Here is a 53,946-nt window from a genome sequence, read left to right on the forward strand (position 1 = left end):
GTAAAACAAAGAGTATAAATTTAAGGTTCTTATCAAAATATTTTTTACTTACAAAAACTAATTTTTTAACGCATGATGTCAGTTCGAGTGTTTTTATGAAGGAAAGCGGAATAAAAAAGTATCGAGAACTATTTTAGTAAGAATAAATATAACTATAGATTTTTATTGATAAACAAACCTTAGCAAATATGCTGCGTTAGTGATTGAATGGTCTGTTTGAGCTCTTTTTTATTTTTAATTGGAGTTAATTTGTGAAGGATGAACAAATTGGTATCGAGAACAAAACTAAAAAAAGCGAGTAATGAAAAGCACGACACTTGTGGAACGCCCAAAAAGAAATTACCTTTGCAACTGTAAAATTAAGAAATGAAATACGCAAAAAACATATTAGAAACTATAGGTAACACACCATTAGTTCAGTTAAACTCTGTAACAAAAGAAATAGATGCTTTAGTTTTAGCTAAAGTAGAAACCTTTAACCCAGGAAACTCTATAAAAGATAGAATGGCGTTAAAGATGATTGAGGATGCAGAAGCAGACGGACGCTTAAAGCCAGGAGGAACTATTATTGAAGGAACTTCGGGAAATACTGGTATGGGGTTAGCTTTAGCAGCAATTATAAAAGGCTACAAATGTATTTTTGTTCTTTCTGATAAGCAATCTAAAGAAAAGATGGATATTTTACGAGCAGTAGGAGCAGAGGTTATTGTTTGTCCTACCGATGTAGAACCTACAGATCCTCGTTCGTATTATTCGGTTTCTAAACGTTTAGGGTCAGAAACTCCTAATTCTTGGTATGTAAATCAATATGACAATCCAAGTAACGCATTAGCACATTACGAGCAAACAGGACCAGAAATTTGGGAACAAACTGAAGGTAAAATAACGCATTTAGTGGTTGGAGTAGGAACAGGAGGAACAATTTCTGGGACAGCTAAGTATTTAAAAGAAAAAAATCCGAATGTGAAAGTTTGGGGTATTGATACTTATGGTTCTGTATTTAAAAAATACCATGAAACAGGTATTTTTGATGAGAATGAAATTTACCCGTATATCACTGAAGGAATCGGAGAAGATATTTTACCAAAAAATGTAGATTTTTCAGTAATTGATGGCTTTACAAAGGTTACAGATAAAGATGCTGCGGTTTATACTCGTAAAATAGCAAAAGAAGAAGGAATCTTTGTTGGTAACTCAGCAGGTTCGGCAATAAAAGGAATGTTACAATTAAAAGATCATTTTAAGAAAGATGATGTAGTGGTTGTTATATTTCATGATCACGGAACGAGGTATGTAGGAAAGATGTTTAATGATGATTGGATGCGTGAGCGTGGTTTCTTAGAAGAAAAAGAAGTGGCTACCGCAAAAGATTTAATACAATCACATATTGATAAGCCTTTAATAACGGTACAAACAGAAGAATTGGTTTCTCATGCTATTGAAAGAATGCGTGATTTTAAAATATCACAAATTCCGGTAAGTGATTCAAAAGGTATTGTAGGTTCTTTAGATGAATCAGTTTTATTACATGCTTATATAGAGGATAAAAATATTGCAGATACGCCTATAAAAGAAGTAATGGAAGCAATGTATCCTATTGTAAAATTAACAGCTTCTGTAGATGAGGTTTCTAAGTTAATAACAAAAGAAAATCAAGCTGTATTAGTCGATTTAGAAAATGGTAAACATCATATTATTACTAAATACGATATTATAAACGCTATTTAATATTACGTTGTTTTTATAACAACGAAATCCCACTCATACGAGTGGGATTTTTGTTTTTCAAATAATTCAAATAATTTACACAATGAAAACAGTTTACAAAGCTGTCTTCAAATACTCTTTTACAAGTATTGTGCCATAAAGTGTTTTTCGTAATTTTTGTAGCTAAATAATATTATTTTTATTATTAATTAACATTTTAGCCTTTTAGTATTACGATATGTTTAAAAAACGACAGTAAATGTGTTGATGTGTTAACTAAATCAATTAAGTATTGATTTATTAGTAATTAGCTTTGGGGTTGTTGGCTTATATATTGTTGAAGAAAAAATAAAAATTTATGAAAAGGAGTAATAGTTGTAATAAAAAAGTCATAAAAACAAAAATTCCATTCATACGAATGGAATTTTATTAATCAATTAATTCAAATAATTTACACAATGAAAACAGTTTACAAGGCTCTTTTCATATACTTGTTTAATAAGTACTCTGCAAAAGTAAATATAAAACTAAGTAAAATCTTTAAATTTTAAATATTTGACATTTTTTTAACTTTAAAAAGTTAAAATGTTAAGGAATCATTAAAGTTAGCTAGCATGTTTGTGCGCCTTATAAGAAGATCTTACTAAAGGACCACTTTCTACATACATAAAGCCCATTTCTAAACCTAAAGTTTCATATTTTTTAAACTGCTCTGGAGTAATAAATTCTTTAAGAGGTAAGTGTTTTTTACTAGGTTGTAAATATTGCCCAATAGTAATTACATCTAAACCTACACCACGTAAATCTTTCATGGTTTGAATAACCTCCTCTTCGGTTTCCCCTAAACCTAGCATAATTCCAGATTTAGTTCGCATTCCGTTATCTTTTAAATATTTTAAAACACTTAAACTACGATCGTATTTTGCCTGTATACGAACTTCACGCGTTAATCTACGAACAGTTTCTACATTATGAGAAACTACTTCAGGAGCAACCTCTATGATTCTGTCGATTTGTTTTTCGTTTCCTTGAAAATCAGGAATTAATGTTTCTAAAGTTGTATTCGGATTTGCTCTACGAATAGCATTTACAGTTTCTGCCCAAATAATAGAACCACCATCTTTTAAATCGTCTCTATCTACCGAGGTTAAAACAGCATGCTTAATACTCATTAATTTAATTGAGCGTGCTACTTTTTCAGGCTCATCCCATTCAACAGTTTCTGGTCTACCGGTTTTTACACCACAAAAACCACAAGAACGAGTACATATATTTCCTAAAATCATAAAAGTAGCCGTTCCTTCTCCCCAACATTCTCCCATGTTCGGACAGCTTCCACTAGCACAAATTGTATTCAATTTATACTTGTCCACTAAACTTCTTAATTCCGTATATTTTTTACCTACAGGTAATTTTACACGTAACCATTTTGGTTTTTTTACTCTTTCTGGTAATGTTACAGATTCGTTTGCCATTGTAATAAAAATTGAAAAGCAAATTTACGAAGAAAAAGCGTTATAAATTAGCTAAAAACCAAATACTAAATCCCACTAAAAAAATCATACCAACAATACTTAAAATGCGTAAAGATAATTTTGGTTGATTTTTCTTAGGTGTATGTTTACTGGTAATAAGCATGTAATTTAAAATAGCATAAAAAGGTGCTGTTAAAAAAGATAAAACAGTGGCTACTTTAACTAAAAAGCCCATGTCTGCTAAAAAGTATTTTAATATGATAAAAGTACCAGAAGCTAATAAAACTAACCAAAACCAATAACTGAGCTTAATTTTTTTGTTAAATAACAAGTTTGATGTTTTTGCCATGGCTCTTGGTGATGCATCTAAAGTTGTTAAAGTAGTGCTGAACATGGTTGTAAAGGCTGCAATACCTATAAATAAATAAGAGTATTCACCTAAGTTTTTAGTGTATAAGTTTATTAGTTGTGAAGCAAAAATAGTTCCTTTGCTAGAAAAAGATTCTCCTGATTGATACATAACAAATGCGCCAAGCATCACAAAACAAACTCCTAAAAAGAATGTTGCAATGTAACCTACATTAAAATCGAAAATAGCATGTTTTGGTTTAATTTGCTCAAATGTTGTTTTACTCTTTTCTACAGTCCATAAAGAATGCCAAATAGAGATATCTAAAGGGGCAGGCATCCAACCTAAAAAAGCAATTAAAAAGGTAATTTGTGCCGTTCCACTTGGTATTATTTGTTGAAAATTAAATCCTTTTTGTGTACTAAATAAAGCTACGTTTACTGCAATAATGGTACTTATGATTAGTATAATTATAATATATTTTATTAAATTATCAAGTAATTTATATTTCCCAATTCCTAAAAGAACAATACTAATCCCCGTTATTATTACAGACCATACTACGAGGTCGTTGGTAAAACCAAAAATAGTAGAAGCCAAACTAGCAGTAACAATTGTAACTGCTGTTTGAATGGTAAACATAGTCGCAAAATTTAAAATGTAATAACTGATTAAAACACTTTTACCTAATTTTTTATAACCATCTAAAAGAGTTTCGCCTGTAGCAGCGGCATAACGCGGACCATACTGAAAGAAAGGATATTTAAAAATATTTACAATTAACAATGCCCAAAGTAATCCAAAACCAAAATCGGCACCAGCTCTTGTTGATTGTACTAAGTGAGACACACCTATAGCTGCACCAGCAAATAAAAATCCTGGACCAAGTGTGTTTAAAATAGATTTTTTCATGTAAAGATGCTGGGGATATTTTTGTAAAAGTCTTTTTAGTAGAGATTATATTTTTATATAATTTGAAAACTAAAATTATGGTAAGTTAAGACTTCTTTATTATTTCAGCTAATAATTTTTTAGCTCTCAGCAATTTAACCTTTACGTTGTTAATAGGTTCACCAATATTCTCAGAGATTTCTTTATAACTAAGTTCTTGAAAAAAACGCAAATTTATAACCTCTTGGTATTTTGGGTTTAACTTTTTTATATCTCTTAAAAGTTTAGCTAAATTTTGTTCTGTAATAATTTTATCTTCAGGAGAAGGTGCGTTGTCTATAATTCGAAAAGCAGCTTCTTCTTGTTCTTTAGTTGTTTCTGTTAAAAGAGATGTTTTTTTCTTTCTTAAAGAATCAATATATACGTTTTTAGAAATACTAATCAACCACGTTTTAAATTCATAGGCTTCATTAAAAGTAGTTATTTTATCAAAAGCTTTAGAAAAAGTACGAATAGTAATATCTTCAGCATCATTGTCATTTTTTATTTTAGACAATTGATAATGGTATACAGAGCTCCAAAAGGTATCCAACAAAAAATTAAAAGAAATTTGATTACCTTCTTTAGCTAGCTGAATGTTTTTTAAAACTTTGTCTTTATTTATTTCCAATATATAGGTCTAGAAATTGTATTTGATAAATTTAATCATTTAGCGCAATACCAAAAAAATGTTATGTTTAAGCTAAAAAAAGCTGTAAGGACAATAGTAGAATAATTTATTTAATCTTTGTGTTCGGGCTCTGCACAAGTATCAAACTGATCAGGTGTTTTTCCGCAAAACCCACAAGCTTCACCACTCTCGTTAAGCATAGGGTTTTGACTAGCACAAGTACCAGCAAACTCTCCGTCTTTTTTTGCCCAAATTTTTATAGCGATTCCTGCAAAAGCTATGGCCAATAATCCGATAGTAACAAAGAGTAGTTTCATTTTATATAATTTAGTATTGCAAAGATACGAATTCCCTTTTTTAGAGAATTGCTTTGTAAAAATAATTTTAAAGTAACTGATTTAATTAAATAATATTTACTTCAATTTCTAAATCTATAGAGAATTTATTTTTAATAGTACTCTGAATTTTTTGAGCTAATTCATAAATTTCACCACCAGTTGCGCCTCCGTAATTAACAAGTACTAAGGCTTGTTTTTCATGTACACCATATGCACCAAAACGTTTTCCTTTAAATCCGCTTTTTTCAATTAACCAGCCTGCAGGTACTTTTACAGTATCTTTAGATATTGGGTAATTTGGAATTTCGGGAAACTCTTCTTTTAAATTTAGAAAATGAGCTCTAGATATTACGGGGTTTTTAAAAAAACTACCGCTATTACCTATTTTTTTAGGGTCTGGTAATTTTGATTGACGAATAGTAATAATTGCATCAGAAATATCTTTAATAGTCGGATTTTTAATATTTTTTAAAGATAATTCCGTTTCAATAGCTCCGTAAGTGGAGTTCAGTTTATGCTGGTTTTTAGTAAGTTTAAAACTAACAGCAGTAATAATGTATTTTCCTTTTTGGATGTTTTTAAAAATAGAATTTCGATATCCAAATTCACATTCAGTATTCGAAAACTCAATTAATTTTCCTGTTTGTATTTCAATAGCTTCTAAACGTGTAATTGTATCTTTTACTTCTACACCGTATGCGCCAATATTTTGAATAGGACAAGTACCTACATTACCAGGAATTAGAGATAAGTTTTCAAGACCTCCATAGTTTTGAGAAACACACCATAATACAAATTCATGCCAATTTTCACCAGCATTTACGGTTAGGTAAATATCATTGTTGCTTTCTCTATCAATAGAAATTCCTTTTATATTAATGTGTACAACAAGCTTATCAATATCTTTAGTTAGCAACATGTTGCTTCCTCCAGATATTAAAAAAACATCTTTTTCAATTTTTAAAAGCTGCTGTAGACTATAAAAAGAATCAATAGAAACAAAACGTTTGGCATTTACATTAATACCAAACGTATTGTATTCTTTTAAAGATATGTTTTCTTGAATGTTCAATAAATTATTTATTGTATTGCTTTAAAGCAGTTTTTAAAATTTCTACAGAACGTATTAAATCTGTTTTATTTAATACATAAGCGATACGAACTTGGTTTTTACCTTCTCCTTCGGTTGAATAAAATCCGCTTGCAGGTGCTACCATAATGGTTTCGTTATTATTATTAAAATCTTCTAATAACCATTGTGAAAACTTATCAGTATCGGCTACAGGTAATTCAGCAACACAGTAAAATGCTCCTTTAGGATTGGCAATTTTTACTCCGTCGATTTTTTGAAGTTCAGAGATTAAAGTGTTTCTACGATCTTGATATTCTTCAATAACTTCATCAAAATAAATTTGAGGAGTTTCTAAAGCTGCTTCACTAGCTAATAAAGCATAAGTAGGCGGACTTAAACGTGCCTGAGCAAACTTGATAGCTGTGCTAATAAACTCTTCGTTTTTAGAAACGATACAACCAATTCTTGCACCACACATACTATAACGTTTAGAAACAGAATCGATCATAATAGCGTTCTGCTCTAAGCCATCTAAAGACATTATAGAGTTGTGTTTTACACCATCGTAGGTAAACTCGCGATATACTTCATCAGCAATTAAAAATAAATCGTGTTTTAATACAATTTGCTTTAATTTTTCGATTTCTTCTTTGCTGTATAAATATCCTGTTGGGTTTCCTGGGTTACAAATTAAAATTGCTTTTGTTTTTGAAGTAATCAATTTCTCGAAATCTTCAATAGCCGGTAAAGCAAAGTTGTTTTCTATTTTAGATATAACAGGAACAACTGTTACTCCAGATGCAGTAGAAAATCCGTTATAATTGGCATAAAAAGGTTCTGGTATAATAATCTCATCACCTGGGTCTGTAATACTACCAATACTAAATAATAAAGCTTCAGAACCACCAGTGGTAGCTACAATATTGTTAGCATTAACGTGTATATCATTTTTAGCATAATAATTCGCTAATTTGGTTCTGTATTCTTCAGAACCTTCAGAGCGCGCATATGATAAAACCTTAATAGTATTGTTTTTAACAGCATCAAGTGCAACTTGAGGCGTGTTTATATCGGGTTGACCTATGTTTAAATGAAAAACTTTAGTTCCGTTTTTTTTAGCAGCTTCAGCAAAAGGCACCAATTTACGAATTGGTGATTGAGGCATAATGCTTCCTTTTCTAGAAATATGTGGCATTGTAAATAGAATTAGTTGTTTAAAAGGCAAATTTGCGAATTATTTTTCATTTAAAGAACTAGTAGTGCATGAAAGTTAAAGGTTAAAAAAATCATAAAACAATAAAATTATAAATTGAAGATTGTATATTTAAGATTAATCATTAACACCCTTCTGTTTGAAAAAATATATACTTTTTATTATCGGTTCTTTTTTTTGTTACTCTCTTTATTCTCAAGCTAAGTTTCAGTTTTATGGGCTGAACAAGAATAAGCAAGAATTGTCATTTAAATTAATAAATAATTTAATTATTATTCCCTTAGAAATAAACGGACATAAATTATCTTTTATTTTAGATACAGGTGTAAATAAAACCATTTTATTTAATTTATCTGAAAAGGATAGTGTTGGTTTAAATAATGTAGAAAAAGTATCGATAAGAGGTTTGGGAAGCGGAGAACCAGTAGAAGCTTTATTATCTAAAGGAAATGATTTTAGAGTTAAAAACATCTTAAGTTCAAACCAAGAGTTATATGTTGTTTTAAATGATGCCTTTAGTTTATCAGCAAAAATGGGAACGACTATTCATGGTATTATAGGTTACGATTTATTAAAAGATGTTATTGTTAAAATTAATTACAATAGCAAAAGAGTTACTTTTTATAATCCGAAAACCTATAAGAAATCTAAATGTAGAAAATGTGAAATTTTTCCATTACAATTTTATAGAAACAAACCATACATAGATGTTAAAGCAAGAATTGATACTATAAAAAATAGAGAGATAGCTGTAAAGTTATTGATAGATACAGGAGGTACGGACGCTATGTGGTTGTTTGAAGATACTAAAGAAGTTATTAAGACTCCAATAAAACACTTTAAAGATATTTTAGGAGAAGGAATTAGCGGAACTATTTATGGAAACAGGAGTAAAATACCTCATGTTTCTTTAGGTAAGTTTTTAATAAATAAACCTACAGTTTCTTTTTTAGACGCTACATCAACTTTTAGTGCACGTCAATTTAAAGAAAGAAATGGAAGTATAGGTGGTAATATTTTAAAGCGATTTAAAATTTGGATAGATTATCCGAATAAAACAGTTACGTTAAAAAAGAGTGCATCATTAAAAGATGGTTTTTATTATAATATGAGTGGTTTACATTTAATTTATGCCGGCCAAGAATTAGTAAAACAAAAAAGAAAAACAAAATTGATGGATTCTTATGGGAATAATCAATCGAATAAAAATAATATTATTTCATTTGTAGATACTTATTATTATATATTTAAGTCGAAGTATAAAATAGATAGAGTTGTAAAGGGGTCTCCAGCTGAAAGAGTTGGTCTTTTAAGAGGTGACGTTATAAAGTCTATAAATGGTAAAAAAGCTTATGAGTTTGAGTTAAGTGAGATTTTACATATCTTTCAAACAAAGCCTAATAGAAAGATAAAGATGAAAATAGAAAGGTTAGGAGTGAATTTAAATTTCGAATTTAGATTAGAAAAAAGGATATAAAAAAAGCGTCAATTTTTAAATTGACGCTTTTTTTATATTTAAAAGGATAGTTTATTCACTATCACTCATTATTGTCTTTGTTTTTACAGGAACTACATCTTTAGAAATAAACCCCTTAATTTTAAGCATTGTTCTTGATTTCTTAGCATTAGAGATTACAGTAATAGCTTTAGAAAAACCACCTGCTCTTTTAGTGTCATAAGAAACTTCAATTTGTCCTTTTTGTCCTGGCATAATTGGTGCTTCAGGTTTTTTAGGAACAGTACATCCACAAGTAGACTTAATATCTTTAATAATTAAAGGAGCATCACCTACGTTCGTAAACTCAAAAGTACGTGTTCCTTCAGAACCAAGACCTACTTTACCGTAGTCTATAGTTTCAGTTTCAAATTTAAATTCTTGAGCGCTTACTGTTAATGTGATAAAACAAACAGCAATAATTGATAAAATTGTTTTCATAATTGATAAATTTAATTTAGGGGCTTAAAAGCACCACAAATTTAGGGTTATTTTTTTAGTTTTAAAAAAATCTACATCTTATTTTCTGTACCTCAGAGATAGTTGTATTTTTGCTTAATTGAATTTCAAAAATAATGCCAAAAAAGCACAAAGCTTACTAATTTGGTTATAAAGATATAAAAAACAGATGAATATTCCATCAAAATATAATTCTAAAGAAGTAGAAGGTAAGTGGTATGACTACTGGATGAAGCATAATTACTTTCATTCTGAAGTAGATGATAGAGAGCCATATACAATTGTAATTCCGCCGCCAAACGTTACAGGAGTGTTGCACATGGGGCATATGTTGAACAATACAATTCAAGATGTGTTAATTCGTCGTGCACGTTTACAAGGTAAAAATGCTTGTTGGGTTCCTGGTACAGATCATGCCTCTATTGCTACCGAAGCAAAGGTTGTTGCTAAGTTAAAAGAGCAAGGAATTGATAAAAACGATTTAACTCGTGAAGAGTTTTTGGCGCATGCTTGGGAATGGAAAAATGAATATGGAGGAATTATTCTTGATCAATTAAAAAAATTAGGAGCATCTTGTGATTGGGAACGAACTGCTTTTACAATGGATCCGGCGTTGTCTGAATCTGTTATTAAAGTTTTTGTTGATTTATACAATAAAGGATTAATTTACCGTGGTTATAGAATGGTAAATTGGGATCCTGAGGCTAAAACAACACTTTCTGACGAAGAAGTTATTCATATAGAAAAACAAGGAAATCTTTATTATTTAGAATATCAGATAGAGGGATCTGAAGATAAATTAACGATTGCAACAACGCGTCCGGAAACTATTTTTGGAGATACCGCTATTTGTATCAATCCAAACGATGAGCGTTTTACACATTTAAAAGGTAAAAAAGCAATTGTTCCGCTTTGCGGAAGAGTAATTCCGATTATTGAAGATGAATATGTAGATGTTGAATTCGGAACAGGTTGTTTAAAAGTGACGCCAGCACACGACGAAAATGATAAAGTTCTTGGAGATAAGCATAAATTAGAAGTAATTGATATTTTTAATGATGATGCGTCTTTAAATTCTTTCGGATTACATTATAAAGGACAAGATCGTTTTGTAGCGCGTACAGCAGTTGTAAAAGAGTTAGAAGAAAAAGGGGTTTTAGTGAAAACTGAAGTTCATACCAATAAAGTAGGAACATCAGAAAGAACAAAAGCTGTTATTGAACCAAGATTATCGGATCAATGGTTTTTAAAGATGGAAGATTTAGCAAAACCTGCTATTGAAGCTGTTTTAGGAGAAGATAGTGAGGTTACTTTATATCCGAAGAAATTCGAAAATACTTACCGTCATTGGATGGAAAATGTGCGTGATTGGAATATTTCACGTCAATTATGGTGGGGACAGCAAATTCCTGCTTATTTCTATGGTGACGGAAAAGAAGATTTTGTAGTTGCAACAACTATTGAAGAAGCTGTGAAATTAGCACAAGACAGAACTAAGAATACTTCGCTGTCAGCATCTGACTTAAGACAAGATGAAGATGCTTTAGATACTTGGTTTTCTTCTTGGTTATGGCCAATGAGTGTTTTTGACGGAATTAATAATCCAGAGAACGAAGAGATTAAATATTACTATCCAACAAACGATTTAGTTACCGGACCAGATATTTTATTCTTTTGGGTTGCACGTATGATTGTTGCAGGTTACGAATATAAAGATGAACGTCCGTTTGAGAATGTTTATTTAACAGGTTTAGTGCGAGATAAACAACGTCGTAAAATGTCTAAATCATTAGGTAATTCACCTGATGCTTTAAAACTTATAGATGAGTACGGAGCAGACGGAGTAAGAGTTGGTTTATTATTAAGCTCTGCTGCAGGTAACGATTTAATGTTTGATGAAGACTTATGTCAGCAAGGAAAAGGGTTTTCTAATAAAATTTGGAATACTTTCCGTTTGATAAAAGGTTGGGAAATAGATGCTAGTTTAGCGCAACCAGAAACAGCTAAGATAGGTTTAGAATGGTACGAAGCTAAGTTTCAAAAAGCATTAGTAGAAATAGAAGATCATTTTTCTAAATACCGTTTATCGGACGCATTAATGGCTATTTATAAACTAATTACAGATGATTTTTCTTCGTGGTTATTAGAAATTGTAAAGCCAGGTTATCAGCAACCAATTGATGCTAAAACATATGCAGAGGTAATAGAAGTTTTAGAAAATAACTTAAAAATATTACATCCGTTTATGCCATTCTTAACAGAAGAAATTTGGCAACATATTACTGAAAGAACTCCAGAAGAGGCTTTAGTAATCGCTTTATATCCGAAGTTAGAAACTGTAAATGACGATTTAGTTGATAATTTTGATTTTGCAACAGAAATTATTTCGGGAATTAGAACGATAAGAAAAGATAAAAATATTTCGTTTAAAGAAGCAGTGGAATTATCGGTTGTAAATAATGAAAAATATACTACTGATTTTGATGCAATAATACAGAAGTTAACAAACGCTTCTATAATTAATTATGTAACAGATAAGGTTGAAGGAGCTGCTTCGTTTAGAGTAAAATCGAACGAGTATTTTGTACCGATATCTTTAGAGAATATCGATGTAGAAGCTGAGATAATTAAGTTAAAAGCTGAGTTAAAAAGAGCTGAAGGATTTTTATTTGGAGTTCAGAAAAAATTATCTAATGAGCGTTTTGTGAGCAATGCACCAGAGCAAGTAATTGTTATCGAACGAAAAAAAGAAGCTGATTCATTGGCAAAAATAAAAACGATTAAAGCGAGTTTAGCTAGTTTAAGTTAAAAGATATTTAGTAAAAAATAAAAAACCGCAAAGCTGCATGCTTTGCGGTTTTTTTTATAAATAAATTACAGATTAGTTTTTATCAATTACATCACCAGAACCAATTGAACTTGTATCAATGTTTTTAGGATTTCCTTTATAATAAACACTTCCAGAGCCAACAATGCTTGCTTTTATTTTAGAAGAAACGGTGGTTTGTACACTTCCAGATCCGGCAATGCTTGCTTTTAAACTATTTGTATCTAATTCATAAGCATTTACACTTCCTGATCCAGCGATAGAGCATTTAAAGTTATCAGTATTTCCTTTTAATTTAATATTACCAGAGCCACCAATTGATGTTTTTACGGTATTGGCATCAACATTAGCCGTAATATTACCAGAACCACCAATGTTAAATGATGCTTCATCTGATTTTATACGTTTTTTGACGTTTATATTACCAGAACCGCCCAGTGAAACAGCGTGAATGCTTTCAAAAGGAATTGTGATAACTAAGCGTTCAGTGGTTTTAATATTTATATTCTCTTTAAATTGAACATTTAATTTTCCGTTTTTTACAGTTGTTTTAATGTATGGTAATATGTTTTCTTCTCCTTCAAGCATTATTTTCCCCTCATTACCGTCTACTAAATTTACTTCAAAAGAGCCTCCCACATTTACTTTATCAAATTTATCTATCGATCTTGTTTTAGTAATTACATTACCATTTCCTTTAATTTTCTTAGAGTTCCACCAACTTTGTGCGTTAATAGATATTGATGCTAAGATTATAACTGTTGTTAAAAGTTGTTTTTTCATTTTATTATTTGTTTACCTTTGTTATCAACTATTGTTATTAAATATGAAGTTAAGTTTTAAGCTATATAGCGCTGTTTATTTTTTAGCTTGTTTTGTGTCTTTATTTTATATAGATACTGAAGATGATTTTTTAGAAATGATTCTTAAAATATCATCTTTAACTTTTTTAGCTTTTCTATATATAAGTGTTTCTAAAAAAATAAATTATTGGTACATTTTAATTTTAATGTGCTCAATAGCATCTGATGCTTTTTTTATTTTTGATCCCGATTTTTTAAGGGAAGGGGTTTATCTTGTACTTGTTAATAGGTTTTTATATTTTATTATACTAAAAGATACTGTACTAGGTTTAAAATTTAAATACTTAAGAAATTATATTATTCCAGGTTTTTTCCTTTTTGTAATTATATCATATTTATTATCTCCTTACTTAAAAGACATGATGAATGTTGTGTTTGTTATTTGCTTTTTTAATATTAGTTTAATTGTTGTTGCTTACTTTCATTTTTTAAAGAGAGACGACAGACAAAATAGGTTTTTCTTTTTAGCTGTTTTTCTTATAGGTATAGCAGACTTTTTGCTAGCTTTTAATAAGTATTTAGAGTATAATTTAATTATGGTAATTATATACACTGTAATGTATTATATAGCTCGTTATTTAATTTGCCTTTCTATAATTGAGGAAAAGCAATATTAATTGTTAACTTTTAAAGAAACTCCTCCATATTTAGATTTTATAATAATGGTTGATTTAGAATTATCGTTCCCATAAACACCTTCGTAATATTTTGATGTATGTTTTTTGATACTTTTATATAACTCAACCTTTCTTTCAGGGTAATTAAAACCTGCATAATCTAAATCAATAGTGAAGTTAAAATTATTATCGTTGCTAGTACCTAGTTTAATACCAGCGTAGCTACCATCTATTATAATTTCTTCAAAGCCTTTCAAGATGTTTTCTACTTTAATACCTCCAAATTCTGTATTAATTTTAAGTTTTTTTCTTAATGTTCCGATTGATATTCCGGCGTAATCAGAACTACCAGAAATATTTTTAACATCATTTACAGAAATACTACCATAATCGCTATTAAAGTTTAAATTCTCAGTATTTCCTATTTTAACAGTAGAATAATCAGCATTCACATTTAACGTTTCAGATTTATCTATTTTTAGTTTAGAATAATCAATATTGATACTCCCAGACTTTATAAAGTTAATTTCAGAACTACCACAATAATCAAGATTAATAGTATTCGAATCATTCAATAACTGATCTACATTTATGTTTCCGTAATCACAATTTAAATTAGCCTTCCCTTTAAGTTTATCTAATTCTATAGCACCATATTTATTATTTAAATCGGCATTATTGGTAATGGGCATTTTTATAAAATAATTAATTTTATAGTTAATATTATCATTATTTCCCCATAACCAATTAGATTTAATCGTTTCTATCTTAGTCCTAGCTTCCACTAAATCTTTAGAAGCTTCGAAAAGAACGTTTATCGAATTAAGTTTTTTGTCAACACTACTTAAATCGTTTCCTTTTACAGTTATTTTAACCTCAATTTCAATACGATTTTCATCCCAAGTTACTACGTTTATATTACCGTATTTGTTATTAATATATAAGGTTGCATTTTTATTAACGATAAAATCTTTACTTATCGTTTTACTTTTTTCGTGTTTTTTATCATTAGCCAACATTATAATTGGTAAAAGAATAAAAAGGAATATAAGTTTATATGATTTCATCATCTATGAGTTCTAATTTTGCAGGGTTTTTTTGTTGTTCTAATTGTAATAAAAGTCTTTCTAATACATTTAATCTTTGTTGATAATTACCAATCATTTTTTGAATAACCTGACGCTTATTTTCGTTTTTAGTTAATTCTTTAACAAGTGATTTATAATGATCTTCTAGTTCTTCAATTTCATTTAAAGAATCTTCAATAATAGTTTCAGTTTCAATATTTCTATATTGCTCTAGTTCTTTTAATTCTTGATTTATTGTTGATACAAAAAAACTTTGTGCTTCTGCCATTTTGGGTGAAACATCTGCAAGATCGTAACTGTTTTGTTGTTGGCTATTACCAATATGAAAACCTAAAATTAGTACGATAGATGCAGCAATGCTAATCCAAAAAATAGGTGGTTTTTGTTGTTTTTTATGAGTTTCAATTTTTCTTTGAAAACGATCTGAATGACCAGAATGAGGTTCGAATATATCGAAATCATTCTCATCAAAAAACTGATGTAATTTATCCTCCATATGCTTGTTTTTTATTAGTATTAGCGAGTAATACTTGCTTTAATTTCTTTTTTGCTCTCGATATTGTGGTACGTACATTTTCGTTCGTATAATTTAAAATTTCAGAGATTTCTTCATAATCATAACCTTCAATTAAATTTAAAGTTAAGACAATTCGGTAATTCTCTTTTAGGTTTTGTAAACTCTCCATTACCTGTTTTACATCTAACGAATTATAATTAATTGGCGTTTCTTCAACTTCATAATCAGGAATTACATCCATCTTAACTTCTTCGTATCGGTTATTTTTTTTTAATTGAGTAAGACTTTTATTTACTACAATTCTTTTTAACCAAGCCCCAAAAGCAACTTCACCTTTAAAAGTATTTAATTTAGTAAAAGCAGTTAAAAATGCTTCCTGAATTAAATCTTCAGCCTCAAACTCGTCTTTTAAAATACGATAAGCACTATTGTACATTGCTTTATAATAGGCATTGTACACTTGCATTTGTGCATTGCTATCGCTTTTTTTACAGCGCTCGATTAGTTGGTTGATATGTGTTTTTTTAGACTCCAATGAAATCACTCTATACTAGAGACAATTTGGTTTTTGAATTGTGACAGTTATTTTGATAAAAATAAAATTTTATTCTAAAAATCATACAATAAAACTAGTAATAATCTGTAATTGAGTAAAATATATTTCTTGTAATTTTTAATATGTTAAAGAAAAATGAGGTTTAATAAACCGATTCAAAATATGTATATTTGGCATAATGATTGACAGTATAAAAATTATAGAATGTCCGCGAGATGCAATGCAAGGAATTAAAAGTCATTTTATTCCTACAGAAGCAAAGGCAAAATATATCAATTCACTTTTAAAAGTTGGATTTGATACTATAGATTTTGGAAGTTTTGTATCACCAAAAGCAATTCCTCAAATGAGAGATACTGCCGAGGTTTTATCAAAATTAGATTTATCAACAACAACAAGTAAGTTGTTAGCAATTGTAGCGAATGTTAGGGGCGCAAATGATGCTTCTCAGTTTGAAGAGATAAATTATTTAGGATATCCTTTTTCGATATCAGAAAACTTTCAAATGCGGAATACGCACAAAACAATAGATCAGTCTATAGATACGTTAAAAGAAGTATTAGCGATAGCAAATAGAACTAATAAAGAAGTTGTAGCGTATTTATCAATGGGTTTTGGTAATCCTTATGGAGATCCTTGGAGTGTTGAAATTGTTGGAGAGTGGACAGAAAAACTATCTAATTTAGGCGTTAAAATTTTATCATTATCAGACACTGTTGGTAGCTCAACACCTAAGGATATAGACTATTTATTTTCGAACCTAATACCTAGCTATCCGCAAATAGAATTTGGTGCGCATTTACATACAACACCAACAAAATGGCATGAAAAAGTAGATGCAGCTTTTAAAGCAGGATGTCATCGTTTTGATGGTGCAATTAAAGGTTATGGAGGTTGCCCAATGGCAAAAGACGATTTAACAGGTAATATGCCAACTGAAAAATTATTGTCATATTTTACGGCAAATAAAGTAACAACAAATATAAAACCAATGAGTTTTGAAAGTGCCTACAACAAAGCACTTGAAGTTTTTTAATAAAATATGAAGTTTAAATTTATCATACTTTTTCTAGTTTTCACATCACTTTGTCAATCTCAAATGGACAAAAGGATAGGAGTATGGCAAATTCGAAACGGAGAATTGATAAAAAACAGGTCTAATAAAAATGATTTAGCAAACGATTATTGGAAAGAGTTTTATAGAATTTTTCCACAAGAGTTAACAACAAGGTTTGTAAGAAGAATTGTTTTAATGACTGATGGTGTTGATGAAAAAACCGGAGCATTGGTTTCTTTAAATTCTAGAAATGATAAATGGCAGTTAGAAATAGATGTTAAAGATGTTAACTTAAAATCTAGAGATAAAAAAAGATTACATGAATCTATTTATACGATGGTTCATGAATTTGGTCATTTATTAACACTGAATAAAACTCAAATAAGACCAACAAAAAAACAAGAACAACAAGAAGGTGAGTTGTATTTAACGCTAGAAGGCGAGGCGTACAAGGATAGTTATATAAATAAGTTTGTAAACTTATTTTGGAAAGGTAATTTATTAACCCGCTGGGATACAATTCAGAAAGAATATTGCTTTACAGAAGCAAACTGTGTCGAAAAACTATATGATTTATACAATAATAACCGCTCGGAGTTTTTAACGGATTATGCAGCCGAAAGCCCTGAAGAGGATATTGTAGAAAGTTGGACTGCCTTTGTTTTAAGATCTAAAATTAGAAGACCAAAAACAACTGCACACAAAAAAATAAACTTCTTTTATCAATTTCCAGAATTGGTAGCATATAGAAAAATGATTAGACAAAATACCCGTAAATATCTTCATTAGAATATGTAAATTTGCTTCATTAAAAAACACAAAATGAAACAAGTTAAAATTATATTTATAGTTGCACTAACAATCTTTATAATAGGTTGTACTTCTAATAAAAACACCAATGCTGCTCATCAATTTAAAAAAGAAGCAGGAAAAACTTACTTTAATATACTGCAATTAAACGATGTTTATGAAATAGCACCTATTCAGGGAGGAAAGTTCGGAGGAATGGCTAGAGTAGAAACCGTACATCAAAATTTATTAAAAGAAAATAAAAATACCATGCTTGTTTTGGCAGGAGATTTTTTGAATCCTTCATTAATCGGAACCATGAAAGTTGATGGTTCTCGTGTAAGAGGTAAGCAAATGGTTGAAGTAATGAATGCGATGAATTTTGATCTTGTTGCTTTTGGTAATCATGAGCTAGATTTAAGTTATACGAGTTTGCAAGAAAGATTAAATGAAAGTAATTTCGATTGGATTTCATCAAATGTATTGCATAATAAAGATGGAGAACATTCTTATTTCCATAAAGTTATCAAAGAAAAAAAAGAAAACCTTAAAGATTCTTTCATTAAAGAATTTGATAATGAAGATGGTACAAAATTAAAAGTAGGTTTTATAAGCGCTTGTATTCCGTCAAACCCGAAAGGTTATGTGTTTTATGGAGATATGTATGAAGAAATACAAAGAGCTTATAATGATATAAAAGATAATGTTGATGTTGTTATAGGTTTAACGCATTTAACATTAGAGCAAGACAAAAAAGTAGCAGAAATGTTTCCTAATATTCCCTTAATAATGGGTGGACATGAGCATACTAATACTTACGAACATGTAGAAGATGTAATTATAGCAAAGGCAGATGCAAATGCAAAAACAGCTTACATTCATAGATTTGAATATGATTTAGCAACAAAAAAAGTTGAATTAAAATCAGAATTAAAAGAGATTAACGATCAAATTCCAGCGGATAAAAACGTAGGAGAGATTGTAACTAAATGGCAAGGAATTTTAAAGAACAAAATTCAAGATATAGTACCAAATCCTTATGAAGTAGTTTATAAGGCAAAAACGCCCTTAGATGCAACAGAAACAGCTATAAGAAGTGTGCAAACTAATATGGGGCAAATCATTACAAAAGCAATGAGTTTTGCTTATGATAACAAAGTAGACTGTGCTTTAGTAAACGGAGGTTCTGTTCGTATTGATGATGTTTTAGAAGGGGAGATAAATGTTATAGATATTTTTAGAGTTTTACCTTATGGTGGAGCTGTTTTAAAAGTTGAAATTAAAGGAAACTTACTAAAAGAAGTTTTAGATTACGGTTTTAATGCCGCAGGTACTGGTGCTTATTTACAGCGTTACAATGCAAATAAAGTAGATGAGAGTTGGCAAATAGCTAATGAACCTATAAATTTAGATAAAGTATATACAGTAGCTTTTTCAGATTATTTATTAAGAGGATTAGATATTCCTGGTTTATCTGATAAAAATCCAGATGTTATTTCGGTTTATAAACCAAAAGAAAGTGAATTAAGCTTTGATATTCGTAAAGCCATTATTAATTACTTGAAAAATAACTAAACAATAACTTTTTGATTTTTAAATTATTAAGATTTATTTTAAATAATATGTTAAAGTTTATTTAAAATAAATCTTAATAAGCTTTGTTAAATTGATTAACTCTTTTACATTTGCACCCGTAAAACAATTAATTATTTAAAGTTAATCTAAATAAAGATGAAAAAAGTATTTTTTGCAGTGTTACTAACTGCATCATTATTCGCAACAGCACAATCAGCTCCGCAAGATAGTATTCCTACAAACCCACAAAGTCAACAGAATGCTGCACAGCGTATTTTGTCTTCTAATTTAAGTCAAAAAGGATTAACTGTAGGAGGTTATGCAGAGGCTCATTATAATAGAGCTACAGGAGAAAATGCAAAATTAGACGTGCACAGAGTTGTAATGTTATTTGGTTATAAATTTAACGAAAGAACACAGTTTGTTACAGAAATTGAATTTGAACACGTAAAAGAAGTATACATAGAACAAGCTTTTTTACAATATACTTTAACAGATAATATTAACTTAAGAGCAGGTTTAATGCTAGTGCCAATGGGTATTGTCAATGAATACCATGAACCAACTACTTTTAACGGAGTTGAAAGACCAAGTATGGATAAATCGATTGTACCTACAACATGGAGAGAAATTGGTTTAGGAGTTTCTGGTAGATGGGATGAAGCGTCTTTACGTTACCAAGCATATGTTTTTAACGGATTTACTTCTGATAATGATGGTAAATATTTAGGAGGTAGTAACGGATTTCGTAACGGACGTCAGAAAGGTGCTGAATCTATGATGAATAATGTGAATTTTTCAGGTAAATTAGATTATTACGGATTACCAGGCTTACGTCTAGGTTTATCAGGATACTTTGGTAGAACACAATCAGAAAAGGCTGTTGAAGATATTGAAGGGTCAGATGTTGGTATTGCAATGGTTGGTTTAGATGCTCGTTATGCATACAAACGTTTTTCAGCAAGAGGTCAGTTTATTCATGCAAATGTAACAGATAGTGAAGAATATAATGCTTATTACGGTTCTGATTTAGGAAGTGAATTACAAGGTTGGTATTTAGAAACAGCTTATAATTTATTAGCTCAAGATAAAAAGCAACAGTTAATCGCATTCGCTAGATATGAGGATTATAATACACATGCAGCTACAGATGGTGGTTTAGCTGAAAACTTAGCTTATGATCGTGATGAGTGGACATTTGGTTTAACATATAAGGTAGCACCAGGAGCTGCGTTTAAGGCAGATTACCAATTTAAAAATAATGCAGTTGACGGTAGTCAAACAATCAAACAATTAAACTTAGGTTTTGGTGTTTGGTTTTAATTAAAATTAAAAGTTTGTTATTATTTGTAGAGATCGAACCAATTTTTTAAAATTTGGTTCGGTTTTTGTTTTTTATTTAGACTAATTCTAATTATTTTTGCGGTATGAAAAATCGTTTTGTAGTACTTTTCTTATGTATCGTTACTTCTTTAGGGCTGTTGTCTTTTAGTATGCCTAAAAATTTACAGAAAAAAGTTGAAAAAGAAATTAAAAAAACATTTAATGTTGATGAGTTTTCGTTGAGTAAAGTTATTGTTCCAGAAGTAGTTAACAATAAGTTGAAAGGGAAAATTACCGAAGAAAACCTGCTAAAGATTACAATTGGTGATAAAGTTTTAGGATTTGCTTTTATTGATAAAGCACCAAGTAAAACTGATGAGTTTGACTATTTGGTTTTATTAGATAAGGAATTAATTGTAATAAAAACGAAGATATTAATATACCGCGAAGATTATGGTGGCGAAATAGGTAGTAAGCGTTGGTTAAAACAATTTATAGGTAAAACATCAAAAGATACTTTAAAATACGAAAAAGATATTATAGCAATATCAGGAGCAACAATTTCGGCTTCTTCAATGACAATTGCAGTTAATACTTTCCTTCAAAATTTAGAAATCCTTCATCAAAATAAAGTATTGTAAATGCAAATTCACGGTGTAATTCATCAATTTCCGAAAGAAATAAAATTATTAATACTAGCTTTTATATGCACTTTAAGTATTGGTTTTTTTGGCGGAATATCATTTGTTAGAGATACAACAAATTCTAATCCAACAGGAATAGAAGAACGTTATCTAGGAAACGAAGATGTTGAAGAGGCTACCACAATGAAGTTTAAAAAATCCGCAGGAGAAATAAAAACAACAGTACACAATCATATTTTATCGCTTTCGGTAATTTTCTTTTTATTGGCTGTAATTGTATCTACAACAAGTATCAATAAAAAATTAAAATTATTTTTAATGATTGAACCTTTTATATCAATCATTTGTACTTTCGGTGGTATTTATTTAATGTGGACAGGTATTACTTGGATGAAATATATTATTATGATTTCAGGTTTACTAATGACCCTTTCTTTCGGAACAGCAGTTTTAATGATTTTTAGTCAAATTATATCAAAAAAGAAGTTGACTTTAGAATAAAGTGTACCTTATTTCTAAAACAAGATATTCAATAAATGGATTTATCTGCAAATTTTTGGGGAAATAAATATAAGTCCAATAAAATTGGTTGGGATTTAGGTGCTATTTCTCCACCTTTAAAAGCTTATTTTGATCAACTAGAAAACAAAGAACTAAAAATTTTAATTCCTGGAGGAGGAAATTCTTATGAAGCAGAATATCTTTTTAACAACGGATTTAAAAATGTTTATGTAGTTGACATATCTAAAGAGCCTTTAGATAACCTGAAGAAAAGAGTTCCAAAATTTCCTTCATCACAATTAATTAATACTAATTTTTTTGATATAAATTTTACATTTGATTTGATAATCGAACAAACTTTTTTTTGTGCCATAGATCCGATTTTACGTGTGAAATATACTTTAAAAATGAATGATTTATTGAATGAAAACGGAAAGTTAGTTGGTTTGTTATTTGATGCAAAACTAAATGAAGATCATCCGCCTTTTGGTGGAAATAAACAAGAATATTTATCTTACTTTAAACCTTATTTTAAGATAACAAAAATGGAGTCTTGCTATAATTCGTATCATAATAGAAAAGGTATGGAGTTGTTTGTTATGCTTCACAAAAAGTAGTTTTTAAATATCATATTTAATTTCCTTTTAAACGTATCCATAATTCTGATAGTAATTTTTTCCCATCTCTTTTATCTTTAGGTTCTTCTTTTAAAAGAATATTACCTAAGCGATCTTCTATAATTTTATATTTAAAAACAAAGTTTTGAGAATTTGGCGCCAAACTTAAAAGTCCAAATCGTAAGTCATTATAATAAAGATTTTTATCCTTTTTTGTAATCGTATACCAACCTTCAGAAATAGCAATCATTTGTTTAATTTTTAAATTATCAGCTAGTTTTCCTAATAAATGATGATTTTTAGGATAAGAATTAAAAGTAATAGGTTGTGTATCAAAAAATGAGTAATTGGCTAATAGATAAGCATTTTCTGTTGCTACATTAGCGCTCCAAAGAACAGTATTCATTGGCGAAGGCCTAGTATCTAATTCTAAATAGGATATATTTTGATTTTTTAAAGCAGCTTCAAATTGATTGAAAGCCATCCATTTAAAAAAAAATGTAAGGACTAAATAAGAAGAGCTTACTACTAAACCAATGGTGTTATAAATGTAACGTTTTCTTGATGTTCTTTTTTGTCTTATAGCTAAAATTAAAAAGATTAAAAAAGGCATTGTGTAAAGCGGATCGATAACAAATATAGTTTTAAATGCTAGCCGAATATCAAAAGGCCAAAAAAACTGCGTTCCCCAAGTGGTGTGAGCATCTAAAATAGGGTGTGTAATAAAAGCCCAGAAAAAAACCCAAGACCAACCTTTAAAATTCTTGTATTTCTCATATCGAGAAACTAACCACCCAAAAATAGGAGCGAAGAGTATCGAAAATAGTATAGAATGTGTAAATCCACGATGAATAGAGAGTGCTGTAACTGTATCAGTAAAATAAGAAGCAAGCACGTCTAAATCAGGAATAGTTCCTGCTATGGCGCCATAAAACAAGGCCTTATTGCCAATTTTTTTTCCTAAAACAGCTTCGCCAACAGCGGCACCTAATATTATTTGAGTAAGTGAATCCATATAGCAACAAAAATAAGTTATGTTTATTATAAAATATGGAAAACTTTATTTAATCTAGTTGTATAATATAATTATAAACAAGTGATTTTTATTAACTTTAATTTAAAATTGAGTTGCCGTTATTTGTAGTATATTTGCATGTAATTAATTAATAACACACTAAATTAATTGCACATGCAAGCTCACGAATCAAAAATAGTAGGCGAAGGTTTAACGTACGATGACGTTTTATTAATACCAGCTTATTCAGAAATACTTCCAAGAGAAGTTTCTATTCAAACAAAATTCACAAAAAACATAACAATAAACGTTCCTATAGTTTCTGCAGCGATGGATACTGTTACCGAATCAGCTATGGCAATTGCTATGGCTAGAGAAGGAGGAATAGGTGTTTTACATAAAAATATGACTATCGAGCAACAAGCTCAAGAAGTTCGTAAGGTAAAACGTGCAGAAAGCGGAATGATTATCGATCCGGTTACGTTACCATTAACAGCCGTAGTTTTAGATGCTAAAATGTTAATGAAAGAACATAGTATTGGCGGAATTCCAGTTGTTGATGATAACGGAATTTTAAAAGGAATTGTTACCAACCGTGATTTACGTTTTGAGCATAAAAATGACAGAGCTATTGTTGAAGTAATGACCAAAGAAAATTTGGTTACCGCAGCAGTAGGAACTTCGTTAAAATCAGCAGAAAGCATTTTACAAGAAAATAAAATTGAAAAATTATTAATTGTAGATGATAATTATAAACTATCAGGGTTAATTACTTTTAGAGATATTACAAAAGTTACTCAAAAACCAATAGCAAATAAAGATACTTATGGACGTTTACGCGTTGCAGCTGCATTAGGTGTTACTGCAGATGCTGTTGATAGAGCAGAAGCTTTAGTAAAAGCAGGCGTAGATGCGGTAATTATAGATACAGCTCACGGACATACAAAAGGCGTGGTTACTGTTTTAAAAGAAGTAAAAGCAAAGTTTCCTGAACTAGATGTTATTGTAGGTAATATTGCAACGGCAGAGGCTGCTAAATATTTAGTTGAGGCAGGTGCTGATGCAGTAAAAGTAGGTATCGGTCCAGGTTCTATTTGTACAACCCGTGTAGTTGCAGGCGTAGGTTTTCCTCAGTTTTCTGCAGTATTAGAAGTTGCAGCAGCTATAAAAGGCTCTGGAGTTCCAGTAATTGCTGATGGAGGAATTCGCTATACAGGTGATATTCCTAAAGCAATTGCAGCAGGTGCAGATTGTGTAATGTTAGGATCTTTATTAGCAGGAACAAAAGAATCTCCAGGTGAAACCATCATTTATGAAGGACGTAAGTTCAAATCATATCGTGGAATGGGATCTGTTGAAGCAATGAAACAAGGTTCTAAAGATCGTTATTTTCAGGATGTAGAAGATGATATAAAAAAGTTAGTGCCAGAGGGTATTGTTGGTCGTGTACCTTATAAAGGAGATTTAGAAGAAAGTATTCATCAATTTGTTGGTGGTTTACGAGCAGGTATGGGATACTGTGGTTCTAATAATATAGAAACATTAAAAGATACAGGTAAGTTTGTACGTATTACTTCTAGCGGAATAAATGAAAGTCATCCACATGATGTAGCAATAACTAAAGAAGCGCCTAATTATAGTAGAAGATAATATTATTTAGAATCCATAAATATCAAACTCTGTTGAAAACTAATTCAACAGAGTTTTTTGTTTTTTAAAGAGTAAATACTACTTTAGCAAAGACTACAATTTCCTCAATTTATATGGCTCAAGAAACAAAATATACCGAAGATAATATACGCTCGCTCGATTGGAAAGAACACATTCGTATGCGACCGGGAATGTACATTGGTAAATTAGGAGATGGTTCTTCTGCTGATGACGGAATTTATATTTTGGTAAAAGAAGTTTTAGACAACTCTATTGACGAATATGTGATGGGAGCCGGTAAAACCATAGAAATTTCTATTCAAGGTAATAAAGTTATTGTAAGAGATTATGGTCGTGGTATTCCGTTAGGAAAGGTAGTTGACGTAGTTTCTAAAATGAATACGGGAGGAAAGTACGATTCTAAAGCATTTAAAAAATCGGTTGGTTTAAATGGTGTAGGTACAAAAGCCGTAAATGCACTGTCTTCGTTTTTTAGAGTAGAATCTTCAAGAGATGGTAAATCTGCAGCAGCAGAATTTTCACAAGGAAATTTAACCGATCAAGAGTTTTTAGAAGAAACCTCTCGCAGAAAAGGAACAAAAGTATCTTTTGTACCTGATGAAGCTATTTTTAAAAATTATAAGTTCAGAAACGAGTACGTTGCTAAAATGCTTAAAAACTATGTGTATTTAAACACAGGTTTAACGATTGTTTTTAACGGCGAAAAATATGTTTCAGAAAATGGATTGAAAGATTTATTAGAAGATAACAACAGTCAAGATGATATGTTGTATCCGATTATCCATTTAAAAGGAGATGATATAGAAGTTGCTATCACACACAGTAAAACGCAATATTCAGAAGAATACCATTCGTTTGTAAACGGACAGCATACTACGCAAGGAGGTACGCATCAAGCAGCATTTAGAGAAGCTATTGTTAAAACCATTCGTGAGTTTTATGGTAAGAATTTTGAAGCTTCGGATATTCGCAAGTCAATTATTTCGGCAATTGCCATTAAAGTGATGGAGCCTGTTTTTGAAAGTCAAACAAAAACAAAATTGGGTTCTACAGATATGGGAGGCGAATTGCCAACTGTAAGAACGTATATAAACGACTTTTTAAAAACGAAATTAGATAATTATTTACATAAAAATGTAGATACGGCTGATAAGCTCCAACGTAAAATTATACAAGCAGAAAAAGAACGTAAAGAGTTATCAGGAATACGAAAATTAGCTAAAGACAGAGCAAAAAAATCAAGTTTACATAATAAGAAATTACGTGACTGTAGAGTGCATTTAGGTGATATTAAAAAGGATAATTATTTAGAGTCTACGCTGTTCATTACCGAGGGAGATTCAGCATCTGGATCTATTACAAAATCTAGAAACGTAAATACGCAAGCCGTTTTTAGTTTAAAAGGGAAGCCTTTAAATTCATACGGATTGAGTAAGAAGATTGTATATGAGAATGAAGAGTTTAATTTACTACAAGCAGCTTTAAATATAGAAGACGGTTTACAAGATTTACGTTACAACAATATTGTAATTGCAACTGATGCCGATGTTGATGGTATGCACATTCGTTTATTATTAATCACGTTTTTTTTACAATTTTTCCCTGAAGTAATAAAAGAAGGTCATTTATATATATTAGAAACTCCGTTGTTTAGAGTTCGTAATAAAAAAGATACTTATTACTGTTATTCAGAAGAAGAAAAGCGAGAAGCAATAGAGAAGTTAAGAGGAAAACCAGAAATAACTCGATTTAAAGGATTAGGGGAAATTTCACCAAACGAATTTGTTCATTTTATTGGTGATGATATTCGTTTAGATCCTGTTATGTTAGATAAAGAAATGTCGATAGAGCAAATGCTAGAATTTTATATGGGGAAGAACACTCCAGACAGGCAAAAATTTATCATCGAGAATTTAAAAGTTGAATTAGATGTTGTTGAGGAAGAAGTTTAATAACTAAGTTTTAAGTGTTTTATAATAGTAATAATGAATAAAGAAAGAAGAGCAAGAATATATCTAATTATAGCTTTTACCATCTTTTTTATCAATTTGTTAAATGTTGATTTTGATAACTTAAGCTGGGAGATTAATAGCAAGCATTATATAAATATGTTAGTAGCATCAGTAGTTTTTGCTATCATTTTTATCCTCAATAAAAAAAACAATAACTCTTAAAAGAATACCCATTGTTCAATGAGTGAAGAAAATAATAATTACGAGCACGACGAAGAGCTGAATCAACCAATAGAAAATACAGAAACGATAACGAAAGTTACCGGAATGTATAAAGAATGGTTTTTAGATTATGCTTCGTATGTAATTTTAGAAAGAGCTGTTCCGTCGCTTGAAGACGGATTAAAACCAGTACAGCGTAGAATAATGCATTCTATGAAAGACTTAGATGATGGGCGTTATAATAAAGTAGCAAACATTGTTGGGCATACCATGCAGTACCATCCACACGGAGATGCTTCTATAGCAGATGCGATGGTGCAAATTGGTCAGAAAGAGTTATTGATTGATATGCAAGGAAACTGGGGTAATATTTTAACAGGAGACCGCGCAGCGGCTTCTCGTTATATAGAAGCTCGTTTATCGAAATTCGCTTTAGATGTTGTTTTTAATCCGAAAACAACAGAATGGAAAATGTCGTATGATGGTAGAAGAAAAGAACCTATAGATTTACCAGTAAAGTTTCCTTTACTATTAGCACAAGGAGCAGAGGGAATTGCAGTTGGTTTATCAACAAAAATATTACCACATAATTTTAATGAATTGATTGATGCTTCAATCAAATATTTAAAAGGAAGAAGTTTTACAATTGTTCCCGATTTTTTAACAGGGGGAATTGCAGATTTTACTAATTATAACGATGGGGTACGAGGAGGAAAAGTTAGAGTAAGAGCAAAAATATCTCAATTAGATAAAAAGACCTTAGTGATTTCCGAAATTCCGTTTGCAACGACTACTACAACTTTAATCGATAGTATTTTAAAAGCAAATGAAAAAGGGAAAATAAAGATTAAGAAAATTGAAGATAATACTGCTGCCAATGTAGAAATTTTAGTGCATTTACCAACAGGAATATCACCAGATAAAACCATAGACGCTTTATACGCATTTACGAATTGTGAAAATTCAATTTCACCACTATCTTGTACTATTGAAGATAACAAACCTGTATTTGTTGGGGTTTCTGAAATGCTAAAACACTCTACAGATTTAACAGTAAATTTACTTAAGCGTGAATTAGAAATTCAGTTAAACGAATTGCAAGAGCAATGGCATTTTGCATCGTTAGAACGAATTTTTATTGAAAATAGAATTTACCGTGATATTGAAGAAGTAGAAACTTGGCAAGGTGTAATTGAGGCAATTGATAAAGGTTTACAGCCTCATATAAAACATTTAAAAAGGGCAATAACAGAAGAAGATATTGTTCGTTTAACGGAAATCAGAATTAAGAAAATCTCTAAATTTGATATTGACAAAGCCAAACAGCATATAGAAAGTTTAGAGGAGAAAATAGCTGAAGTAAAGAATTACTTAGATAATTTAATAGAGTTTGCTATTAACTACTTTAAAAACCTAAAAACAAAATACGGTAAAGGTCGTGAGCGTAAAACTGAAATCAGAATTTTTGATGATATCATCGCTACGAAAGTAGTAATGCGAAATACAAAACTTTATGTAAATAGAGAGGAAGGTTTTGTTGGTACTTCACTTAAAAAAGATGAATACGTTACAGAATGTGCCGATATTGATGATATAATTATCTTTAAAAGCGATGGTAAAATGATTGTTACCAAAGTGGCAGCTAAAACTTTTGTAGGTAAAGATATTATTCACATTGCAATCTTTAAAAAGAAAGACAAGCGTACGGTTTATAACATGATGTATAAAGATGGTGCAAAAGGACCGAGTTATATGAAACGTTTTAACGTAACAAGTGTAACGCGCGATAAAGAATATGATTTAACAGCAGGGAATAAAGGTTCAAAAATGTTATACTTTTCAGCAAATCCTAATGGTGAAGCTGAGGTTGTTACTATAAATCTTCGAGCAGTTGGTAGTATAAAAAAATTAAAATGGGATATAGATTTCTCTGACTTAGCAATAAAAGGTAGAGCAGTTCGTGGTAATCAAATAACTAAATTTGCTATTAGAAAAATTGATTTTAAATCAGCAGGAGTATCTACTTTAAAACCACGAAAAATATGGTTTGATGATGCTGTACAGCGTTTAAATGTTGATGATAGAGGGGAGTTATTAGGAGAGTTTAGAGCAGAAGATAAAATTTTAATAGCAACACAATCAGGTAAAATAAAAGCGGTATCTCCAGAGCTAACAATGCATTTTGAAAATGACATGATTGTGTTAGAAAAATGGAAACCTAACAAACCTATTTCAGCTATTTATTTCGATGGAGAAAAAGAGCGTTATTATGTTAAGCGTTTTTTAATTGATACTACTGATAAAGAAGAATTATTTATATCAGAAACAGAAAAATCGAAATTAGAAATTGTTTCTACAGATTATCGCCCAATGGCTGAGGTATTATTCTCTAAGCGTAGTTTGGATAAGATTGATATAAATTTTGAAGATTTTATAGCCGTAAAAGGTATTAAGGCACAAGGAAATCAATTAACAACAGATAAAATACGTACGGTTAACTTATTAGATTCATTACCATACGAAGAGCCTGAAGAAGAAAAAGTTGAAGATATTGAAGTAAACGAAGAGGAAGAGATAACTGAAGAAAGTTTACCTCTTGATATCGAAGAAATAGCGCCAAAAGAGTTTGTAAACTCTAAAGAAGATAAAGCAAAAAAAGCATTAGAAAGAGCGCTTCAAAAAAAGAAAAAGCAAACTGAAGAAGACGATGATAGTCAAACAGCATTATTTTAATGGATAAGTTATTTAAATATCATTTTAACTTAGATTCTTTTTTTGGAATTTTAGGGTATGTATTAATAGTTGTTTTTGTTGCTTGGGTATTGTCTAGAATTGTACGTTATATTATTGTTCAGATAATAAAACGTAGAAAAATAGATCGTTATGGGAAAACAAGTATTTTGTTTTTGCGTAATTCGGTAAAGTTTTTTCTAGGGCTTTTCGGTATCATATATATTATTATGACCGTACCAGCTTTTAGAAGTAAAGCTACTTTAATTTTTTCGGGAGCAGGTATATTAGCTGCAATTATAGGTTTTGCTGCTCAAGCCGCCTTATCAAACTTAATAGCAGGTGCATTTATTGTTGTTTTTAAACCTTTTCGTGTTGGAGATTATATTAGACTAGATGATACTAGGGTTGGTATTGTTGAAGATATTACGTTGCGACATACGGTAATTAATAATTTTGAAAATAAGCGATTAATTATACCGAATTCTGTAATAAGTACCGATTCAGTTTTAAACCATACGATTGAAGATTCGCATGTATTAAGTTTTAATAATTTTAAACTAGGTTTAAAGGCAGATATCGATTTAGCGAGAAGAATTATACAAGAAGAAGCGATTAAACTTCCTACAGTAATTGATTTTAGAACGCCACATCAGGTAATTATTAATACAGATCAAGTAGATGTTCGAGTAATTGATGTGTATACAGATCATATACATTTAAGGGCTTATGTTTGGTTAAATGAACCGTTTCAAGAATTTAAAACCAAATGCGCTTTAAAAGAAGCAGTTCATAAACGATTTTTAGCTGAAGGTGTAGCTTTGCCGATACCTATTTATAAAGTAGTAAAGGTATAATGAGTTTTTAGTTATCTTTTTACTACGTATTTATATTTTTCAAATTTTTTAGGTAGCTCATTTGTAATCGTTAGCCTGTTAGATGTAATGTTAGGTTTAATTTTTATGATTTTTGTGTTTTCGTTAATTTTCACATCATGTATGCTTTTCATTTTAAGAACATCAATATGTAAAGCCTTAAAGGTATAATCTCCTTTTTTTAGGTTAATTATAACATATTCTTTAGGTCTAATCTGCCCTAATGCTTTATCGTTTATCCAAACATTTAATCTGGCAGTGTTATCTATTTTATGTAAAATATCTGCGCCGTTATAAATTAATACTGTTCCGTTACCTAATTTATCAAGCGTTACTTTATTTAAACCTGTTTCTACAAAAGTATATTGAGAAGTTATTGGTTTTAAAGCACATGAGTTTAACAATGAAGTTATTAAGAATAGAATTATATATTTATAAGTTTTCATAGATTATTTTTTAGTGATTCTAATTTAAATAAATATTAAGTGTTTTTTTGATAAAAAAGACTGCCAGAACTTTTAATATTAACTTATGATATGAACTATAAACATACAAAAAAAGTAATAAAAAGAATAGTATGAATACCTGTAGCTTTAAGTGTGATTAATTTAAAATAAATATTAGAAATAAAATAAAGAAGTATAATTTTTATTCTTAATCGAAATAAGGATTATTTTTTAAAAAGAAACCCTAAGCCTAAACGACTTAAAAACTTCTTTTCAAAAGCCCAAAAGAATTTAAATTGCCCAAATAACCAACCTACTAAAGGCAATGTAGTTTGGTAAACAGGAAAAATAAGTAGAATACGTAAAGGCCAATACAACCAAGGCGAAGTAGTTTCAGGAGAAAGTCCAAAAAAGGCAGTAATAGGTTTTGCAACCCATGAGGCAAACGAACCGTTAATAGAAAACACAATTAATACAGCTATTACATCCCAAGTAGTATTTAAACCCCAACGTTGTTTCAATTTTTCCATGGCGGCAAAAGTAATTAAAAGAAAAAGGGCAAACAAATGTTTACCCTTTTTGATATTATATAAATGTAAAATTTATTTTTTTCCAAAAATACCACCTAATAATCCTCCAAGTAATCCTCCATCAGATTTTTTTTGATCGGCACCGCCTAAAACCATACCAGCAATATCATCAACAATACTACCATCACCATCTGCATCTAAAATTTGCTCTAAAAAACTTTGCTCTTTATCAGCAGAGCTACCACCAAGCAACCCACCTAATAACCCACCTAAATCACTTGATTTGTTTACATTATCTTGACGAGATTGTTTACCTAAAACTCCCATTAAAATTGGCGCGGCTGTTTTTAAGATATTAGCAACAGACCCTGCATCTATTCCAGCTTTTTGCCCAATGATTTTTTCTACACCTTGTTGTTTGTTTCCTAAAACGTGTTTTAAAATATTACCTCCATCTTGCAAAACATCAGCATTTACACCGCCATTAAATAAACCGCCTAAATTATCCAAAATACTACCGTCGTGTTTATTTAAAGCACCCATTAATCCTTCAGCTCCTTGTTGGGTTGCAGTATTGCGTTGCATTGCTTTCATTAAAACAGGTAAAGCCATAGTTAAAACACTGCTTGTTTTGTTAGTGTCTTGCCCTGTAGAACCTGCCACTCCTGATATAATTGATTTACCTAAGTCGCTGTTTAATAAGTCTAAAATTCCTGCCATTTTAATGTTGTTATAAGGTTTGTAATTAGTTATTGGTAATTATGACACAAGTTACGTATTTATGGTCACATTTTTTAAATATTTATTTTATCTTACAGCCTTTAAAAATTTAAATCAATTAGATGAAAAAACTGGCGTTACATTGGAAAATTTTAATAGGAATGGTTCTAGGAATCTTATTCGGATTTTTAGCATTGCAATTTGGCTGGAATAGTTTTATAGAGGACTGGATAAAACCATTAGGAACTATTTTTGTGAAATTATTAAAATTAATAGCTGTACCGTTAATTGTAGCTTCATTAATTAAAGGAATTTCAGATTTAAAAGATATTTCTAAATTTAAAAGTATTGGTGTAAGAACTATGCTTATATATATTGGTACTACTGTAGTTGCAATTACAATTGGTTTGGTATTGGTAAATGTGATTCAGCCAGGAGACGGAATATCTCCAGAAACAGTAGATAAGCTAACAAATACGTACGCAAAAAGTTCTGGAGTAACAGCTAAAATAACCGAAGCAACAAGGCAACAAAGTAGCGGTCCTTTACAGTTTGTAGTAGATATGGTACCAGATAACGCAGTCAGTGCGATGAGTAATAATAAAGCAATGTTACAAGTAATATTCTTTACTATTTTCTTAGGAATATCAATGTTATTAATAGGTGAAAAGAAAGCAAAACCTTTAAAGAATTTTTTCGATTCATTAAACGAAGCTATTTTAAAAATGGTAGACCTTATAATGTTAATTTCTCCGTTTGCTGTTTTTGCTTTATTGGCAAATGTTGTGGTTACTTCTGGTGATCCTGATATTTTACTTGCTTTATTAAAATATGCCGGAGTTGTAGTTTTAGGCTTATTGTTAATGATTGTTTTCTATTCAGTTTTAGTAAGTGTTTATACAAAGAAAAATCCTTTTTGGGTTTTAAAACAATTAAGTCCAGCGCAATTATTAGCTTTTTCTACAAGTTCGAGTGCGGCAACGTTACCCGTTACGATGGAGCGTGTTGAGGAACATATTGGTGTAGATAAAGAAGTATCTAGTTTTGTGTTGCCAGTAGGTGCAACTATAAATATGGACGGAACAAGTTTATACCAAGCAGTAGCGGCAGTATTTGTAATGCAAGTTTTATGGCCAGAAGGTTTAGGCTTTGCAAATCAAATGGCAATTGTTTTAACGGCTTTGTTAGCATCTATAGGTAGCGCGGCTGTTCCTGGGGCTGGAATGGTAATGTTGGTTATTGTGTTAGAATCTATTGGTTTCCCTAAAGATTTGTATCCGGTGGCTTTAGCATTAATTTTTGCTGTAGACAGACCATTAGATATGTTACGTACTACTATTAATGTTACAGGTGATGCAACTGTTTCTATGGTTGTTGCAAAATCTGTAGGTAAATTACACGATCCTAAACCTAAAAATTGGGACGATAATTATGATGATGTAAAATAAAAAATGAATGTTATTTTTGAGTTAAAAAAGACTTTTGTAATGTCAGTTCGAGTGATTTTTGATAAAAAAATAGTATCGAGAACTAATTTAGAAGTAACAGCTTTAATTCTCGATATAAGTTTTGCTCATTTCAATCGTAAAACTCACTCGAATTGACAAAAAAATCACCAAAAGTGAACAATAGAATAAAAACATCAATGTGTAATTTAGCATTGATGTTTTTTTAGGTTTAAAAGGAAGACTTTAAATCTTTAAATTGATTTTAAAAAAGATATAAATGAAAATTACAATTCCGAGTCCGCTTGTTTCAGTTCATTGGTTATTTAAAAATATAAAAGCAGATAATTTAATTATTTTAGATGCAAGTATTGCCAAGGTAGGCACTCAAGAAAATAAAGTAGATAGTAAAGAGCAAATTATAAATTCAGTTTTGTTCGATTTAAAAAGTGTTTTCTTAAATAAAGAAGGTGAGTTTCCGAATACAATTCCGACAAAAGAGCATTTTGAAAAAGAGATTCAAAAACTGGGAGTTAATAAAGATAGTTGTATAATTATTTATGATGATTTAGGCGTGTATTCTTCACCTCGAGCTTGGTGGTTATTTAAACTGTTTGGTTTTGAAAACGTAGCTGTTTTAAACGGCGGATTACCTGCTTGGCAAGAAGCGGAATTTCCAATAGAAACTTATAAAAACAAACAACTATTAAAAGGTAATTTTAAGGCATATTTTAAAATTAACTACTTAAGCACTACTAAAGATGTATTGATAGCGTCAAAGAATAAGAAACATATTTTTGATGCGCGTTCTAAAGGACGCTTCGAAGCATCATTGCCAGAACCGAGAAAAAGTTTAAGAGGTGGTCATATTCCGAATTCTAAAAGTTTACCACATTCCGAATTACAGATTGATGGAAAGATGAAATCTAAAGAAAAATTGCAAGAAATTTTTTCAGTATTAAAACCGAAGAAAGAAGCTGTTATTTTTTCATGCGGATCAGGTATTACAGCCTGTATTTTAGCATTAGGAAATGAATTAGCAGGCAATACAAACTATTCCGTATATGATGGTTCATGGACGGAATGGGCGAGTACTTTAACCTTGCCAGTTGAGAAGTAATATTTTTTAAAAAATAAAAGATGAAAAAAAGATTATTTGCGTTTATGTTGTTGTTAGTTGCTGTTGAAACTTTCGCGCACGAAGGGTCGGGAGCTGTTATAAATAAAACAATCGTTAAAAACGGAATAGGTTTAGGAAGTGTTATCGCTGTTGTTATTTCTTGGGATAGAAACAAATCGATACTTTTTGCAATTATTCACGGAGCATTGAGTTGGTTGTATGTAATTTATTACTACTTTTTTATCAAAGAAGATTAAAAAAACCTCTATTTTAGTATAGGCTCTTTAGTTATATTAATTTCTTAACTTCTTGTTTTAAATATGCAATTGATGTTTGTGTTGGGTTCTCATTCTGAGCATAATCAATTAATATATTTTCGCGTAAATCTTTTGCCGTTTTTGCTGTTTCTGATGTTTTACGAAGCTTAGCGATGATTGTTAGTTTTGCAGCCACTATTGCTTTCCAACTATCTTCCGATACATATAATTGTTGTACCATATTATGCTCGTATTCTTGTTCGATATTAGCAATTAATAATTGCACATAACTGTTAGTATCTTCTCCAATAGGAATTACTCTTACCAATAATTTTGTAGGGTTTATGCGCTCGCAAAACAAAAGTAAGCGCTCGTAAGCTTGCAGTTTAATAGGTAAGCTTTCACGTTTTTTATCAACTAAAGCATTAAATTTTTTTTCGTTGTTATCTTGTTTAATAAATGCGCCTAATATAAAATAGGCTACAAAGCCTGTTACCATTGCTGGTAAAGCGTATGCGAATCCTTCAATAATTTTATCTTCCATAATGCGAATATACAAGTCCTGTTAAAATTGCCAATCCAAAACTTAATAAAGTTCCGATTAAAATGTATTCTGTTAGTTTTCTATCTTTAGCTGAAGTTAAATCTCCAAAACGGAAAATAGATTTTGCAGCTAATAAAAACCCAACACCTGCCCATTGTCCGATAACAATGAACGTAAATATTAATAAACGTTCTAAAATTCCGATATATTTTCCTGCTTTAGCCAAAGAGTCATCTTCTTTTTTAAATTCTTTTTCAGGACTCCATTGCGATATTATCGTTTGTATTATTATTGATGCAACAAAACTCACAAAAATCAAACAAGATATCAGTAAAAGTGCTTTTAGAGAAAAAAGAAAATCAATATTAAATCGATAAGGGAAATACGAATAAGTTACCAAGGCTAACATTAAAATATGTAAAAACTGATCTATAAAAAACAGCCAAGTTTTGTTCTTTTTATGCTGTAAATATAATTTACTTAAATCAATTAAATAGTGAGTTGTAGTTATAAGAAGTACACCCAAAATATATTTAAAACTAAAGCTGGTCATTATTAATAACAATAATAAATGAACAGTAATATGTAAGTATAGTTTTTTAGATTTAATCTTTTTTTTCTCTTTATTTTTCACCCATTTTTCTGATTGAAAAATAAAATCACCTAAAAAATGAGCAATTAGAAACTTTAAGAATAAGATCATGATAAAACTGTTTTTTGTTGAATTAATTCTCTGTATCTTTTTTCTAATTTGATAATAGCATCGTAGCCAGCGCGTTTTTGTCGTTCACTAATATTACTTTGTGTGATGCCTATTTTTTTTCCAATTTCACTTTGAGTTAATAACGGGTTTTCTATTGATAATTGAAATACTTCAGCTGAATTTTTTGTCCAACTATTCATAGTCAATAAAGCCAACTCTAAAGCTAAGTTAAGTTCTTCATTTAACGCTAACCAAGGAGTTTTTATTGCAATTAATTGTTTTTTCACCAAACTGTCAAAAACTTCACCTGAGTTAACATAAGCTTCTCCATTGGCTTCTGTAATATGTAAATTTTTAGAATCTTTACTGCCAATACCAATACCAATTCTAACATCAATATTATCTACCTGTTTTAGCTGAGCTTTTAATAAAAAAGCAACATAAAAAGCTTTCTCTACAGGCACTTCAAGTTGAAAACTATCGCCTCTAAAAATTTCCCAATCAATAGGTTGTTTTCCGAATTTATTAAGAATAGTTTTTAGCTTTTCTAGCCAAACGCTACTGTCGGATTTCCTAGATTTTACAATGTCTCCTGTTAAAATACTTGTCATTAATGTTTTTTATAAGTCTTAAAAATACTTAAATATTTATAATTGACCAAAAATATCTGTAAATAAGCAGATATTGTTATTTATTTGCTCTAAAGCAAATATGTTGTTTTATCCGCTTTTAAGGAAATAAAAATTGTGAATAAAAAAAAGGTTACATTCTTTATATAACCTAAAAGAATGGTTAAATTTCCGATTTAAAAATTATTTCAAATTTTTTCTATTGAATACTTACTTAGAGCAACTTAACGAACCACAAAGAGCAGCCGTTTTACAAAAAGATGGCCCAATGATAATTATCGCAGGAGCCGGATCGGGTAAAACCAGAGTTTTAACCTATCGAATAGCGCATTTAATGAAAGAAGGAGTAGATTCTTTTAATATTTTATCGCTAACCTTTACAAATAAGGCAGCTCGTGAAATGAAAGAGCGTATTGGAGGTGTTGTTGGTTACAGCGAAGCAAAGAATTTATGGATGGGAACTTTTCACTCTGTTTTTTCTCGTATTTTACGATCAGAAGCAGATCGTTTAGGCTATCCTTCTAACTTTACAATTTACGATACACAAGATTCTGTTAGGTTGATTTCTACGATCATTAGAGAAATGAAATTAGATAAAGATCGCTACAAACCAAAGCAGATTTTAAGCAGAATTTCATCGTTTAAAAATAGCTTAATAACTGTTAGAGCATATTTTAATAATTCAGATTTACAAGAGGCAGATCTAGAAGCAAGCAGGCCAAAAGTAGGTGAAATTTATAAAGCTTATGTAGAAAGATGCTTTAAGGCAGGAGCAATGGATTTTGATGATTTGTTGTTAAGAACCAATGAATTACTAACTCGTTTTCCTGAAGTTTTAGCAAAGTACCAAAGTCGTTTTAAATATATAATGGTTGATGAGTATCAGGATACAAATCACTCACAATATTTAATTGTTAGAGCATTAGCAGATCGTTTTCAGAATATTTGTGTAGTTGGTGATGATTCGCAAAGTATTTATAGTTTCCGTGGAGCAAACATAAACAACATCTTGAATTTTCAAAAAGATTATCCGGATGTTAAGACTTTTAAATTAGAGCAAAATTACCGATCAACAAGTAATATTGTTGAAGCTGCCAATAGTGTAATTGATAAAAATAAAACGAAGTTAGATAAGGAAGTTTGGACAGCAAATGACCCTGGAGAAAGCATTAAAGTAATGCGAACAATTTCTGACGGAGAAGAAGGGCGTTTCGTAGCGCAATCTATTTGGGAAAACAAAATGAATCATCAATTAACAAGTGATTCTTTTGCTATTTTATATCGTACCAATGCACAATCTAGAGCAATGGAAGATGCTTTGCGAAAAAAAGATATTAAGTACAAGATTTACGGAGGTATTTCATTTTATCAACGTAAAGAAATAAAAGATTTATTATCGTATTTACGTATGCTAATAAATCCGAATGATGAAGAAGCTTTAAAGAGAATTATTAATTATCCAGCACGAGGAATTGGTGCTACAACGATTGATAAATTAGCGATAGCAGCAAATCACTATAAAAAATCAATTTTCGATATTTTATTAAATTTAGATAAAGTTGATTTAAAAATAAATTCAGGTACCAAAACCAAGCTAGCTAATTTTACTAGAATGATTCAGCGTTTTCAAATAGACGCTCAAAAGATGAATGCTTTCGAAATTGCCGATTTGGTAGTAAAGCAAACACAATTAGTAAAAGATTTACAAAAAGATGGTACACCAGAAGGTGTAAATAAAGTTGAAAACGTTCAGGAATTATTAAACGGAATAAAAGACTTTATAACAGATAGAATTGAAACAGGCGAAGATGCTTCATTACCTATTTTCTTAGAAGATGTAGCCTTAGCAACAGATTTTGATAGTGAAAGTGACGATACACCAATGGTTTCATTAATGACCATACACTTATCAAAAGGATTAGAATATCAATATGTATACATTGTTGGTTTAGAAGAAGGTTTGTTTCCTTCTGGAATGAGCATGAATACACGTAGTGAGCTAGAAGAAGAGCGTCGTTTATTTTATGTAGCCTTAACACGAGCAGAAAAAGTAGCTTACTTAACGTATGCACAAACACGTTACCGCTGGGGAAAATTAACAGACGGTGAACCAAGTCGTTTCTTAGAAGAAATTGATGATAAATTTGTAGAGCATTTAGCACCTAAAGTGCCAGTAGCATTAGCGAATAGGTTTATTGATGCAAGTATGTTTGATGATGATACTCCTAAGAATATCCGTTTTCAAAAACCAATTCAAAAACAACGAAAAGAGTTTTTAGCAAAAAAAGAAAAACCAAATATTATACCGCCAAAAAGTAAAATGAAAAAGGTATCAGATGTTAGTTCTGCAATCAATTTATTTGATGGTGAAATAGTGGTTGGTAATTTTGTAGAACACAACCGTTTTGGAACAGGTGAGGTAGTTGCTTTAGAAGGGAAAGGACCCAATAAAAAGGCAGAAATTAAGTTTGGTACCGTAGGGAAAAAGAAATTATTATTGCAATTCGCAAAATTAAAGGTAATCGGATAACTATGTAATTCGCAATAATTACCTATTTTGCATATATAAAATATAGAGAAATGACGTTTGATTTAGAGTACAATTCAGAAAGAGACCACTTAATAATTCCGGAATACGGAAGACATATACAAAAATTAATAAATCACTGCATCGCTTTAGAAACAAAAGAGGAAAGAAATACAATGGCAAAAGCGATTGTAGATGTAATGGGAAATTTACAGCCTCATTTACGTGATGTGCCAGATTTTAAGCACAAACTTTGGGATCAGTTACATATAATTGCTGATTTTAAATTAGATGCAGATTCACCATACGAAACTCCATCTAAAGAAGAATTGACAGAGAAGCCAGAAAAGATGGATTATCCAAAATCTGCTTCAAGATACCGTTATTACGGTAACAATATTCAAACCATGATAAATATTGCATTGACTTGGGAAGAAGGTGAAAAAAGAGAAGCATTGGTTTTTACGATTGCTAATCACATGAAAAAATGCTATTTAAATTGGAATAAAGATACCGTTGATGATGTTGTTATTTTTAACCATTTATATAATTTATCAGATAAAAAAATCGATTTAAGAGAAACTAATGAGAGGTTAGCAGAAAGTAAAAATTTATTAAGAAAACGTACTACACAGCAAGGTAAGACAAGTCATAAAAGTTCTTCTAAAGGAAAAACGAATTACAGTAATAATAAACACAGAAAAAAATAAATGGCATCATTTAAAATTGAAGGAGGTCACAAACTTAGCGGAGTAATAACACCTCAAGGAGCAAAAAACGAAGCATTACAAATTATATGTGCAGTATTATTAACTGCCGAAAAAGTAGTAATTAATAATATTCCTGATATTATTGATGTAAATAAACTAATTTTTATTTTAGGAGAATTAGGAGTTAAAATAGAAAAGTTAGGAAGTAATTCATATAGTTTTCAGGCAGATAATATTAATCTACAATATTTAGAATCACCTGAATTTAAAAGAGACGGAAGTTCATTAAGAGGATCAATAATGATTGTTGGTCCGTTATTAGCGCGTTTCGGAAAAGGATATATTCCACGTCCGGGAGGTGATAAAATTGGGCGTCGTCGTTTAGATACACACTTCGAAGGTTTTATTAACCTTGGGGCTAAATTTCGTTACAATAAAGAAGAATACTTTTACGGTGTTGAAGCAGAAGATGGATTGGTTGGTACCGATATGCTTTTAGACGAAGCTTCGGTAACAGGAACTGCTAATATTATTATGGCAGCAGTTTTGGCCAAAGGAACTACCACAATATACAATGCAGCTTGTGAGCCATATATTCAACAATTATCTAAAATGTTGAATTCTATGGGCGCTAAAATTACAGGAGTAGGCTCTAATTTATTAACTATTGAAGGAGTAACTTCTTTAGGAGGATGCGAGCATAGAGTGTTACCTGATATGATTGAAATTGGTAGTTGGATTGGTGTGGCAGCAATGACACGATCTGAATTAACCATAAAAGATGTTAGTTGGAAAAACCTAGGACAAATACCAAGTGTATTTGGTAAGTTAGGAATTAAATTAGAGAAAAAAGGAGACGATATTTACATTCCGGCACAAGATAGTTATGAGATTCAGAATTATATTGATGGATCTGTTTTAACAGTTGCAGATGCACCTTGGCCAGGATTTACACCAGATTTGTTAAGTATTGTATTAGTTATTGCAACACAGGCAAAAGGAACGGTATTAATCCACCAAAAGATGTTTGAAAGTCGTTTGTTTTTTGTTGATAAATTGATTGATATGGGCGCAAAAGTAATTTTATGTGATCCGCATAGAGCAACTGTAATTGGTCATGATTTTAAATCGATGTTAAAAGCAACAAAAATGACTTCGCCAGATATTCGCGCAGGAATCTCTTTATTAATAGCAGCTTTATCAGCAAAAGGAACCAGTATTATTAATAATATTGAACAAATTGATAGAGGATACGAAAATATAGAAGCACGTTTAAAATCTATCGGAGCCAAAATTGAAAGAATAGAAGATTAAAATTTATTTATAACAAGTATTCAATTAACTGTAAGTAATATTTAAGGCTACGACTACAAATCAAAACATATTAATTATAATATTATGAAAACATTATTTTCTTTAGCTTTAGTATTTAGTCTATTTTTAAATGCATCAGCTCAAATAATATCAGCTAAGGAGTTTACAAGTTCAATAGAGAAAAAACATCAAAAAGAGGTGTTTATGAAAAAGAAATATATTTCTTTTGATATAGATATTAAATTTGGTGGAGCAGAACATTTATTAGGTAAAATAACGCAAGAAACAGGAGGCGGTAAAATAAAAATAGAAAAGAAAGACGGTTCAATAATAATTTTTGACGGAACTAACGTTTACGTAAAAGGTATTGCTGAAAAATTACATGAAGGAGCGCGTTTTGATATTTTTACATGGTCTTACTTTTTAGGATTACCATATAAATTAAATGATAAAGGAACAATTTGGTCTGATTTAGATAAAAATAAATGGGGGCAGGTTGATTTAGAAACAGCAAAACTATCTTTTTCTTCAGGAACAGGAGATGCACCAGATGATTGGTATATAATCTATAAAAATTCTAAATCAAGTATATTAGAAGGAGCAGCTTATATTGTTAGTTATGGAAAAGGCAAAGAAAAAGCAGAAAAGGAACCACATGCTATTAAGTACAATTCATACACAGTTATTGATGGTGCTCTTATCCCTAAAAATTGGACATTTCATATGTGGTCTTTAGAGGATGGATATAAAAATAAAATAGGTGAAGTACAATTATCGAATGTGATTTTTACAGAACAGGCCGATTTTAGTAAGCCAAAAGGTAGTGTTGTGGTAAATGCACCAAAACTATAAAAGTTAAAGTGAAAATATAAAATAAAAATCGTGTCAACATGACACGATTTTTTTATTGGCAATATTATTGATAAAAGTATGCTGAAGAATTTAAAGAGACGATTTACAATGAGTAAAGATCAATATACAAAAGAAGACGAATTAAAAGATGCTATAGATAAAGCACCTTTAGAGGAAACGCCACAAGTAGAGGAAGTTGTAGAGAAGGAAGAACCAACTACTGAGGAGTTATTAGCAACTGAAAAAGATAAACATTTACGTTTGTTTGCTGAGTTCGAAAACTATAAAAAGCGTACTTCTAAAGAACGTGTAGAGCTTTATAAAACTGCGGGACAGGAAGTAATGACAGTTTTACTGCCAATTTTAGATGATTTTGAGCGTGCTTTGACACATGCTGATGATGACAAAGAAGCAGAAGAATTACGCAAAGGAGTATTGTTAATTTATCAAAAGTTAACAAAAACTTTAGAGCAAAAAGGTTTAACAGCTATTGAAGTAAAGCAAGGAGATGTCTTTGATGCAGAAGTGCACCAAGCAATTACGCAAATACCAGCACCTTCAGAAGATTTAAAAGGAAAAATTATTGACTGTATAGAAACAGGTTATAAGTTAGGAGATAAAATTATTCGTCACCCAAAAGTGGTGGTAGGACAAGCATAAAAATGATTTTAATATCAAAGCAATAGCTTTGTGCATGTATAAGAATAATTTTTAAAAATTGCTTTATTTAATAAGCAATTCTAGAATAGAATAAAATGGCAAAACAAGATTACTACGAAGTATTAGGCATTTCAAAATCGGCGTCGCAAGCAGATATAAAAAAAGGATATCGTAAAATGGCGATAAAATATCATCCAGATAAAAACCCGGATGACAAAACAGCCGAAGAAAAATTTAAACTATGTGCCGAGGCTTATGAAATATTAAGTGATGACAATAAAAAAGCACGTTACGACCAATATGGTCATGCAGCTTTTGATGGTCCACAAGGTGGCGGTGGCGGCTTTGGCGGCGGCGGAATGGATATGGATGATATATTCAGTCAATTCGGAGATATCTTCGGTGGTGGCGGAGGCGGCTTTGGTGGTTTCGGCGGCGGCAGAGGGCAACGACAAGCCAGAGTTAAAGGGTCTAATATGCGAATTCGAGTAAAACTTACTTTAGAAGAGATCGCAAACGGAGTAGAGAAGAAGGTAAAGGTTCGTAGAAAAGTTCAGGCAGACGGTGTTACTTATAAAACATGTACAACATGTAATGGTAGTGGACAGCAAATGCGAGTTACCAATACTATTTTAGGTAGAATGCAAACAGCAACTACTTGTGGTACATGTCAAGGAGCAGGAGAAATGCTTAACAGTAAACCAAGCGGATCAGATGCGCAAGGTTTAATTGTTAAAGAAGAAACTGTTTCAATAAATATTCCAGAAGGAGTTACAGAAGGAGTTCAATTAAAAGTAGGAGGAAAAGGAAATGAAGCGCCAGGTAAAAACTCTATTCCAGGTGATTTATTAGTTTTAATAGAAGAGATTCAACACGAAACATTAAAGCGAGAGGGAAGTAATATTCATTACGATTTATATATTAATTTTTCTGAAGCAGTTTTAGGAGTTTCTAAAGAAGTTGAAACAGTAACAGGGAAAGTAAAAATAAAGATTGATGCAGGAACTCAATCAGGTAAAATATTAAGGTTAAAAGGAAAAGGTTTACCAAGCATTGAGCGTTATGGTACAGGTGATTTCTTAATACATATTAATGTTTGGACACCACAAGAATTAACAAAAGAACAGCGTGGTTTCTTTGACAAAATGGTAACCGATAAAAATTTTAGCCCAAGACCGCAAAAATCAGATAAATCATTTTTTGACAAAGTAAAAGATATGTTCTCTTAAACCTATTTTTTCGTTGTATAATTAAAAAAACCACTCAAATTTTGAGTGGTTTTTTTGTAAAAATTAAAACTATGTTAATTTTTATGTAAAATATTTTTTTTAATTAAAAAAACTGCACTATATTTGTAGTCGTTTAGAAGACGTTCTAAACACTTTTTCTTTTTCATAGCAATTTTCCCACTCAATTTATTGAGTGGGTTTTTTTATGAAAATAGCAAATTTTATAAAAATATTGAAGCAGACCATCTTATCGACTTGTATTTAGTATAAGTAGGAAAGTCTGGACACCAAAGAGTAGCATAGCGGATAACACCCGTCCGGTGAAAACCGAGGACAAGTGCAGCAGAAAGTATGTACAGGTAAGGCTGTAGTGAAACCAGGTAAACTCTATGCGGTGCAATGTCATGTACATTAGAGCTCGAGCGCTACTCGCGCGATTCTAAGGGGTAGGCAGATTGATTTTACGAGTAATTGTAAAACTAGAGAAATGATAAGAGCCTTATTTATAAGGAACAGAATCCAGCTTATAGGTCTGCTTTTTTATTTTTATTAATTATAACCATTGATTTACTAATTTCTCAATGGCTTTAAATTGTTAATTTGATAATATATTAACATTTTAAGTCTTTTTTATTGTTGATTTATTTTTTTTTAAAATATAAATTATTATTTGCTTAGTAATTCACCTAGTTATGTGTTTATTTTTTAAAATTGAGATGAAAGCAGTACTTTTGCTCAACTAAAATTGCACAATTTTACTTTTAATATTTATATAATTAAGAGTGTTTGTATAAAACTCCAAAAGAGAATAAATACAATTAAAAGATTGTAATTAGGTGTTTAATGTTTTAAAAAAACCTTTAGAATGAGTATTTATATAGAGTATATAAAAGAGATAGAAGAGAGAAAAAAACAAGGGCTTCATCCAAAACCAATCGACGGTGCAGAATTGGTAGGTAAAATAATTGATCAAATTAAAGATGTAAATAATGAGTTTAGAGAAGATTCTCTTAACTTTTTTATATATAACGTTTTACCAGGTACTACAAGTGCTGCTAGTGTAAAGGCTAAATTTTTAAAAGAAATTATTTTAGGAGAATCTGTAGTTGAAGAAATTTCAACAGCTTTTGCTTTCGAACAGTTATCTCATATGAAAGGTGGACCTTCTGTAGAAGTTTTATTAGATTTAGCTTTAGGAAATGATGTAGTTTTGGCAAAACAAGCTTCTGATGTGTTAAAAACACAAGTGTTTTTATATGAGGCAGATACTGCTCGTATAGAAGAGGCTTTTAAACTAGGAAACACTATTGCAAAAGAGCTTATTGAAAGCTATGCAAAAGCAGAGTTTTTTACAAAATTACCAGAAATAGATGAAAAAATAGAGGTTGTAACTTTTATCGCAGGAGTAGGTGATATCTCAACAGATTTATTATCTCCAGGTGGTGATGCACACTCGCGTTCAGATCGTGAATTACACGGTCAGTGTTTATTTGAACATAACATAGAACAACAGAACGAATTAAAAGCAGTACAAGCACAACATCCTGATAAAAGGGTGATGTTAATTGCAGAAAAAGGAACAATGGGAGTTGGATCATCAAGAATGTCTGGTGTAAACAACGTAGCATTATGGACAGGTATTAAATCGAGTCCTTATGTACCATTTATAAATATTGCTCCGGCAATTGCGGGAACAAACGGAATTTCTCCTATCTTTTTAACAACTGTTGGTGTAACTGGCGGTATTGGTTTAGACCTTAAAAACTGGGTACAACAAAAAGATGCAGAAGGAAACACAATTCGTGATGAAAACGGAGACCCTGTATTAAAAGAAGAATATTCTGTTGCAACAGGAACCGTACTTACTATTAATACAAAAGAGAAAAAATTATACAACGGCGATAAAGAGTTAAAAGATATTTCTGCTGCATTTACACCACAAAAAATGGAGTTTATGAAAGCAGGTGGTTCTTATGCTGTTGTTTTTGGTAAAAAATTACAAACGTTTGCTTCAAAAGTATTAAACATTGATGTTATACCTGTTTATGCGCCATCAAAAGAGATTTCTATAGAAGGACAAGGTTTAACAGCTGTTGAAAAAATATTCAATAAGAATGCAGTAGGAACTACACCAGGTAAAACATTACATGCAGGATCTGATGTTCGTGTAGAAGTTAATATTGTAGGGTCGCAAGATACTACAGGTTTAATGACTTCTCAAGAATTAGAGATGATGGCTGCAACGACTATTTCTCCAATTGTAGATGGCGCTTACCAATCTGGTTGTCATACGGCTTCAGTTTGGGATGATAAATCGAAAGCAAACATACCAAGATTAATGAGTTTCATGAACGACTTTGGTTTAATTACTGGTCGTGATCCTAAAGGAAAATATTTTCCTATGACGGATGTTATTCATAAAGTATTAAATGATATTACAGTTGGTGATTGGGACATTATTATTGGTGGAGATTCTCACACACGTATGTCTAAAGGTGTTGCATTCGGAGCCGATTCAGGAACAGTTGCCTTAGCATTAGCTACAGGTGAAGCCTCAATGCCAATTCCACAGTCTGTAAAAGTTACTTTTAAAGGACAAATGAAATCTTATATGGATTTCCGTGATGTAGTTCATGCTACACAAGCTCAAATGTTAAAGCAGTTTGGTGGTGAAAATGTTTTCCAAGGAAGAATCATTGAGGTTCATATTGGAACATTAACTGCTGATGAAGCTTTTACATTTACAGATTGGACAGCAGAGATGAAAGCAAAAGCATCTATCTGTATCTCTGAAGATGATACTTTAATTGAATCATTAGAGATAGCAAAAGGTCGTATCCAAATCATGATTGATAAAGGAATGGACAATGCAAAGCAAGTGCTTAAAGGCCTTGTTGATAAAGCAGAAACTAGAATTGTAGAGCTTAAAACAGGTATTAAACCATCTTTAAGACCAGATGCAAACGCAAAGTATCATGCAGAGGTAGTTATCGATTTAGATGAAATAGCTGAACCAATGATTGCGGATCCTGATGTTAATAACGATGATGTTTCTAAGCGTTATACACACGATAATATTAGACCATTATCATTTTACGGTGGAACTAAAAAAGTAGATTTAGGGTTTGTAGGTTCTTGTATGGTTCACAAAGGTGATATGAAAATATTAGCTCAAATGTTGAAAAATGTAGAAGCGCAACATGGTAAAGTAGAATTTAAAGCACCTTTAATAGTTGCACCTCCTACTTACAATATTGTTGATGAGTTAAAAGCAGAAGGAGACTGGGAAGTATTGCAAAAATACTCAGGTTTTGAATTCGACGATAACGCACCAAAAGGAGTAGCACGTACAGGATATGAAAACATGTTGTATTTAGAGCGTCCTGGTTGTAACCTATGTATGGGTAACCAAGAAAAAGCAGCTCCTGGAGATACAGTTATGGCAACATCAACACGTTTATTTCAAGGTAGAGTTGTAAAAGATTCAGGAGAGAAGAAAGGAGAATCTTTATTATCATCAACTCCAGTAGTAGTTTTATCTACAATTTTAGGAAGAACTCCAACTATGGCAGAATATGAAGCAGCTGTGGATGGTATTGTTCTAACTAAGTTTAAACCTTCTACAAAGCAGTTAGTTAGATAAATATAAACTTATTATATATTGTTAAAAGCCTGAATTATATATTCAGGCTTTTTTTTGTGCCTTAGTTAAAATGTTAAAAGATATATAAAAAACTTATTTTAGAATCAATCTATAATATGATAACTACTTTTAAATTGATGCTGTATTTTGTATATTACAACAATAAATTTTTAAAAAAAAAGTATGGCATTTGATATAGAAATGATAAAGAAGGTTTATGACACAATGGCTGAACGTGTAGAAAAAGCTAAAGAAATTGTAGGAAAACCGTTAACACTTTCAGAAAAGATTTTATACGCTCACCTTTGGGATGAAACTTCTAACAAAGCATTTCAAAGAGGTAAAGACTATGTCAATTTTGCACCAGATAGAATTGCGTGTCAAGATGCTACAGCACAAATGGCTTTATTACAATTTATGCAAGCCGGAAAACCAAAAGTAGCTGTACCAACAACAGTACATTGTGATCATTTGATTCAAGCAAAACAAGGAGCTGCAGTAGATTTAAAACGCGCAAACAAAACAAGTAGTGAAGTTTTTGATTTCTTAGCATCAGTTTCTAATAAATATGGTATTGGTTTTTGGAAACCAGGAGCAGGAATTATTCATCAAGTTGTTTTAGAAAATTATGCCTTTCCAGGAGGTATGATGATTGGTACTGATTCTCACACCGTAAATGCAGGTGGTTTAGGAATGGTAGCAATTGGTGTAGGTGGAGCAGATGCAGTTGATGTAATGGCAGGAATGGCTTGGGAACTTAAATTCCCGAAACTTATAGGAGTAAAATTAACAGGTAGCTTAAATGGATGGACGTCTGCTAAAGATGTTATTCTTAAAGTAGCTGGTATTCTAACTGTAAAAGGAGGTACAGGAGCTATAGTTGAATATTTTGGAGAAGGAGCAAGGAACTTATCTTGTACCGGAAAAGGAACCATTTGTAATATGGGAGCAGAGATTGGTGCTACGACTTCTACTTTTGGTTATGATAAATCAATGGAGCGTTATTTACGTGCTACCGATAGAAGTGATGTTGCCGATGAAGCGAACAAAGTAAAAGAATATTTAACAGGTGATAAAGAAGTATATGCAAATCCAGAAGAATATTTTGACCAAGTTATTGAAATTGATTTAAGTACGCTACGTCCACATTTAAACGGACCTTTTACACCAGATTTAGCAACACCTGTTGGTGAGTTAGGAGCAAAAGCAAAAGAGAATGGTTGGCCAATTAAAGTAGATTGGGGACTTATAGGTTCTTGTACAAATTCTTCTTATGAAGATTTAACGAGAGCTGCATCCATCGCAAAACAAGCGGTAGATAAAAAGATTAAACCGAAATCTGATTTTGGAATCAACCCTGGTTCAGAGCAAATTCGTTTTACTGCTGAACGTGATGGCGTTTTAAAAATATTTGAAGATTTAGATGCTACTATTTTTACGAATGCCTGTGGACCATGTATTGGGCAATGGGACAGAAGTGATAGAAAAGGCGAAGAAAAAAATACAATTGTACATTCATTTAATAGAAACTTTTCTAAGCGTGCAGACGGAAACCCAAATACACATGCATTTGTAGGATCACCAGAAATGGTTGCTGCTATTGCAATTTCAGGTCGTTTAGATTTCGATCCAATGAATGATACTTTGATTAATGAAGATGGTGAAGAAATAAAATTAGATGAACCAAAAGGTATTGAGTTGCCTCCTTTAGGATTTGATGTTATAGATTCTGGTTATGAAGAACCTTTAAAAGATGGAAGTGCTGTGAAAATTTCAGTGAATCCGAACTCTGAACGTTTACAGTTATTAACACCTTTTAAACCTTTAGGAAATAATATAAAAGGGGCTAAACTTTTAATAAAGGCATTTGGTAAATGTACTACAGATCATATTTCTATGGCAGGGCCATGGTTACGTTACCGTGGACATTTAGATAATATTTCTAACAACTGCTTAATTGGTGCCGTAAACGCTTTTGGTAAGAAAACAAATTTTGTTAAAAATCAATTAACAGGAGAATTTGGTGGTGTACCAGATGTAGCTAGAGCATACAAAGCAGCAGGAATAGAATCTATTGTAGTAGGAGATCATAATTACGGTGAAGGTTCATCAAGAGAACACGCAGCTATGGAGCCACGTCATTTAGGTGTTGCAGCGGTTATTGTAAAATCTTTTGCGCGTATTCATGAAACCAATCTTAAAAAACAAGGAATGTTAGGTTTAACGTTTGCTATTGAATCTGATTATGATTTAATTCAAGAAGATGACATTTTTAATTTTGTTGATTTAAAAGATTTTGCACCTAATAAACCTTTAACGATTGAAGTTGTTCATGCTGATGGTTCTAAAGATGTAGTTATGGCAAATCATACGTACAATCAAGGGCAAATAGAATGGTATAATGAAGGTTCTGCTTTAAACTTAATTAAAAAGCAAAACGCTTAGAGTAGGCCTAACTAATAATATAAAAGAACTCCAGATTTTATCTGGAGTTTTTTATTTTTGTCAAATGATACAAGCACTCAAAAATATTTCAAAAAAACCATTATTTGTAATTGATAAAGAAATACCAATTACCAAATATATTCCTATCTCAATAGCGAGCTCAAATAAAGATTTAACCTTTGATGTTGCTTCTTCAGATGAATGGGAAGTTTATATCAATAATTATCTTAAAGAAAATGATAAAGAAGTTGCTTTTGGAGGATATTTAGAGACTAGAGATATTTACAATAGAAGTGAATATTTTAATAAACAATCCAAAGAAAATCAGCGAAATATTCATTTAGGTATCGATTTATGGTGCGATGCTAATACTGCTGTTTTAGCGGTTTTAGATGGTGAAATACATAGTTTTAAAAATAACACAAATCACGGTGATTACGGACCAACAATGATTTTAAAACACACTGTTGACAATCGTTTTTTTTATTCGCTTTATGGTCATTTATCACAAGATTCACTCAACAATATAAATATCGGAGATAAAGTATCACAAGGTGGAAAAATAGCAGAATTAGGTGATAACTCAGTAAATGGTGATTATGCTCCTCATTTACATTTTCAACTGATAATCGATATGGAAGGTAACCTAGGTGACTATCCGGGAGTTTCATCTATAAAAACGTTAGACTTTTATAAAAATAATTGTCCAAACCCTAATTTATTATTAAAATTGCCAAATGAAGTATAGACAACTTACCAAAGAACAATTTGAAGGATTGCATGAAGAATTCGCTCGTTTTTTAGCCTCTCAAAGCATTGATGCTAAAGAGTGGAAAGAATTAAAAGAAGAGAAACCTAAAGTGGCTGAGGATGAAATGAATGTTTTTAGTGATGTTGTTTGGGATGACGTGCTTACTAAAACAAGACATTTAGAACATTTTTCCCAAAAAGTGGTAAACTTATTTAAATGTGATGAAGAAGAAATTCATCGTATTGTTATTAAAATTGATAAAGAAATAAATTTATTAGAGCAAGAAGGTTTTGAATGGTTGATGAAAAACCCTAATGACGAAAAAATAGAATTTTTTACTGGAAGTAAAAAGTATGATAAAGAAAGAAATATAGAGGTTTTCGATTTAATAGAAAAAGGGAGTTCAATTTCTAAAGGCGAGCTATTTACATATTTTAACAAGCTAACATCGTAAGTAATTTTTCGGTTCCTAAACTAGCAACGTCTTTAATAATTGTTAAATTACTAAAGGCGTTTTTGTTTACAACAGGTTTTGGATCTATAAAATAAATAGGTGTTTTATCTGAGATATAATCAATCAAACTAGCCGCAGGATATACTTGCATTGAAGTTCCAATTATTACTAAAATATCAGCTTTTAATGTAATTTCAATTGCTTTGTCAAGCATTGGCACATCTTCACCAAACCAAACAATATGCGGTCTTAATTGCGATTTTTCTTCACATAAATCACCTAAAACAATATCTGTTGTACAGTTATAAATTAAACTTGGATTAGCCGTACTTCTTGCTTTTAATAATTCGCCGTGTAAATGTAAAACGTTTTTGCTTTTGGCGCGTTCATGCAAATCGTCTACATTCTGAGTAATAATATCAACATGGTAATTTTTTTCTAGTTTAGCGAGATTATAATGAGCTTCATTAGGAGAAACATTTAGTAATTGTCTTCTTCGTTGATTGTAAAAATCGAGTACTAATTCAGGGTTTTTATAAAAACCTTCAGGTGTGGCAACTTCATAAATATCATGACCTTCCCATAAACCATCAGCATCTCTAAAAGTTTTTATTCCGCTTTCGGCACTAATTCCAGCACCTGTTAATATTACTACTCGTTTTTTCATCAGTAAAATTTTTACTCCTTAAAAATATGAAATTTTAGTATGTTTGTACTATGATTGACGAAGGATTATTTGCATATTTAGAAGGTTTTATTACGGATAAAAGAAAAGAAACATTTAATAGGGTGTTAAATGAGCGAACACGACATTTTACAGTTGTTTTAGAAGATATTTACCAACCTCATAATGCAAGTGCGGTGGTGAGAAGTTGCGATATTTTTGGAGTACAAGATGTGTATGCGATTGAAAATAGGTTTACCAATAAAGTTTCTCGTCATGTGGCAAAAGGAAGTCAGAAATGGTTAAATATTAACCGTTTTAAAGAAGATGGCGATAATACCAAAGCTTGTTTAGAAGATTTACGAGCGAAAGGATATCAGATAATTGGTACTACGCCGCATACCGATTCGTGTGTTTTGGCTGATTTTGATGTTACTAAAAAATCTGCTTTTGTTTTTGGAGCCGAAAAAGACGGAATTTCAGATTATATTAAACAAGAAGCTGACGGATTTTTAAAAATACCGATGGTTGGTTTTACCGAAAGTTTAAATATATCGGTTGCAGCAGCAATTACTTTAAATGAGGTAACTTCTCGTTTAAAGAAGACAAATATCGATTGGCAATTAAGTGATGCAGAAAAGAAAGAGTTGTATTTTGAATGGATAAAAAACACCATTAAAAACCCTGATAAGTTAATTGAATATTATCAGAAAGAACTTAGTAAATAAATACATCCGTTAACCTATTTTTTTTTCAGTTTCTTATAATAGAGTGTACGTCATTGCGAATAAAATGAAGCAATCTTATTGTAAGAGATTACTTCGTTCATTCTTCACTCGTAATGACGTTTAAGGAATAAGTTTAATGTTTTAATGCTTTGTCATTGCGAATAAAATGAAGCAATCTTATTAAAAGAAGTAAGAGATTACTTCGTTCATTCTTCACTCGTAATGACGTTAAATAGTAAGTTTAGTGTTTTTATGTTTCGTTATTGCAAATAAAATGAAGCAATTTTACTATTGAGAGAAGAGATTACTTCGTTCGTTTTTCACTCGTAATGAAGTTAAATAGTATATTTAGTGTTCTAATGTTTTGTCATTGCGAATAAAATGAAGCAATCTTATTTTAAGAAGTAAGAGGTTACTTCGTTCGTTTTTCACTCGTAATGAAGTTAAATAGTATATTTAGTGTTCTA

Annotated in this window: 48 protein-coding genes and 1 other RNA gene; 30 read left to right on the plus strand and 19 right to left on the minus strand. The window is 30.8% G+C overall.

The genetic code is table 11. From position 1 onward, the window contains the following. The first annotated feature begins 366 nt into the window (after window positions 1–366). Window positions 367–1,728 (plus strand): pyridoxal-phosphate dependent enzyme, encoded by a 1,362-nt coding sequence (locus P2G10_RS11180; RefSeq protein WP_218772681.1) that lies wholly within the window; start codon window positions 367–369, stop codon window positions 1,726–1,728. Between the two features lie 584 nt (window positions 1,729–2,312). Here the strand turns inward: P2G10_RS11180 and lipA are convergent. From lipA to P2G10_RS11210, 6 genes are all read right to left on the minus strand, one after another. Then, the gene (gene lipA, locus P2G10_RS11185) at window positions 2,313–3,182 is read right to left on the minus strand and encodes a lipoyl synthase (RefSeq protein ID WP_218772680.1); all 870 of its coding nucleotides are present in this window, start codon (window positions 3,180–3,182) and stop codon (window positions 2,313–2,315) included. Window positions 3,183–3,222: 40 nt separating this feature from the next. Beyond that, on the minus strand, window positions 3,223–4,443 hold the full coding sequence (locus P2G10_RS11190) for an Nramp family divalent metal transporter (RefSeq protein WP_275316643.1): 1,221 nt from the start codon (window positions 4,441–4,443) through the stop codon (window positions 3,223–3,225). An 85-nt stretch (window positions 4,444–4,528) separates the two neighbouring features. Further along, entirely contained in the window at window positions 4,529–5,092 is a 564-nt protein-coding gene (locus tag P2G10_RS11195) for an RNA polymerase sigma factor (RefSeq protein ID WP_275316644.1), read from the minus strand. 110 nt (window positions 5,093–5,202) lie between these two features. After that, the gene (locus P2G10_RS11200) at window positions 5,203–5,409 is read right to left on the minus strand and encodes a membrane or secreted protein (protein WP_275316646.1); all 207 of its coding nucleotides are present in this window, start codon (window positions 5,407–5,409) and stop codon (window positions 5,203–5,205) included. An 85-nt stretch (window positions 5,410–5,494) separates the two neighbouring features. Then, window positions 5,495–6,502, minus strand: a complete 1,008-nt coding sequence (gene murB / locus P2G10_RS11205; protein WP_275316647.1) for a UDP-N-acetylmuramate dehydrogenase — start codon at window positions 6,500–6,502, stop codon at window positions 5,495–5,497. A 4-nt stretch (window positions 6,503–6,506) separates the two neighbouring features. Beyond that, window positions 6,507–7,697 carry a pyridoxal phosphate-dependent aminotransferase gene (locus P2G10_RS11210; RefSeq protein ID WP_218772675.1) on the minus strand — a complete coding sequence of 397 codons (1,191 nt, stop codon included), beginning with the start codon at window positions 7,695–7,697 and terminating at the stop codon, window positions 6,507–6,509. A 157-nt stretch (window positions 7,698–7,854) separates the two neighbouring features. Here P2G10_RS11210 and P2G10_RS11215 point away from each other — a divergent pair, with 157 nt between their 5' ends. After that, the gene (locus P2G10_RS11215) at window positions 7,855–9,192 is read left to right on the plus strand and encodes an aspartyl protease family protein (protein WP_275316649.1); all 1,338 of its coding nucleotides are present in this window, start codon (window positions 7,855–7,857) and stop codon (window positions 9,190–9,192) included. 51 nt (window positions 9,193–9,243) lie between these two features. On the opposite strand, the gene P2G10_RS11220 is transcribed toward P2G10_RS11215, so the two are convergent. Next, the gene (locus P2G10_RS11220) at window positions 9,244–9,651 is read right to left on the minus strand and encodes a DUF1573 domain-containing protein (protein WP_275316651.1); all 408 of its coding nucleotides are present in this window, start codon (window positions 9,649–9,651) and stop codon (window positions 9,244–9,246) included. 187 nt (window positions 9,652–9,838) lie between these two features. On the opposite strand from P2G10_RS11220, the gene P2G10_RS11225 reads away from it, so the two are divergent. Beyond that, the gene (locus tag P2G10_RS11225; protein ID WP_275316652.1) at window positions 9,839–12,478 is read left to right on the plus strand and encodes a valine--tRNA ligase; all 2,640 of its coding nucleotides are present in this window, start codon (window positions 9,839–9,841) and stop codon (window positions 12,476–12,478) included. A 72-nt stretch (window positions 12,479–12,550) separates the two neighbouring features. On the opposite strand, the gene P2G10_RS11230 is transcribed toward P2G10_RS11225, so the two are convergent. Then, window positions 12,551–13,279 (minus strand): head GIN domain-containing protein, encoded by a 729-nt coding sequence (locus tag P2G10_RS11230; RefSeq protein ID WP_275316653.1) that lies wholly within the window; start codon window positions 13,277–13,279, stop codon window positions 12,551–12,553. Window positions 13,280–13,322: 43 nt separating this feature from the next. Between P2G10_RS11230 and P2G10_RS11235 the strand changes: the two genes are divergently transcribed. Beyond that, complete coding sequence (locus P2G10_RS11235; RefSeq protein ID WP_275316654.1) at window positions 13,323–13,976, plus strand: lysoplasmalogenase family protein; 654 nt, start codon at window positions 13,323–13,325, stop codon at window positions 13,974–13,976. Here P2G10_RS11235 and P2G10_RS11240 read toward each other — a convergent pair. Genes P2G10_RS11240 through P2G10_RS11250 form a run of 3 tightly spaced genes read right to left on the minus strand, consistent with a single transcriptional unit; the run spans window position 13,973 to window position 16,116 of the window. After that, complete coding sequence (locus P2G10_RS11240) at window positions 13,973–15,046, minus strand: hypothetical protein (RefSeq protein ID WP_275316657.1); 1,074 nt, start codon at window positions 15,044–15,046, stop codon at window positions 13,973–13,975. The two genes, P2G10_RS11235 and P2G10_RS11240, sit on opposite strands and share 4 nt — an antisense overlap. Continuing rightward, on the minus strand, window positions 15,030–15,560 hold the full coding sequence (locus tag P2G10_RS11245) for a hypothetical protein (RefSeq protein WP_275316658.1): 531 nt from the start codon (window positions 15,558–15,560) through the stop codon (window positions 15,030–15,032). The genes P2G10_RS11240 and P2G10_RS11245 overlap by 17 nt, the downstream gene beginning before the upstream one ends. After that, the gene (locus P2G10_RS11250) at window positions 15,550–16,116 is read right to left on the minus strand and encodes an RNA polymerase sigma factor (RefSeq protein ID WP_218772667.1); all 567 of its coding nucleotides are present in this window, start codon (window positions 16,114–16,116) and stop codon (window positions 15,550–15,552) included. Before P2G10_RS11250 ends, P2G10_RS11245 begins: the two co-directional genes overlap by 11 nt. A gap of 199 nt (window positions 16,117–16,315) precedes the next feature. Here P2G10_RS11250 and P2G10_RS11255 point away from each other — a divergent pair, with 199 nt between their 5' ends. The 7 genes from P2G10_RS11255 to P2G10_RS11285 all read left to right on the plus strand — a co-directional run bounded on the left by P2G10_RS11255 (window position 16,316) and on the right by P2G10_RS11285 (window position 22,643). After that, the gene (locus tag P2G10_RS11255; protein WP_275316659.1) at window positions 16,316–17,173 is read left to right on the plus strand and encodes a hydroxymethylglutaryl-CoA lyase; all 858 of its coding nucleotides are present in this window, start codon (window positions 16,316–16,318) and stop codon (window positions 17,171–17,173) included. Between the two features lie 63 nt (window positions 17,174–17,236). Further along, window positions 17,237–17,983 (plus strand): hypothetical protein, encoded by a 747-nt coding sequence (locus tag P2G10_RS11260; protein ID WP_218772666.1) that lies wholly within the window; start codon window positions 17,237–17,239, stop codon window positions 17,981–17,983. Window positions 17,984–18,016: 33 nt separating this feature from the next. Beyond that, the gene (locus P2G10_RS11265; protein ID WP_275316661.1) at window positions 18,017–19,558 is read left to right on the plus strand and encodes a bifunctional metallophosphatase/5'-nucleotidase; all 1,542 of its coding nucleotides are present in this window, start codon (window positions 18,017–18,019) and stop codon (window positions 19,556–19,558) included. Between the two features lie 156 nt (window positions 19,559–19,714). Next, entirely contained in the window at window positions 19,715–20,881 is a 1,167-nt protein-coding gene (locus tag P2G10_RS11270) for a porin (protein WP_275316662.1), read from the plus strand. Window positions 20,882–20,985: 104 nt separating this feature from the next. Continuing rightward, the gene (locus P2G10_RS11275; RefSeq protein ID WP_275316663.1) at window positions 20,986–21,522 is read left to right on the plus strand and encodes an FMN-binding protein; all 537 of its coding nucleotides are present in this window, start codon (window positions 20,986–20,988) and stop codon (window positions 21,520–21,522) included. Continuing rightward, window positions 21,523–22,026, plus strand: a complete 504-nt coding sequence (locus P2G10_RS11280; protein WP_275316664.1) for a hypothetical protein — start codon at window positions 21,523–21,525, stop codon at window positions 22,024–22,026. 35 nt (window positions 22,027–22,061) lie between these two features. After that, window positions 22,062–22,643, plus strand: coding sequence for a methyltransferase domain-containing protein (locus P2G10_RS11285; protein ID WP_275316665.1), 582 nt, complete (start codon window positions 22,062–22,064; stop codon window positions 22,641–22,643). Between the two features lie 16 nt (window positions 22,644–22,659). Here P2G10_RS11285 and P2G10_RS11290 read toward each other — a convergent pair whose 3' ends face one another. After that, window positions 22,660–23,658, minus strand: a complete 999-nt coding sequence (locus P2G10_RS11290) for a metal-dependent hydrolase (protein WP_275316666.1) — start codon at window positions 23,656–23,658, stop codon at window positions 22,660–22,662. Window positions 23,659–23,832: 174 nt separating this feature from the next. On the opposite strand from P2G10_RS11290, the gene guaB reads away from it, so the two are divergent. From guaB to P2G10_RS11310, 4 genes are all read left to right on the plus strand, one after another. Then, on the plus strand, window positions 23,833–25,308 hold the full coding sequence (gene guaB, locus P2G10_RS11295) for an IMP dehydrogenase (RefSeq protein WP_218772659.1): 1,476 nt from the start codon (window positions 23,833–23,835) through the stop codon (window positions 25,306–25,308). A 113-nt stretch (window positions 25,309–25,421) separates the two neighbouring features. Beyond that, window positions 25,422–27,281 carry a DNA topoisomerase IV subunit B gene (locus P2G10_RS11300; protein WP_218772658.1) on the plus strand — a complete coding sequence of 620 codons (1,860 nt, stop codon included), beginning with the start codon at window positions 25,422–25,424 and terminating at the stop codon, window positions 27,279–27,281. A 240-nt stretch (window positions 27,282–27,521) separates the two neighbouring features. Next, the gene (locus P2G10_RS11305) at window positions 27,522–30,236 is read left to right on the plus strand and encodes a DNA gyrase/topoisomerase IV subunit A (RefSeq protein WP_275316668.1); all 2,715 of its coding nucleotides are present in this window, start codon (window positions 27,522–27,524) and stop codon (window positions 30,234–30,236) included. After that, window positions 30,236–31,090 carry a mechanosensitive ion channel family protein gene (locus P2G10_RS11310; RefSeq protein WP_275316669.1) on the plus strand — a complete coding sequence of 285 codons (855 nt, stop codon included), beginning with the start codon at window positions 30,236–30,238 and terminating at the stop codon, window positions 31,088–31,090. The genes P2G10_RS11305 and P2G10_RS11310 overlap by 1 nt, the downstream gene beginning before the upstream one ends. An 11-nt stretch (window positions 31,091–31,101) precedes the next feature. Here P2G10_RS11310 and P2G10_RS11315 read toward each other — a convergent pair whose 3' ends face one another. The 3 genes from P2G10_RS11315 to P2G10_RS11325 form a co-directional block, all read right to left on the minus strand. After that, complete coding sequence (locus P2G10_RS11315) at window positions 31,102–31,554, minus strand: hypothetical protein (RefSeq protein ID WP_275316670.1); 453 nt, start codon at window positions 31,552–31,554, stop codon at window positions 31,102–31,104. A gap of 224 nt (window positions 31,555–31,778) precedes the next feature. After that, window positions 31,779–32,084: a DUF6787 family protein gene (locus P2G10_RS11320; RefSeq protein WP_275316671.1), complete on the minus strand. Its 306-nt coding sequence runs from the start codon at window positions 32,082–32,084 to the stop codon at window positions 31,779–31,781. Between the two features lie 72 nt (window positions 32,085–32,156). Then, complete coding sequence (locus P2G10_RS11325; protein ID WP_275316672.1) at window positions 32,157–32,804, minus strand: DUF937 domain-containing protein; 648 nt, start codon at window positions 32,802–32,804, stop codon at window positions 32,157–32,159. Window positions 32,805–32,926: 122 nt separating this feature from the next. Between P2G10_RS11325 and P2G10_RS11330 the strand changes: the two genes are divergently transcribed. The 3 genes from P2G10_RS11330 (at window position 32,927) to P2G10_RS11340 (ending at window position 35,626) form a co-directional block, all read left to right on the plus strand. After that, entirely contained in the window at window positions 32,927–34,252 is a 1,326-nt protein-coding gene (locus P2G10_RS11330) for a dicarboxylate/amino acid:cation symporter (protein ID WP_275316673.1), read from the plus strand. Between the two features lie 277 nt (window positions 34,253–34,529). Then, a complete protein-coding gene (locus tag P2G10_RS11335) occupies window positions 34,530–35,369 on the plus strand; it encodes a sulfurtransferase (protein WP_275316674.1) in 840 nt (279 codons plus the stop codon). Between the two features lie 20 nt (window positions 35,370–35,389). Continuing rightward, window positions 35,390–35,626 carry a hypothetical protein gene (locus P2G10_RS11340; protein WP_275316675.1) on the plus strand — a complete coding sequence of 79 codons (237 nt, stop codon included), beginning with the start codon at window positions 35,390–35,392 and terminating at the stop codon, window positions 35,624–35,626. Window positions 35,627–35,657: 31 nt separating this feature from the next. Here P2G10_RS11340 and P2G10_RS11345 read toward each other — a convergent pair whose 3' ends face one another. From P2G10_RS11345 to P2G10_RS11355, 3 genes are read right to left on the minus strand one after another with little or no spacing between them, the layout of a single operon-like run. After that, window positions 35,658–36,170, minus strand: a complete 513-nt coding sequence (locus P2G10_RS11345; RefSeq protein ID WP_275316676.1) for a DUF7935 family protein — start codon at window positions 36,168–36,170, stop codon at window positions 35,658–35,660. Then, complete coding sequence (locus P2G10_RS11350; protein ID WP_275316677.1) at window positions 36,160–36,873, minus strand: DUF3307 domain-containing protein; 714 nt, start codon at window positions 36,871–36,873, stop codon at window positions 36,160–36,162. The genes P2G10_RS11345 and P2G10_RS11350 overlap by 11 nt, the downstream gene beginning before the upstream one ends. After that, entirely contained in the window at window positions 36,870–37,484 is a 615-nt protein-coding gene (locus P2G10_RS11355) for a transcriptional regulator (RefSeq protein ID WP_275316678.1), read from the minus strand. Before P2G10_RS11355 ends, P2G10_RS11350 begins: the two co-directional genes overlap by 4 nt. A 220-nt stretch (window positions 37,485–37,704) precedes the next feature. On the opposite strand from P2G10_RS11355, the gene P2G10_RS11360 reads away from it, so the two are divergent. The 11 genes from P2G10_RS11360 to P2G10_RS11410 all read left to right on the plus strand — a co-directional run bounded on the left by P2G10_RS11360 (window position 37,705) and on the right by P2G10_RS11410 (window position 52,087). After that, complete coding sequence (locus tag P2G10_RS11360; protein WP_218772646.1) at window positions 37,705–40,032, plus strand: ATP-dependent helicase; 2,328 nt, start codon at window positions 37,705–37,707, stop codon at window positions 40,030–40,032. Between the two features lie 50 nt (window positions 40,033–40,082). Then, window positions 40,083–40,739 (plus strand): DUF4290 domain-containing protein, encoded by a 657-nt coding sequence (locus P2G10_RS11365; protein ID WP_218772645.1) that lies wholly within the window; start codon window positions 40,083–40,085, stop codon window positions 40,737–40,739. Next, window positions 40,740–42,053, plus strand: a complete 1,314-nt coding sequence (murA, locus tag P2G10_RS11370) for a UDP-N-acetylglucosamine 1-carboxyvinyltransferase (protein WP_275316680.1) — start codon at window positions 40,740–40,742, stop codon at window positions 42,051–42,053. Between the two features lie 84 nt (window positions 42,054–42,137). After that, window positions 42,138–42,905: a heat-shock protein Hsp90 gene (locus tag P2G10_RS11375; protein WP_275316681.1), complete on the plus strand. Its 768-nt coding sequence runs from the start codon at window positions 42,138–42,140 to the stop codon at window positions 42,903–42,905. Between the two features lie 108 nt (window positions 42,906–43,013). After that, window positions 43,014–43,565: a nucleotide exchange factor GrpE gene (locus P2G10_RS11380; protein WP_218772642.1), complete on the plus strand. Its 552-nt coding sequence runs from the start codon at window positions 43,014–43,016 to the stop codon at window positions 43,563–43,565. A 95-nt stretch (window positions 43,566–43,660) separates the two neighbouring features. Further along, window positions 43,661–44,794 carry a molecular chaperone DnaJ gene (gene dnaJ, locus P2G10_RS11385; protein ID WP_275316683.1) on the plus strand — a complete coding sequence of 378 codons (1,134 nt, stop codon included), beginning with the start codon at window positions 43,661–43,663 and terminating at the stop codon, window positions 44,792–44,794. A 234-nt stretch (window positions 44,795–45,028) separates the two neighbouring features. After that, window positions 45,029–45,337, plus strand: an RNA gene (gene rnpB / locus P2G10_RS11390) — RNase P RNA component class A. Window positions 45,338–45,659: 322 nt separating this feature from the next. Beyond that, window positions 45,660–48,437, plus strand: a complete 2,778-nt coding sequence (locus P2G10_RS11395) for a bifunctional aconitate hydratase 2/2-methylisocitrate dehydratase (protein ID WP_275316684.1) — start codon at window positions 45,660–45,662, stop codon at window positions 48,435–48,437. A 183-nt stretch (window positions 48,438–48,620) separates the two neighbouring features. Continuing rightward, window positions 48,621–50,882 (plus strand): aconitate hydratase, encoded by a 2,262-nt coding sequence (locus P2G10_RS11400; protein ID WP_275316686.1) that lies wholly within the window; start codon window positions 48,621–48,623, stop codon window positions 50,880–50,882. A gap of 64 nt (window positions 50,883–50,946) precedes the next feature. Further along, a complete protein-coding gene (locus P2G10_RS11405; RefSeq protein ID WP_275316688.1) occupies window positions 50,947–51,630 on the plus strand; it encodes a peptidoglycan DD-metalloendopeptidase family protein in 684 nt (227 codons plus the stop codon). Beyond that, a complete protein-coding gene (locus P2G10_RS11410) occupies window positions 51,620–52,087 on the plus strand; it encodes a DUF6495 family protein (protein WP_275316689.1) in 468 nt (155 codons plus the stop codon). Before P2G10_RS11405 ends, P2G10_RS11410 begins: the two co-directional genes overlap by 11 nt. Here the strand turns inward: P2G10_RS11410 and P2G10_RS11415 are convergent. Then, entirely contained in the window at window positions 52,068–52,754 is a 687-nt protein-coding gene (locus P2G10_RS11415) for an SIR2 family NAD-dependent protein deacylase (RefSeq protein WP_275316690.1), read from the minus strand. The two genes, P2G10_RS11410 and P2G10_RS11415, sit on opposite strands and share 20 nt — an antisense overlap. 50 nt (window positions 52,755–52,804) lie before the next feature. Here P2G10_RS11415 and P2G10_RS11420 point away from each other — a divergent pair, with 50 nt between their 5' ends. Beyond that, on the plus strand, window positions 52,805–53,479 hold the full coding sequence (locus P2G10_RS11420; RefSeq protein WP_275316691.1) for a TrmH family RNA methyltransferase: 675 nt from the start codon (window positions 52,805–52,807) through the stop codon (window positions 53,477–53,479). Window positions 53,480–53,946: the final 467 nt, after the last annotated feature.

It is taken from the genome of Tenacibaculum bernardetii (assembly GCF_029125915.1).
In the GTDB taxonomy this organism is placed as follows: domain Bacteria; phylum Bacteroidota; class Bacteroidia; order Flavobacteriales; family Flavobacteriaceae; genus Polaribacter; species Polaribacter bernardetii.

What these genes read in the sequence shown, in the direction of transcription:
- lipA (WP_218772680.1), bottom strand. Translation starts at nt 3,182, where the DNA reads ATGGCAAACGAATCTGTAACATTACCAGAAAGAGTAAAAAAACCAAAA.
- P2G10_RS11265 (WP_275316661.1), top strand. Translation starts at nt 18,017, where the DNA reads ATGAAACAAGTTAAAATTATATTTATAGTTGCACTAACAATCTTTATA.
- P2G10_RS11245 (WP_275316658.1), bottom strand. Translation starts at nt 15,560, where the DNA reads ATGGAGGATAAATTACATCAGTTTTTTGATGAGAATGATTTCGATATA.
- guaB (WP_218772659.1), top strand. Translation starts at nt 23,833, where the DNA reads ATGCAAGCTCACGAATCAAAAATAGTAGGCGAAGGTTTAACGTACGAT.
- P2G10_RS11220 (WP_275316651.1), bottom strand. Translation starts at nt 9,651, where the DNA reads ATGAAAACAATTTTATCAATTATTGCTGTTTGTTTTATCACATTAACA.
- P2G10_RS11200 (WP_275316646.1), bottom strand. Translation starts at nt 5,409, where the DNA reads ATGAAACTACTCTTTGTTACTATCGGATTATTGGCCATAGCTTTTGCA.
- P2G10_RS11400 (WP_275316686.1), top strand. Translation starts at nt 48,621, where the DNA reads ATGGCATTTGATATAGAAATGATAAAGAAGGTTTATGACACAATGGCT.
- P2G10_RS11420 (WP_275316691.1), top strand. Translation starts at nt 52,805, where the DNA reads ATGATTGACGAAGGATTATTTGCATATTTAGAAGGTTTTATTACGGAT.
- P2G10_RS11340 (WP_275316675.1), top strand. Translation starts at nt 35,390, where the DNA reads ATGAAAAAAAGATTATTTGCGTTTATGTTGTTGTTAGTTGCTGTTGAA.
- P2G10_RS11190 (WP_275316643.1), bottom strand. Translation starts at nt 4,443, where the DNA reads ATGAAAAAATCTATTTTAAACACACTTGGTCCAGGATTTTTATTTGCT.
- P2G10_RS11275 (WP_275316663.1), top strand. Translation starts at nt 20,986, where the DNA reads ATGAAAAATCGTTTTGTAGTACTTTTCTTATGTATCGTTACTTCTTTA.
- P2G10_RS11235 (WP_275316654.1), top strand. Translation starts at nt 13,323, where the DNA reads ATGAAGTTAAGTTTTAAGCTATATAGCGCTGTTTATTTTTTAGCTTGT.
- P2G10_RS11290 (WP_275316666.1), bottom strand. Translation starts at nt 23,658, where the DNA reads ATGGATTCACTTACTCAAATAATATTAGGTGCCGCTGTTGGCGAAGCT.
- P2G10_RS11310 (WP_275316669.1), top strand. Translation starts at nt 30,236, where the DNA reads ATGGATAAGTTATTTAAATATCATTTTAACTTAGATTCTTTTTTTGGA.
- P2G10_RS11255 (WP_275316659.1), top strand. Translation starts at nt 16,316, where the DNA reads ATGATTGACAGTATAAAAATTATAGAATGTCCGCGAGATGCAATGCAA.
- P2G10_RS11415 (WP_275316690.1), bottom strand. Translation starts at nt 52,754, where the DNA reads ATGAAAAAACGAGTAGTAATATTAACAGGTGCTGGAATTAGTGCCGAA.
- dnaJ (WP_275316683.1), top strand. Translation starts at nt 43,661, where the DNA reads ATGGCAAAACAAGATTACTACGAAGTATTAGGCATTTCAAAATCGGCG.
- P2G10_RS11180 (WP_218772681.1), top strand. Translation starts at nt 367, where the DNA reads ATGAAATACGCAAAAAACATATTAGAAACTATAGGTAACACACCATTA.
- P2G10_RS11230 (WP_275316653.1), bottom strand. Translation starts at nt 13,279, where the DNA reads ATGAAAAAACAACTTTTAACAACAGTTATAATCTTAGCATCAATATCT.
- murA (WP_275316680.1), top strand. Translation starts at nt 40,740, where the DNA reads ATGGCATCATTTAAAATTGAAGGAGGTCACAAACTTAGCGGAGTAATA.
- P2G10_RS11330 (WP_275316673.1), top strand. Translation starts at nt 32,927, where the DNA reads ATGAAAAAACTGGCGTTACATTGGAAAATTTTAATAGGAATGGTTCTA.
- P2G10_RS11305 (WP_275316668.1), top strand. Translation starts at nt 27,522, where the DNA reads ATGAGTGAAGAAAATAATAATTACGAGCACGACGAAGAGCTGAATCAA.
- P2G10_RS11315 (WP_275316670.1), bottom strand. Translation starts at nt 31,554, where the DNA reads ATGAAAACTTATAAATATATAATTCTATTCTTAATAACTTCATTGTTA.
- P2G10_RS11335 (WP_275316674.1), top strand. Translation starts at nt 34,530, where the DNA reads ATGAAAATTACAATTCCGAGTCCGCTTGTTTCAGTTCATTGGTTATTT.
- P2G10_RS11395 (WP_275316684.1), top strand. Translation starts at nt 45,660, where the DNA reads ATGAGTATTTATATAGAGTATATAAAAGAGATAGAAGAGAGAAAAAAA.
- P2G10_RS11260 (WP_218772666.1), top strand. Translation starts at nt 17,237, where the DNA reads ATGGACAAAAGGATAGGAGTATGGCAAATTCGAAACGGAGAATTGATA.
- P2G10_RS11285 (WP_275316665.1), top strand. Translation starts at nt 22,062, where the DNA reads ATGGATTTATCTGCAAATTTTTGGGGAAATAAATATAAGTCCAATAAA.
- P2G10_RS11210 (WP_218772675.1), bottom strand. Translation starts at nt 7,697, where the DNA reads ATGCCACATATTTCTAGAAAAGGAAGCATTATGCCTCAATCACCAATT.
- P2G10_RS11345 (WP_275316676.1), bottom strand. Translation starts at nt 36,170, where the DNA reads ATGGAAGATAAAATTATTGAAGGATTCGCATACGCTTTACCAGCAATG.
- P2G10_RS11410 (WP_275316689.1), top strand. Translation starts at nt 51,620, where the DNA reads ATGAAGTATAGACAACTTACCAAAGAACAATTTGAAGGATTGCATGAA.
- P2G10_RS11225 (WP_275316652.1), top strand. Translation starts at nt 9,839, where the DNA reads ATGAATATTCCATCAAAATATAATTCTAAAGAAGTAGAAGGTAAGTGG.
- P2G10_RS11240 (WP_275316657.1), bottom strand. Translation starts at nt 15,046, where the DNA reads ATGATGAAATCATATAAACTTATATTCCTTTTTATTCTTTTACCAATT.
- P2G10_RS11300 (WP_218772658.1), top strand. Translation starts at nt 25,422, where the DNA reads ATGGCTCAAGAAACAAAATATACCGAAGATAATATACGCTCGCTCGAT.
- P2G10_RS11355 (WP_275316678.1), bottom strand. Translation starts at nt 37,484, where the DNA reads ATGACAAGTATTTTAACAGGAGACATTGTAAAATCTAGGAAATCCGAC.
- P2G10_RS11320 (WP_275316671.1), bottom strand. Translation starts at nt 32,084, where the DNA reads ATGGAAAAATTGAAACAACGTTGGGGTTTAAATACTACTTGGGATGTA.
- P2G10_RS11405 (WP_275316688.1), top strand. Translation starts at nt 50,947, where the DNA reads ATGATACAAGCACTCAAAAATATTTCAAAAAAACCATTATTTGTAATT.
- P2G10_RS11350 (WP_275316677.1), bottom strand. Translation starts at nt 36,873, where the DNA reads ATGATCTTATTCTTAAAGTTTCTAATTGCTCATTTTTTAGGTGATTTT.
- P2G10_RS11365 (WP_218772645.1), top strand. Translation starts at nt 40,083, where the DNA reads ATGACGTTTGATTTAGAGTACAATTCAGAAAGAGACCACTTAATAATT.
- P2G10_RS11270 (WP_275316662.1), top strand. Translation starts at nt 19,715, where the DNA reads ATGAAAAAAGTATTTTTTGCAGTGTTACTAACTGCATCATTATTCGCA.
- P2G10_RS11380 (WP_218772642.1), top strand. Translation starts at nt 43,014, where the DNA reads ATGAGTAAAGATCAATATACAAAAGAAGACGAATTAAAAGATGCTATA.
- P2G10_RS11375 (WP_275316681.1), top strand. Translation starts at nt 42,138, where the DNA reads ATGAAAACATTATTTTCTTTAGCTTTAGTATTTAGTCTATTTTTAAAT.
- P2G10_RS11325 (WP_275316672.1), bottom strand. Translation starts at nt 32,804, where the DNA reads ATGGCAGGAATTTTAGACTTATTAAACAGCGACTTAGGTAAATCAATT.
- P2G10_RS11280 (WP_275316664.1), top strand. Translation starts at nt 21,523, where the DNA reads ATGCAAATTCACGGTGTAATTCATCAATTTCCGAAAGAAATAAAATTA.